The organism is Bifidobacterium sp. H6bp9 (assembly GCF_032193695.1).
In the GTDB taxonomy this organism is placed as follows: domain Bacteria; phylum Actinomycetota; class Actinomycetes; order Actinomycetales; family Bifidobacteriaceae; genus Bombiscardovia; species Bombiscardovia kimbladii.
The window spans coordinates 57,672-115,342 of sequence record NZ_JASTZY010000005.1 but is presented as its reverse complement, the minus strand read 5'-3'; the positions used below and the strand labels follow the sequence as shown (position 1 = coordinate 115,342).

The following is a 57,671-nucleotide window of genomic DNA, read 5'->3' as shown; positions in this document are numbered from 1 at the left end:
GGGCTGGTGGGCAACACTGTACGCCATGCCGACCCCTGGCAGGCCCTGGCGTCCACAGACAGTTTCCTCCGCGAGCCGAGCAAGGCCATGGTTCGGACCCCTGCACGGGGTAGAATGCCCTGGTAATGATCAGTTCGGCGACATGGCGGAGGGGCAGGCAACCATGAGCACATACCACAGCACCCGAGGCGGCAAGGAGCAGCTGCAGTCCAAGCAGGCCATCAGACGAGGCCTGGCTCCTGACGGCGGACTCTACGTCAGCGATGGACTGGACGCACTGATCATCGACCCTGCCGACGCTGCCGGCCTGGACTACAAGGGCACGGCCAAACTGGTCCTTTCGAGACTGCTGGGCGATTACTCTTCCGCTCAGCTGGACTCCTGCCTGGACGCAGCCTACGGAGAGCAGTGGTCCGATCCGGCAATCACCCCTCTGGTGGACCTGGGCGGCAACGACTTCGTACTGGAGCTCTTCCGCGGGCCTACCTCGGCCTTCAAGGATGTGGCCCTGCAGCTTCTGCCGAGACTGATGGCTCTGGCCGGGGACGATGGCGAACGGATCATGGTGCTCACAGCCACCTCCGGAGACACGGGCAAGGCGGCGCTGGCCGGATTCGCAGACGCGCCGGGCACGGGCATCACTGTTTTCTATCCTCAGGGCAAAGTCAGTCAGATCCAACGCCTGCAGATGGTCACCCAGGAGGGCGGCAACCTGCAGGTCTGCGCGGTTCGGGGCAATTTCGACGATGCCCAATCCGCAGTCAAGTCCATCTTCGCCGACGCTGATCTGACTCATGAGCTGGACGAGAAGGCCTCAACCGTTCTCTCGTCGGCCAACTCCATCAATGTGGGCCGCCTGGCCCCGCAGGTCGTCTACTACTTCCGGGCCTACGGGTCCCTGATGGAACGGGGAGTGATCAGACCTGGGGATCCGGTCGAATTCTGCGTGCCGACCGGCAACTTCGGCGATGTGCTGGCCGGATACTACGCCAAGATGATGGGCCTTCCGGTGGCCCGCCTGACCGTGGCCTCGGATCGCAACCGGGTCCTCAACGACTTCCTGACCACAGGCGTCTATGACCGCAACCGCCCCTTCTACACCACCACCTCCCCCAGCATGGACATCCTGATCTCCTCCAACCTGGAGCGGATGCTCTACTACATGGCCGGCGGCGACACCGAGCTGATCGCCTCGCTTATGGCCGATTTGGAGTCCAAGGGACGCTACCAGGTGCCTGAGGCCCTGATGACCAGAATCCGCGGGCTCTTCTCCTGCGGCTGGGCCGACGAGGACCAGGTGGGATCAGCCATCAGCGACTGCTGGGAGGACCGTGGATACCTGATCGATCCGCACACGGCCTGCGGCTACCAGGTCATGACCGGGCAGACCGACAGGGATCCTGCCGTGCCCCGGGTGCTGCTGTCCACGGCCAGCCCCTATAAGTTCCCCCGGGTGGTCTGCCAATCCCTGGGCCTGGAGACACCGGACAGCGACTTCGACTGCATGGACATCCTGGCCGAGTCCACCAACACCAGGCCCCCCAAGGCTCTGCGCACCCTGGAAAACGCGCCGGTGCGCTTCCAGGACTGCATCGATCCCGGAGATATGTCCGACTACGTCCGCCACGCGGTCATGCAGTCCTGAAGCCTGAGCGAATTGACTCAGATCTCCTTCCTGGCATAGACCTTGCGAGATATGGCTATCGAAACCATATTAGCCGGCAGAATCACCGCCAGCCCGAGGAGCACCGGCCGCCACAGGTCGGATGTCAAAAAACGCATGATTGAATTCCAGACGGCCCCCCAGTCAAAGGGCAGCCAACTGCCGACAAGGGCCGTTATTGGTACCAAACCAAGAAGCGCCAGAAAAGCTATCACGGCTTTGGCCATTTCCAGCCAATAAAACAGGGGCGCAGCTACTGCAAAGAGCAAAGACTCCGACATGAACAATCCCAGAGCAAACAGGACGGTAGCACGCCAATGGTCCTGACCCTGCAAAAACGAATCAGCAACGCAGAAATAGAATATTGCATAGCCGCAAGACTGAACCAGGACCAGCAGACTTACAGCAGCATAGCGTCCGAATACCTGGTGATCACGTGTTATGGGCAGCAGACCGTTCAACCGAATCGCCGCATTGCTGAAATCGACAAACAAACCAGATACCAGGCCTAAAATCAGTCCGATTCCCATGCCGGCCACCAATCCCGTCAACGCAGTCCGTGCATCATCCCCATCATGGCCTGTCAGAGCCATGACCAGGTTCAGCAGGATTCCGATGACGGGCGCAGACAGGAAAATCAGCACACCAACCCAAGTTCTCCCTGCTCCTGAGAAACGCTGCATGTCCAGCCTGATCTGCTCGACTATCGCCTTCATGACTCCACCTCCTTGTTCTTGTCGGCCGCAGCAGGTGGGCCTGCGGTCAGTCTGATGATGTTGTCAAAGTCGGCCCGCTCCACCAGGTAGCGGTCCACTGAAGGCTCCATGGCGGTTGGAGAAGCCGATGCCAGAAAATCCTTCAAGCGTTCAGTGGGCACCAGAGCCTCGAAACCTGTGGCGGAGCGCTGCAAGCCCATCAGATGCGGCATTTGCGCTCCAGCCAGATCGTCCGGCCCCCCTCTCACTATCTGGAAAGCCTCCATCAACTCGTCCTTGGGGCCGGTGTAGAAGACAGACCCCCGATTGATATAGGTGACGAAATCAGCCACCCGTTCAAGATCTGTGGTGATGTGCGTGGAGAAAAGCACCGAGTGACGGCCGTCTCCGATGTAGTCCAGCAGAATATCCATGAGCTCGTCCCTGGCCAGGACATCCAGACCGCTGGTGGGCTCGTCCAGAATCAAGAGCCTTGCATCGTGGCTGAGGGCGACGGCCAGCATCAGCTTCATCTGCATGCCACGGGAAAGCTTGCCGATTTTACGGTTTTCCTGCAGACCGAACCGACGCAGATAGTCGTGGTAGCGATCACTGTCCCAAGAGGGATACATGGGTGCCATCACTGGCTCGACGGCCTTGACCTTCCATGCCTCCGGGAAATAAATGGAATCGAAGACCACGCCCAGGTCTGCTTTGACCTCCTCCTCCTGGCTCAAGGGATCACGGCCCAGAATGCTGATTGCTCCGCTGTCCCGGCGGGTCATATTCAGCAAGAGCCGGATCAAGGTGGATTTGCCTGCGCCGTTGGGGCCTAGCAATCCCATGATGTAGCCCATGGGCAGGTCCATGGTGACCTGGTGCAGGCGGAAACCCGTGCCGTCAGCCCTGACATAGCTTTTCCCCAGGTCACTGACGCGCAGGGCATAGTCGACCTCTTCACCGGAAGCTGTCACCGGCGGTGATGCACGCATACTGCTATTCCTTTCCCTCTTCGGACGCGGGCGCAGAACCCTTGTCCCCCAGCAGGCCGTCGAGCAGGCCGCGAATCCGGTCTGGCTCCATGCCAGCCCGACGAGCCGTATCGACCGCCTCGCCCAGCAGGGACTGCACGCGGTCCTCCAGATGCCGACGCATGACCTGGTCGCCGCTGTCGGCCACGAAGGTCCCCTTGCCTTGGATGTTCTCCACCAGGCCCTCTTGGGCGAGTTCGGTATAGGCGCGGGTCACGGTCAGCACGGACACCCTGAGCTCCCGCGAGAGATGCCGCAGAGAGGGCAGTCCCTCCCCCGCTTGCAGGTCTCCGGTCAGGATGGCCGAACGTATCTGGTCCTCGATCTGCCGATAAATCGGCTGCCCGGACAGGGATGAGATGATCAGCTTCATCCAAGCCCCTTTCATTGATTGTCGGCACGACCCTGGCTGAGCTGTGCCTGTGTTCATATATACACTATAACAGTTCAATCATGGAGACAAACTCCGGCCTTGATCTTCCAAGGGGTGGTTCATGGATTGATAGATACGTCTCTGGTGCCGAAATCCCCGGCCGATCACAATTTCAGACAAAATCCATTTGGGCCAGGTCGCCGCCGCATTGTTCATGTCGAGGGCGTATACGGTATCATCAACGAAAATCCAGCATGTTCGTTGCCGCACGGCCGCCAACAGCCGATTGCCTACCGTCAAAGCGTCAGAATGAGAGCATGCAGCAGCACGGCCGCAAAAAGCGACAAAGTCGTCAGCAACAAAGTCGTCGCAACTGGTCAAAGTCGCTGAATCGAGGGACTTCGGCATGGCAAAGTTGAGCCGACAATCAGATCTATCGGGCCTGGAGCCTGCTGGAGGCCAGAAGCTCTTGGGCGTGCTTCAGGGAGGTAGTGGACTCGCTGCCCGCCAGCATCCGGGCGATCTCCCGCTCCCTGTCCTCGCCCTCCACCTGGCGGACCAGGGTCTCTACGGCATCGCCGCCTTCACGCCCCTTGGCCACGACGAACTGTCGATCGGCCCAGGAAGCCACCTGCGGCAGGTGGGTGACCACGATCACCTGGGCGGTGACGGCCAACCGGGCCAGACGACGACCCAGCTCGACGGCAGCCCGACCGCCGACTCCAGCATCCACCTCGTCGAAGATGAAGGTCATCGTCGGGTCGCCAACCTGGGAATCCAGACCATTATGCCCATCTCCAGCGCCGTCAGATCCCGATGAGGTCCGGCCTTCGGCGGCCACCAGCTCCAGGGCCAGCATGAGCCGGCTGAGTTCGCCGCCTGAGGCGCTCTTGCCCATGGGCAGAAGGTCCGAACCCGGATACGGCCTGAAGAGAAAGTCGATCTGATCCAGACCATGCCCGTCCATGTCCTGGTCCTGGCGTGGCCTGACACGGATCTCCAGCCCGGCACCCGACATGGCCAGGGAGCGCAATTCGCCGTCGACGAGTTCGCTCAGCCTTCGTGCAGCCTTGCCCCGTGACGCAGACAGATTCCGTGCGGCCTTCAGGGCGCTCCCGCGAAGCTGCTCAACCTGGACCTGAAGCTCCTCCAGCTTCTCAGGTGAGGCATCCATGTCCTCAAGATCAAACGCAGCCTTCTTGCGCCAGGCCAGAACGTCGTCGATGTCTGGTCCCCAGCGCCGGGTCAGCTCATCCAGATCGTGAATGCGGGCGTTGATCTTGTCCAGATCGCCCTCCTGGCCTTCGTCGTCCAGCTGGCTGCTCAGGGTGAAGACCAGGTCGGACAGGTCGGCATTCAGCGAGCGCAACCGCTGGGCCGACTCCTGAAAGACCCCCTCTACACCGATGCCCTCCAAGGCGGCGATGGCTCGTTCTACCAGGGCCGTAGCCGATGGTGAGTCTGCATCCGGGTCAATCTGGCCGGCGTCCAAGGCGGATAGTGCGGCCATGACGCCCTGACTGATCTGGGCAGCATGCTCGATCCGGTCTCTCTGGGCCTTGAGTTCACGATCCTCGCCGGGATGGGGGTCGACACGGTCGATCCGGGCGATGGACTCGCGAAGATAATCAGCCTGGGCCATAGCGCCGGACTGCTGGTTGCGCAGCTCCTCCAGATGGTCCTGGGCCTGTCGGTACTGCCTCCAGGCCTTGGAAAAAGCCTCCAGCTGCAGACCGTCACCGGCATAGGCATCCAGAAATTCGCGCTGCCGGGCCGGACTGGCCATACGCATCTGATCCGCCTGGCCATGGACGGTGACCAGCATGCCGGCCACCTCCTCCAGCAGGCCACGAGGGGCCGTCCTGCCGTTCAGAGCGGCACGGGAACGCCCCTTGACAGGCATGGTTCTCGCCAGGAAGATCTGTCCTTCATCCTCCAAGGGCAGGCCAGCCTCGGTTATGGCAGCGGTCACTGGATTCCCGGCTCCCGCTGTTCCAGCATCAAAAATCCCCTGGACCCAGGACTCGTGTGCTCCAGGCGACACCAGTTGGGGGCGGGCAGTGGACCCCGAGATCAGCCTGATGGCGTTGAGCAGCATGGACTTGCCAGCCCCGGTCTCCCCGGTGATGGCCGTCATGCCAGCAGCGGGCCGTAGCAGGGCATGATGGATGGGACCCAGGTCTCGTACTTCCAGCTCTTCCAGCATCAGTGCTCCTTGTTCGACTCCTGCGGCTCCCCCTGGTCCTGCCCGTCTGCAGCTGCCGAGGGGCGATGCTGCTCCCTCCAGCCGACCACCGGCAGGTCGAACTTGGAGACCAGCCGTCTGGTAAAGGGCACCCCCGACAGCCTGGCCAGCCTCAGGATGTCATGGGACTGCCGCACCACAATGCGGGACTGCTTGGGCACAGGCCGTTGACGGCGCCCGTCATTGCAGATCCAGCCAGCCGACTGGGAATCACCCAAAATATCCAGGGTGAACTGCGACTTCGGGCCGATGATCAGGGATCGGGCAAAGAGGGCGTGGGCAGCTATGGGCACCATCTGCAGCGACTGCGCATCCGGCCAGACGATGGGCCCGCCCACCGAAAAGGCATAGGCCGTCGATCCGGTCGGGGTGGCCACAATCATGCCGTCGCAGCCGAAGGAGCTCATCTCCACATCGTCCACTCGGACCGATACCTCGATCATCTTGCCCCGATCATATCGTTCCAGGGTCATGTCATTAAGGGCCCAGTCGCTCAGTGGTCGATCGGCTCCGGGTATCCACAGGTCCACATGGGCCACCATGCGCTCGTCGATGGAGTAGTCATGATCGGCCACTCGACGAATGGCCTCGCCTATCTGGAAGCTTTCGAATTCCGCCAAGAACCCCACGTGACCCAGATTGACCCCCAGGATGGGCACCTGGGTGCCCTTGACCAGCTCCGCAGCACGCAGAATGGTCCCATCGCCGCCCAGAACGATGACGATCTCGGTGTCGTCGGCAACCTTCTGGCTGGGGCTGCCGAACTCCGGGGCGGCGATGTTGTCGACAATCGAGACGCGGAATCCGTCCCGGCGCAGCTGCTCCTCGACCTCGTCCACCAGGTGGCCGCTTGCCCGGACCCGGCTGTGCGTGACCACGACAGCGCTACGAGCACCCATGGGTCCTCCCTTCCGGCATCAATGATCATCCTATCGGGCCCGGCCAACAGCGGTGCTCATCACGGCGGGGTCAGGCCAAACGACGACCAGTAGCTGCGGCCATGCCTTGCCCGGTCTCGTAGCGGGGCGATCCCGTCCCGTCCACGGCATCGGCATCCACCACAACACGGGAGACATCCGTCCTGTCGGGCAGCTCGAACATGGTCGCCTCCAGGGTGTGCTCAATGATTCCGCGCAACCCCCGGGCGCCCACCTTGCGTTCCAGGGCGATGGCAGCGACACGGTCCAGGGCGGCATCAGTGAAGACCAGATCGGCCCCGTCATCCAGGAACATGCGCCGGTACTGGTCGACCAGGGCATTGTCCGGTTCGGTCAGCACCCGCCGCAGCTCATGGGCACCCAGCGGCTCCAGGGTGGAGATGACCGGCAACCGCCCCACGAACTCGGGAAGCAAACCAAACTGTTCCAGATCCTCGGCCCTGACCTGGCTCATGACCCGATCGTCGGGTACCCTATCGCTCCCCTGAGTTGCCGAGAATCCGCTCTCCCGCAGACCCAGCCGCCGGCGGACGATCTCCTCAAGACCGACGAAGGCGCCGCCGCAGATGAAGAGGATGTTGGCCGTGTCCATGACGACCGTGCGGACATCGCCGTGCCGCCGCGAACCCTGTACCGGCACACGGGCCTGGGTGCCCTCGATGATCTTGAGCAGGGCCTGCTGAACCCCCTCGCCGGACACATCCCTGGTAATGGAGGTGTTCTCTCCAGACTTTCTGGCGATCTTGTCAATTTCATCGATGTAGATGATGCCGCGCTGGGCAAGATCCATGTTGCCGTCGGCAGCCTGAAGCAGCCCCTGCAGGACGGACTCCACGTCCTCGCCCACATATCCGGCCTCGGTAAGGCTGGTGGCGTCCACAATGACGAAGGGGACATTCATGATGGTGGCCAGGGTTCGTGCCAGGTAGGTCTTGCCCACGCCGGTGGGACCCATGAGCAGGATGTTGGACTTGTCCACCTGGACGCGCGGGGCCGCATCCTTGCCTCCAAACGCGGCGTCGGCAATACGGCCTCGGTCTCCCAGGTCCATATTGACGCGCTTGTAGTGGTTGTAGACAGCCACCGACAGGGTGCGTTTGGCAGCCTCCTGGCCTATGACATACCGGTTCAGATAGGCGAATATCTTTGAGGGCGCAGGCAGGGTCACCCGCTGGTCGGCGGCATCCTTGGCCATGTCCTCCTGGATGATCTGGGCGCATAGGCGTATGCATTCGTCGCAGATAGCGCAGGAAGGCCCTTTGACCAGGCGGCGCACCTGGTGCTCGTCCTTGCCGCAGAACTCGCAGCGATTCAGTCCGTCATTGTAGCTGACCACACGGCCCATGGCTCTCCCTTCCCGGAGAATCCGCAAGGATCGCCGAAATCACATTCTGACTGACATCGTCCATGATGCCAAAAACGTCCGGAGGCCGTGGGTCCCGAGGATCCGCCGCCATCCGGACGATCAATCTTGCGCGCAGTCACTGGAGCTAATTGCGGTGCTCCAGGACTTCGTCCACCATCCCGTAATCCTTGGCCTGCTGGGCGGTCAGAATGGTGTCCACCTCGATGTCCTTGCGGATCTTGTCGACATCCTGGCCGGTGTGCTTGGCCAGGGTCTCCTCCAGCCAGGTGCGCATGCGCAGCATCTCCCTGGCCTGGATCTCGATCTCGGTGGCCTTGCCGAAGTCCTGCTCCATGGCCGGCTGGTGAATCAGCACACGGGCATTGGGCAGGATCAGCCGCTTGCCCTTGGTTCCGGCCGCCAGAAGAACCGCAGCAGCCGAAGCGGCCTGGCCCAGGCAGACGGTCTGCACATCGGGCTTGATGTACTGCATGGTGTCATAGATGGCGGTCATGGCCGTCATGGATCCCCCCGGCGAGTTGATGTAGATGATCACGTCGCGGTTGGGATCCTGGCTCTCCAGAACCAGCAGCTGGGCCATGATGTCGTCCGAGGAGGTGTCATCCACCTGGACGCCCATGAAGATGATCCTGTCGTCGAAGAGCCTGGTGTAGGGGTCTTGGCGCTTATAGCCGTAGGGGGTGCGCTCCTCGAACTGCGGCAGCACATAGCGGTCAGCGGGCATGGCGCCCAGGCCGCGAGGGCCGGCCAGTCGACGGGCCCGTGCTACGAATTGCGCTTCTTCAGATGCCATGTGGAGTGCTCACTTCCCTTGATCCGCGGTCATAGTGCCGTGGGTGGTCACGATCCGGTCGACAAAGCCGTACTCCAGGGCCTGTTGGGCCGTGAACCAGTGATCGTATTCGTTGTCCCGGTAGATCTCCTCCAGGGTGTGGCCGGTCTGCTCGGCCGTCAGCTGGGAGAGTGTGCGCTTCATGTCCATGATCAGCTCGGCGTTGATCCTGACATCAGTGGCCGTGCCTCCGACGCCGCCCGAAGGCTGATGCATGAGCACCCGTGCATGGGAGGTGACGAAGCGCTTGCCCTTGGCCCCGCTGGAGAGCAGGAACTGGCCCATGGAGGCCGCCATGCCGACTGCGACCGTGGCCACGTCGGGCTCGATCAGCTGCATGGTGTCGTAGATGGCCATGCCGGCCGTAATGGAGCCGCCAGGCGAATTGATGTAGAGCCAGATATCCTTCTTGGGATCCTCGGCCGCCAGCATCAGCATCTGTGCGCAGATGACGTTGGCGTTGGCGTCCTTGACCTCGTCCCCCAGCCAGATGATCCTGTCCTTGAGCAGTCGGTTGAAGATGGGATCGGTCGGCGCAGGGGCCTCCCCCTCCTCCATCACGGGACTGGTTGCCAATGAGTTGTTCACCCTGTCTCCTTCGATAAACGTATCTGTATTGAGAGTAGCCCCCGCAATCGACGCGGTCTTGGTCTTTCTGCTCTTTGCGCAACCGTTGCGACAGGGCCGCACCCAGGCTGTTTCGCCACTGGGTGCGGCCCTGTTCGCTGCTTTGAAAGCTACTCCTGATCCTGGGAGAGCTGGTCAGCCACTTCAGCCGCGGCGGAGGCAGCCTGGACGCTCTCGTCCTGCTCCTCCTGGGCCTCGGGCTCATCCTCGCCCAGGAAACGGCTCAGATCCACCTCCTGGCCATCGGGATCCTTGAAGGTAACAGCCCGCATGCCGGCCAGCATGCCCTTGGAACGGCCGACCTCCTGCACGGCCGAACCCAGCTGGCCGTTGCGGACGATGCCGTTAATGAAGGCGCTGGGATCCATGCCGTACTGCTGAGCGATGGAAGCCAGGAAGTTGGTCACATCGGCCTGGCTGACCGTGATGCCCAGCTTCTCAGCCAGGGCGTCCAGGGTCATCTGGTCGCGCAGCTCCTTCTCCACGCTCTCCTCGGCCTCGGACTTCTCATCCTTGCTGGCCTTGTCGGGATCCTTGCCGGTGTTCTTGAGCTGATCGGTCACCATGGACTGCTTGATGCCCTTGGGCACCGGGATGTCCAGGCCTTCCTGGAGCTTGGCGATGAAGGCGTCGCGTGCGTCAGTGGCCTGCCGACCCTCGGCATCCACCTGGCACTGCTTGCGCACGTCCTCGCGCAGCTCCTTCAGGGTCTCGAACTCCGAAGCCTCCTTGGCGAACTCGTCGTCCAGGTCGGGCAGCTCTTCGGCCTTGACCGAGTTGACCTTGACCTTGATCTGGGCCTTCTCGCCCTGGTGCTCGCCGGCCTCCAGGGTGCCCTCGAAGGTGGTCTCCTCCCCGGCGGACAACCCGTCCAGGGCCTCATCCAGGCCGTCCAGCATGGTGTTGGAGCCCAGCTCGTAGCTGACCCCCTGCTGGGAGTCCACGGACTCGCCGTCGATGACGGCATCCAGGTCGATGTTGGCATAGTCGCCCTTGGAGGCGGGACGATCCACGCTGACCAGGGTGCCGAAGCGCTGACGCAGGTTGTCCAGACGCTTGTCCACGTCCTCGTCGGTGACGGCAGGCTTGGGGACCTCAATCTCCATGCCCTCGATGTCGGGCAGCTCGAACTTGGGACGAATCTCCACCTCAGCGGTGAACTTGAGCTTGGTGTCGTCCTTGGCCGAGGAAGGCATGTCCTTGACATCGATCTGCGGCTGGGCCATGGCGTGCAGCTGCTTCTCCTCCAGGGCCTTGGAGTAGAGCTCGGGCACGCCGGCGTTGACGGCCTCGCCCGCCACGCTGGCAAAGCCCACACGCTGATCGATGATGGGTCCGGGCACATGGCCCTTGCGGAAGCCGGGAATGGTTACCTGCTTGCCGATCTCCTTACGGGCCTGATCCAGGTAGGGGTTCAGCTCATCGGGATCGACGGTGATGGTGAGCCTGACCTTGGTGGGCTCGAGGTTTCTGACGCTGATTTTCACGCTGCGCTCCAATTCATCCAAACCGTTTGATCTGCCAGTAAGGCAACCGTTACATAATAGCGCGAGTCAGGGACTCTGACAGGAGCGAAACCTGCCAGGGACGGGCGCCCTCCTGACGCAGGAAGTCGGCCACATCCCGCTTCTCCGGTTGATCGGTCCAGCAGAGGTTGCGCAGGTAGCGGGGCTTGATCAGAATCTCGTCGGGGGTGTTGGTCTGGCGTCCCACCTCTGTCACCGCCTTGCGCGCTGCCTCCAGCCTGGCATATCGTTCCGGGTGGCGGTGCCGCCAGACCTGCATGGACTTAGGGGCATTGGTCTCCTCACACCGCGGCTTGGGAGGCACAGGCAGCTCTTCGGTGGGCAGATGCAACGCATCCAAAATGGCCTGTTTCCAGACTGAGGGTCTGACCCGGCGCTGGATGGGAGCATAGCGCTCGAACATGCGGTCCTGCTCACCGCCGGTGTGGATTCTGACCCGTTCATTCAAGGATCGGATGGCTCGGAACTGGGCGTTGTTGCGGGGCTTGAGCCTGCCGGCCTCGATGATGGCCTTGTCGGGCAGGAGCAGCGTCGGAGCGATGTCGTTGCGCCGGGCCAGCTGGTCTCGGGTGGTCCACAGCGAACGGGCCACAGCAAGGCCTCGACGGTCATTGTGCAGGGCATTGATATGCGAAATATGCCGCCAGGGCTGCTCGGGCTCCGGCTTGGGGATTTTGCCCTGCTCCAGCAGCCAGGTGAATTCCTGCCTGGCCCACTCATCCTTGCCGTGACGGCGCAGATCCTCCAGCTCGCACGATCGCACCTGATCCAGCAGCTCCACATCCAAGGCGGCGTAATTGCGCCAATCACGCGGCAGTGGGCGGTAGGACCAGTCTGCGGCGGAGTGCTCCTTGGCCAGGGTCAGCCCCAGATAGTGTGCGGTCACTGCAGACAGGCCGTAATGACCGAGATTAAGCATCCTGGCCGCCAGCTCGGAGTCGAAGAGCGATGAGGGCCTCATGCCCAGTGCGTAGAAGCCTGGCAGATCCTGGGGGGAGTCATGAATGATCCACTGGGCACCATCAACGGCCTTATTGAATTCCGACCAGTCGCAGCCCGCCTGCGTCAGAGCCGGTGGGTCCAGCAGGAATATCCCCGCCCCCTGGCGCTTGAACTGGACCAGGTAGTCGTCGTGGCCATAGCGGAAGCCTGATGCGCGTTCAGCGTCCGCGGCCAGCGCACCACTCCCCTGGGACAGCAGCCGACATGCCCGGCGGTATCCGGCCATATCGTCGATGACCGACGGTACACCCTGGGCGGGCTCTGAAAGCAGCTGCGTCTTAGGATCCGTGGTCACCTGCGCTCAACCTCTTTTTTAGTTTGTCTTCCATAACGCCACCGGGCCGACCAGGCCCGGAAAACACTCGCCTGAAAGCATAGTCCATGGCCTCAACCCGCTGACAATCGTTTACCGAGCATGACTGGTCAGCGATTTATCGATTTACAGTGTCGGTCATCCATTGGATCCGCCACCCATTGGCTCTTCCAACCATGAAGTCGGTCATTCGCTGATTGGCTGGCTGGCCTGCGCCCAAGCAAACAAAACTCCCCACGGCATCTGCCGTGAGGAGTCACAAGTTGATTATTCGGGTTTGTCCTAGGACCGCCCGGGAACCACAGTGGGTTCTGCGGCTCAGTAGACCACGAAGCCGTGGGCCTCAAGCTGCTTCTTGACCCGATCCTTCAGGGCCGCCGAAGGGCCTTTGGCGTCCTCCAGCGGGTAGGGGATGCGAAGCTCATGCCACTTGGGCCGTCCAAGCTGATGGAAGGGAAGCACATCAATGTGCTCGATGGCATCCTTGAACTGTTCGCACACCCGCGCGACGTTCTCGACGTTCTCCTCGGAGTCGGTCAGCCCCGGCACCAGCACGAAGCGAACCCAAATCTTGCTGCCACGGGCAGCCAGACGCTTGCCGAATTCGATTGTGGGGGCCAACGTGCCGCCGGTCACCTTCTTGTAGGTGGCCTCGTCGCCGGATTTGACGTCCAGCAGACACAGGTCGATATCGTCAATCATGGCATCGGTGTAGTTGCGATTGAGGAAGCCCGAGGTGTCCAGGCAGGTGTGGACGCCCATCTCCTTGGCAGCGCGAAAGACGCGTGAGACAAAGGCTGCCTGCATCATGGACTCGCCGCCGCTGAAGGTGATTCCTCCGCCCGTGCTCTTGAAGAGGTCCTGGTAACGGGCCACCTTATCGATCATGGCCTGTAGGTATACGGGCTGGCCATCGCGCATCTTCCAGGTGTCAGGATTCTGGCAGTACTGGCAGCGCAGGGGGCATCCGCTCATGAAGACGGTCATCCTTGTGCCCGGCCCGTCCACTGAGGTATTGATGTCCCAGGAGTGAACAAATCCGATGTCGCCCGTGCGCAGGGCATTCATACGGTCGTGCCGGTCCAGTCCAATGGGCGATTCGAACCCCGAAAGGCCGCCCATCAGGGTCTGGCTCTGGTAGACCTTGGATTCCTTGAGCATGTGCGGCTGTGTGGTATGGAAGGTGGTGGTCTCCGTCATTGGATCCTCCTGAAAAAGACGAAAAGGGGGCGGGGCCTTGGTGCGCCCCGCCCCATGATTCACCGTCTCATCAACGGTTGACTATCGCACAAGGGCGATCAGTCGGTCACCGCGCCCTGGTGGAAGGTGCGGGAGATCACGTCGAGCTGCTGCTCGCGGGTCAGCTTGACGAAGTTGACGGCGTAGCCCGAGACGCGCACGGTCAGGTGCGGGTACTTCTCGGGGTGCTCGACGGCATCCTCCAGCTGCTCCTTGCGCAGGACGTTGATGTTGGCGTGGTAGAGCCCGTGGCCGTTGCCGGCGTCCAGGATGCCCACCAGGTTGTTGATGCGCTCATCCTCGTCGCGGCCCAGGCCGTCAGGGGTGATCGTGTTGGTCAGCGAGATGCCGTCCAGGGCGTCGTCGTAGTCGATCTTGCCCACGGAGAACATGGAGGGCAGCATGCCGTGCGAATCCATGCCGTTCTCGGGGTTGGCGCCGGGAGCGTACGGGGTGCCCTTCTTGTGGCCGGAGGGGAAGGACCCGGTGTTCTTGCCATACTCCACGTTGGAAGTAATGGTCAGGATGGACTGGGTCGGCACAGCGCCACGGTAGACAGGCAGGCGCTTGATCTGGCCCATAACGGTGGAGACAGTCCACTTGGCCAGGTCGTCGGCGCGATCGTCGTCGTTGCCGTAGATCGGGAACTCGCCGACGGTCTTGTAGTTGACGATCAGGTCGTCGTCAGCGCCCTCGACATACTCAGGAGTGCCCTTGGCATCCTTGTTGTAGATCGGGTAGACCTTGGCGTACTTGATAGCCGACAGGGAGTCAGCGGCGATGGACAGGCCGGACATGCCGCAACCCAGGGTGCGGTAGACCTCCTTGTCGTGCAGGGCCATCTCAATGGACTCGTAGTCGTACTTATCGTGCATGTAGTGGATGATGTTCAGGGCCTCGACATAGGTCTCGCTCAGCCACTCCAGGGCCTTCTCGTAATTGTCCTTGACCTCTTGGAAGTCCAGAGAACCGTCTTCCTTGGGGGTGACAGGCTTGATCACGTCCTTGTCGATGACCTGCATGCCGGTCATCTCGTCACGGCCGCCGTTCATGGCGTAGAGCAGGGCCTTGGCGGAGTTGACGCGAGCGCCGAAGAACTGCATCTGCTTGCCGACCCTCATGGGGGACACGCAGCAGGCGATGGCAGCGTCATCGCCCCAGTGGGCGCGAATGTCCTTGTCGGACTCGTACTGGATGGCGGAGGTGTCGATGGAGATACGGGCGCAGAAGCGCTTGTAGCCCTCAGGCAGCTTCGGATCCCAGAAGATGGTGATGTTGGGCTCGGGGCCGGGTCCAAGGTGCTCCAGGGTCAGGGTTGCCAGCAGACGGAAGGAGGTCTTGGTGACCATGGGCCTGCCGTCATCGCCGAAGCCAGCGTCGGACCAGGTGGCCCAGTAGGGGTCGCCCGAGAAGATGTTGTCGTAGTCCTTGGTCCGCAGGAAGCGCACGATGCGCAGCTTCATCACGATGTTGTCGATGATCTCCTGGGCATCGGTCTCGTCGATCAGGCCAGCGGCCAGATCACGCTCGAAGTAGACGTCGAAGAATGCGGACAGACGGCCGATGGACATGGCGGCGCCGTCCTGGCTCTTGACCGAGGCCAGGTAGGCCATGTAGGTCCACTGGACAGCTTCCTTGGCGTTCATGGCAGGACGGCTCAGATCCAGGCCGTACTCCTTGCCCAGGTTCAGCAGCTGCTTGAGAGCCTTGATCTGCTCGGCGTGCTCCTCGCGGAAGCGGATCCAGTGCTCGATCTCTTCCTCGGTGAAGTCGTTGCGGTAAGGAATCGAATCCTTGTCGGCCTTCTTGCGGGCAATCAGCTCGTCAATGCCGTAGAGGGCCACACGACGGTAGTCGCCAATGATGCGGCCACGGCCGTAAGCATCGGGCAGACCGGTCAGAATCTTGTTGTGGCGGGCCAGCTTGATCCTCTTGGTGTAAACGTCGAAGACGCCATCGTTGTGGGTCTTGCGATACCGGGTGAAGATCTTCTTGACCTCGGGGTCGGGCTCCTTGCCGGCCTCCTTGAGGGCCTGCTCAACCATGCGCCAGCCGCCGTAGGGCATCATCGCACGCTTGCAGGGCACGTCGGTCTGTATGCCGACAATCACGTCATCCTGAGTCTCGCCGGCAGGCTTGCCGTCGATGTATCCGGCCGGGAAGGCGTCAATGCCCGCCGGAGTGTGGGTGTCCACGTCGTAGACGCGCTGCTTGCGCTCCACGGCGAGGAAATTGTCATCCAGGTAGTTCCACAGGAACTTGGTCTTCTCTGTGGCCGGTGCCAGGAAGGATTCGTCACCGGTGTACGGAGTGTAGTTCTTTTGAATGAAGTCGCGAACGTCGATGTCTTTCTTCCAGTCCTCGCCCTTGAAGCCCTTCCAAGCCTTGGCTTGCAGCTCTGCGGGAGAGACGGTGTTGGTCTCAACTGCTGTCATAGTCAACTCCTTGTTGATATGGTCAATGGCGCTTCCTCACACCACTGTCACTTTCAAGTATAGGGTGCGCACTACCACGGGAAACCGAATCGCGACGTGAGCTATATCACACTAAGGGCGGACTCGCAATGGGCGCCACGCCCATATCTTGCAAACTCGCCCGGCACACCGTCTGAGTCCCGATTCGTTCTGCCTGCATGGCCGACTGGTCGCTAACGCTAGTGAGCGATCCAGCAGGAGCTTCATCTGTCAGCTGATGACTGTCCCTGCCCGGGGTCTCCCTCCCAGGCCTGCCGCCAGCGACGGTCTTCTTCATCCCATTCCTTGTTCCGGCGCTTGGCGATCTTCCAGGCATCGAGGGCCTCCTGCCTGCTGCGGTAGGGGCCCATCCGCCTGTCCTGGGGAGACAGCTTGCCCTGTTCGGGTTCGCCGGTGACGGTGTTGAAGTACCAGGCCGTTTGCTCTTGTTCGGAACCCATGGTGATCATTCCCTGAAGGCGTTGGTGACAGGCAGCCGACGGTCCCGGCCGAAGGCCAGGGAGGTGACCTTGGGCCCCAGCGGGTACTGACGCCGCTTCCACTCGGCTCGATCCACCAGCCGCATGACCGTGTCGACCGTGTCGGGATCGAAGCCGTCGGCCAGAAGGTCGGCCCGACCATGCGCATGCTCGATGTATGCCTCCAGGACCTTGTCAAGCAGGCTGTAGTCGGGCAGGGAATCAGAGTCCTTCTGCCCTTGGCGCAGCTCGGCCGAAGGCGGCTTGACGATGGAATTGACCGGAATGGGCTCACGTTCGCCCCGTGCCTGGGCCTGGGCGTTGCGCCAGCGGGCCAGCTGCCAGACCCGGGTCTTGAGCAGATCCTTGATGGGCGCGTAGCCTCCGACCGCATCGCCATAAATAGTTGAGTAACCGCAGGCCAGCTCGGACTTGTTGCCTGTGGCTAGGGCCAGAAGCCCCTCGGCATTGGCGTAGGCCATGACGATGACGCCGCGTATCCGGGCCTGCAGGTTCTCTTCAGCCACCCCTTCCAGATGCAGCTGCCCTTGGAAGGCATTGAATTCCGGGCCTATGGCTTGGACCACGTAACGCACGCCCAGACGCTGGGCCAGGTCGGCGGCATCATCCCGGGAGCCTTCCGAGGAATAGCGGCTGGGCATGGAAATGCCGCGCACGTGCTCCCCCCCGCAGGCATCGGCGGCCATGGTGGCCACCAGGGCCGAGTCGATCCCGCCTGAGAGCCCCAGGCAGACGCCAGTGAAGTGATTCTTGGCCATATAGTCTTGTAGCCCCAGCACGCAGGCCCGATAGACCTCCTCGTCTCCAGGCATCTCTTCGGCCATGCATGACTTGCTGGGCATTGGGCGCTCCCCTCGTGCAGGCAAGGTCCACATGGACAGATCCTGGACGAACCTGGGCGAGCGCTCCAGCAGGGTGCCATCCTGGTCCACCACAAAGCTGCCGCCGTCGAAGACCAGATCGTCCTGCCCGCCCACCTGGTTCAGGTAGAGCAGAGGCGCACCGACCTGTTTGGCCCGGCGAGCCGCCAGCTCGTAGCGGACATGCCCCTTGCCCTCTTCAAAGGGGGAGCCATTGATGGTCACCAGGAGGTCGATGTCCCGGCCAGCCAGGTCGCTGATGGGATCGCCCTCCTGCCAGATGTCCTCGCAGATGGCCAGCCCTATCCGGTGCCCCTGCACCTCCAGGACCACGGTTCTGTCCCCCGGAGTAAAAATCCTGTACTCGTCGAAGACTCCGTAGTTGGGCAGGAAGTGCTTGTCATAGCCGGCCTCGACACGCCCCTGGTGCAGCACCACCAGCCGATTGCGGGGCCTGTCCTGATCCGCGTCGGTACCCACGGTCCCCACGATCACATGCAAATGGCCCAGACCCTGCTCGTCCAGCTCCCGGGCCAGACGGTCGGCCCGGGACCAGGCGGCCCGACGGAAGCTGGCCCGAAAGGCCAGGTCCTCGATCGGGTAACCGGTCAGGCTCATCTCGGGAAAGACCACCAGGGCCGCCCCCTGCTTAGCTGCCTTATGGGAGTAATCCATAATAATGTCGGCGTTGCCGTCAAGATCGCCCACACAGGTGTCGATCTGAGCCAGAGCCACCAGCAGATCGCCATCCCGCTGCGGCTGTTCGTCTTGTATGCCCATACCCATGATTCTAAACCGTGCCGGGCCGGCCGGCGGGCAGACAGTTCCGTGCGGGGAGGGACCCGGGAAAAGCAGGATCGCGGACGCCTCAGACCTTGTCGGCGCCAGCCTTGCGGGCGGCCCGACGCACCAGCACCGAGGCAGCCAGTCCCACGAGAAGCAGCAGGACTGCAAAGCCCATGGCCCACTGGGCGCCCTGGGTGAATCCCTCGGTCAGGGCATTGGTCACCTGAGGACCCAGGGCTCCCAGCCGACCCCGTGTGCCCTGGGCGCGCAGGCCGACGATGGCATTCCCGGCAGAGGACTGAACGGATCTGACCAGGCCATCGGCCATCTGCGCCGAGATCCCCTTGAGCGCCGTCAGATGCCTTGGCAGCACCAGGCTCAGAGCCAGGGAGAGGGCGGAACCGGAGACTGCAGCACCCAGGGCGGTCCCCCACTGACGAATGGTGGACTGGGTGGCCGAAGCCTGGCCGGACTGGGCCACCGGAACACCGGAGAGCACCAGGCTGGTCAGCTGTGCCGAGGCAAAGCCCAGGCCGGCACCGTAGATGATCAGAGTCAGGGTCATGGGCCAGACCGGCACCGACCCGCGCATGAGCAGAATGGACAGGGCCACGCCGACGATCTCCATCAGCAGGCCCGTCTGCACCGTGCCGCCGGCCCCCAGACGGGCTGAGACCACCCGGGCCAGACCGCCCGAAACAACTGACCCCAGAGCCATGACGCCCAGGATGGATCCGGCCCCCAGTGGACTCAGGCCTCTGGCGTTGATCAGGTAGAGGGGCAGGATGAACATGACTGCGAACTGACCAGCGTTGACGATGGCGGCCGTCAGGTTGCCCCAGCCGAAAGTGCCGATGGCGAACATGGAAACGTCCAGGATGACCATCCTGCCCCTGCGCGCCCTGGCCAGCTCGGTCATCGCAAAGGCGGCCAGCAGGGCCAACCCCAGGAGCAGACTGACCGGGACCGGCGACAGGGGTGCCGATGCGGACCAGTGCAGAGGGCCCAAATCGAGTGCGGCGCGGGGGCGCCACCAGCCGTAGGTCTGCCCCTCGATCAGCGCAAAGACCACCAGAGCCGACCCCAGGGCCGAAAGGAGTATGCCCTTCCAGTCGGCAAGCATCCCCCACCGGTCGCCGGTCTGCCGGGGCGCTGACTTGGTCTCGGGCACAAAGACTGCGCTGGCCAGGAGGACGATCAGGCCCAGGGGCAGATTGACCAGGAAAATCCACCGCCATCCGATGGTGCTGGTGAAGACCCCGCCCAGGAAGGGGCCGACCGCCGCAGCAGAGGACATGACGGCCCCCCAGATGCCGAATGCAGTAGCCCGGTGACGACCCCGGAAGGTGGCGGACACGGTAGACAGGGTGGATGGCATGACCAGGGAACCGCCGATTCCCTGAACAAGCCGAGCCAGAAGCAGCATTGTGCCGGAGGAGGCCGATGCGGCGAAGACGGAACCCAGCACAAAGATGACCGTGCCCACCTGCAGGATCCGCTTGCGTCCGATAATGTCCCCCAGTCGACCAGAAGGCAGGAGCAGGGCCGCCAGGACGATGCTGTAGAGGGCGGTCACCCACTGGGCCTGAGCCAGGTTGATGTGGATGGCAGCGATGATGGAGGGGATGGAGACGTTGACGATGGACGAATCCAGCACAATCATGGCCAGACCCAGGGCCAGCACCCAGAGGGCACGCCAGGGCGGTGCTGCCTCCTGAGACTCTTGACGGTTCCTCTGGATGCCCATCTTCACGTCCGTACTTGCCGATCCGGTCATCGGAGCTCCCCTCACCCTGGTCTACGAATTTTTTGCGACTATACGTCGCAAAAACATATCTGGCAAGTTCACTCAGCGCGGACAAGCCGCACGCTGAACCAGTCCTTACAGCTTGGTTCCTCAGCAAATAGGCCATATCATATGCCCCAAGACCGGCCCAGCCCGATTCCCAATCGCTGCACCAAGGAGGCCGGACCAAGGAGAACCATGCCCAGGATCCGCGAATCCACGCTCCAGGAGCACCGTGCCAAAACCCTGGACCAGATCATCGCCGCCGCCGAGGCCATCCTGCGCACCGGCGGACGCGGCCAGCTGACCATGGCCGAGGTGGCCCGACGCGCCAATCTGGCCCGCAACTCCCTCTACCGCTACGCCCGCGATGCCGACCAGCTCTGCGACATGGTCATGGAGCGGCATCTGCCGGACTGGGGCCGTGCCCTGGACCAGGCTCTGGGCACGACTGAGGACCCGCGCCGGACGATCGAGGTCTGGACCCGCACCAATCTTGAACAGGCAGGGCTACACGGACACGGCTGGCTGATGAACCTCTACGCCGAGCAGCACGACGAGCAGTTACGCCAGGCCCTGATCTACGGCAGCCCCTCGAATCCTCATGAGCCCGCACCAAGGAACGATCGGTCCACAGACCGGCAGATCCAAGCCTTGCTGGACTTCCACGGGCAGGTCAACCAGCCGCTGATCCAGGCGTGGACAGCCCTGCGCCCAACAGATCCGGCCATGGGCGTGGAGGTGACGCGAGGGATCGTCCAATCCGGCATGCGGCTGATTGATGCCCTGGACCAGGAGCTTGCGCCCGAGCAGCGGCAGAAACGACTGACTATCATCATCGAGAAGGTGACCGCCTGCGCCAAGGCTGTCACCGCCACCCTGACGGAAGGATCCACATGCGCCTGATCGGCAACATCTGCTGGCTGCTGCTGGGAGGACTGGCCATTGCCCTGGCATGGGCCCTGATAGGCATCCTGCTCTGCCTGACCGTGGTGGGCATCCCCTTCGGTCTGCAGGCCTTCAAGATGGCCAGACTGACTTTGACCCCCTTTGGCCGACAGGTCATCTATGGAGGCGGGCTGGGATCTTGGCTGGCCAATCTGCTCTGGATCATTCTGGGCGGCTGGTGGCTGGCCCTGGCCTATCTGGTGGCCGGACTGGTCACCATGTTGACCGTGGTGGGCATCCCCTTCGGTCTGCAGGCCTTCAAGATGGCCCGCCTGGCCCTGATGCCCTTCGGATCCTCAGTGTGAGTCGCCATCTTATGAAAGGATTGGTGACATGAGCACAGTTATCATGCATACCTCGGAGGGCGATATTCGCCTGGACCTCTTTGACGATCAGGCCCCTGAAACCGTAGCCAACTTCCTGGACCTGGCCGCAGGCCGCAAAAACTGGACCGACCCCGAGACGGGCCAGAAGCGTCAGGATCCCTTCTATGACGGTCTGACCTTCCACCGGATCATCAAGGACTTCATGATCCAGGGTGGCTGCCCGCTGGGCACGGGCACGGGCGGCCCAGGCTACGAGTTCGATGACGAGATCGATCCCTCTCTGACCTTTGAGGAACCCTACAAGCTGGCCATGGCCAATGCAGGGCTGCGCCGGGATCCGGCCACAGGAAAGACCCACGGCACCAACGGATCACAGTTCTTCATCACCACCGTGCCCACCCCCTGGCTCAACGGGCATCACACCATCTTCGGCCAGGTGGCTGATGAGGATTCCCGGAAGGTAGTCGACAAGCTGGACGCCGTAGCCACCGATTCGAGCGACCGTCCCCTTGAGCCGGTCTTCATCAACAGCGTCGAAGTCCTCTGAGCCGGGCCGGGGATGGTTTCGAAAAAGACACCCAGCAGATTCCAGCCCGGCACACGCAGCTACACCATGTCCCGAATCAGGGGCACGGAGACATCAATAGAACGCCAGGTCCGGTCATATCTCTTCTCGCGCGGTCTGCGGTTCCGCAAGAACGACAAGAGGTATCCGGGCCATCCCGATGTGGTTCTGCCCAAGTGGAGGGCCATGGTATTCGTCAATGGCTGTTTCTGGCACATGCATCAGGGGTGTGCCAAATTCTCCCTTCCCAAATCCAATGTGGAATATTGGACCACAAAGCTGACAAGGAACCGTCTGCGGGATCAGGAACAGGGCGAAAAACTGAAAGCCATGGGTTGGCGGGTTTTCACAGTCTGGGAGTGCCAGCTGGATGCCCGCCATGCCCAGGAAACCCTGCAAACATTATATGAGGCCATCACAGCAGATGGCCGTCCAAACGAAGGAGTCAAGGATGAGCAGATTGAACGGCAAAGGACAAGAGGCTGAGCAGAAGGGCATGCGGGTCAACTTCGCCATTCTCGGCGCCGGACGGATAGCCAACGCCCTGGCCAAGACGGTGGTCATGATGGCCCAGGACCCGCAGTACAGCCATCTGATTGCCCCATACGCCGTGGCCTCGAGGGATGGGGATCGCGCAGCCGCTTTCGCCAAACAATATGGATTCGAGCACTCTTATGGTTCCTACCAAGAGCTCCTGGACGATCCCCAAGTGGATCTGGTCTACATCGCCACGCCTCACAGCCTCCACGCCGAGCAGGCCATCGCCTGCATGAAGGCGGGAAAGAACGTGCTGGTCGAGAAGTCCTTCACGGCCAACGCCGACCAGGCCAGGCAGGTCATCGAAACATCCGAGAGCACCGGCCTGCTCTGCACCGAGGCCATCTGGACCAGGTACATGCCCTCGCGCTCCATCATCGACGACATCGTCTCCTCGGGAGAAATCGGCACCGTCAGAACGGTCACCGCCAACCTGGGATATGTCACCGTGGGCAAGGCCAGAATGACCGACCCGGCCCTGGCCGGCGGCGCCCTGCTCGACGTAGGTGTCTACCCTCTCAACTTCATCGACATGGTCATGGGACCCAAGCCTATTGAGCGGGTCTGCACGGATTGGGTCCGCAGCCCGGAGGGCGTCGACAGCCAGAACTCCACGACCATTCTCTACCAGGATGGATCCATGGGGGCAGCGACCAGCTCCATGGTCTCGGCCAGTGACCGGACCGGCAGCATCTGGGGAGACCAGGGTTACCTGCAGTGCGCCAACATCAACAACGTGGAGTCAATCGACCTGTACGACGCGGATCACCAATTGAAGAAGCGCTACCCCATCCCTGACCAGCTGACCGGTTATGAGTATGAGGTGTCCAGCGCAGCGCAGGCCATTCTGGACGGCGAGACCGAGTGCGCCCAGATGCCCCACAAGGACACCCTGCGGATCATGGAGCTCATGGACTCTCTGCGCCGCCAGTGGGGCCTGGTCTTCCCCTTCGAATCATGAACCAGCAATGCGAATGGGGGCTGATGCCGCAATCGCCACGGCATCAGCCCCTATTCGGATCATCCAGGAAAACCCTGCTTCATTCCTTTCTCACGAAGGTCACCAGACGCTGGAGGATGACGAAGACCAGGATCATCAGACCGACCACGATGGTGACGGCCTCAGCAGGAACGCCGAAGTCCGAGGTCAGAGGATCGATGATCGAGCGGACCAGCGCGCCTATGACAGAACCCAGCACGTAGCCGTAACCGCCAGTGATCAGGGTGCCGCCGATGACGACCGCAGCTACAGCGTCCAGCTCCCAGCCCACGCCCATGGTGTTCTTGGCTGAACCGATGCCAGCCACATAGACGATGGAAGCGATGGAGGCCAGGACAGCCGAAGTCAGGTAGATGACATACTGCGTCCGCTTGACCGGAAGGCCCATCAGCTCGGCCGAGGACCGGGAACCGCCGATGGCGTAGATGGTACGGCCCGTCCTGGTCTTGTGGAGGATGACATAGCTGACTGCCACAACGACCAGAGCGACTACCACGCCGAAGTTCAGCGAAAGATCATTGGAAATCTTCGGGTTGTCGATGATTTTCAGTCCCTCGCCGCCGATCCAGCTGAAGTTGTTGTTCTGCGGCATATTGAGCGAATCAGTTGAGATGATGGAGGCTATGCCCCTGGCCAGGAACATAGTGGACAGTGTGGCGATGAAGGGCTGCATGTTGAACTCTTCGATGAGCACGCCGGCCAGCAGTCCAAAGACTGCGCCAATGGCGATCATGATGACGATGACCAACCCCGCCGGCACGCCGGCGATCATGAGCTTGACACCGACGACGCCAGTGATGGCGACTATGGCCCCCACGCTCAGATCGATGCCACCGGTGAGAATGGGGAAGGTCATGGCTACTGCCAGGATCACCAGATAGGCGTGGTCCATGAACAGCGAGGACATGAATCCCAGCCGGATATAAGTGCCGAAGAGCACCTGGCCCATGATCAGCATGAGCAGGAAGATGACCACGGCAGCGACTGTCGGAATGGCCCTGGGGCTCAGCCGGAAACCTGCTTGTCTGCTTGCACTCTTCTTCATCATGCCACCACCTCTGCAGACTGCCTCATGGCACGCCTGCGTTTGAACTCAGCGACCGCGTTGTGCACCTTGGGCGCCTGCATGACGCAGATGATGATGACCACCACGGCGAAGAAGGCTGGCGTGGCGGCTGAATCAATGCCCAGGGTGATGATGGTCTTGCGGATCATCGCAATGATCACGGCGCCGAAAGCGCTTCCCAGCAGCGAGAACTTGCCGCCCAGCAGGGAGGTGCCTCCAATGACCACAGCCAGAATGGCGTACATCTCCAGATCCTGACCGGTCTTGACCACGTCAACCCTCATCACTGAAGCAGTCGCGAACAGCCCTGCCACAGCGGCCAGCAGACCGGAGATGGCGTAGACCAGGAAGAGGATCCGACGGGGCTTGATGCCGGTCATTCGGCTGGCTTCCTGGTTGATGCCCACCGACTCGATCATCATGCCGGCTGCCGTCTTCCTCATCAGAAGACCGACAAGGCAGACGATGATCACTGCTATGACGAAATTGGCCGGGATTCCCAGAATGAAGCCATTGGCCATCCAGCGCAACGGTCCGCTGCCGGCCACGCCTGAAGCGTCGGCATTCTGCCCATTGGTGATGACCTTGGCCAGTCCCCTGCCTGCCAGCATCATGATCAGCGTGGTGATGAAGGGCTGGAGTCCCAGAATGGAGACCAAGGCGCCGTTGATGCAGCCCAGAACCAGACCTACGGCCAGGGAGATCAGAATGGCCATCCAGACGTTCACCCCGTTGATCAGCATCTGCATGGCTGCAGCTCCGGCCACGGCCATGAGCGAGCCGACCGAAAGGTCGATGCCCGAGGTCGAGATGACCAGGGTCATGCCGGTGGCGATCATCAGGTATCGCGCAGACTCCTGGATCATGGTGATCAGGGGTCCTGCCAGGCCGCCTGTGCGCGGATTGTATGACAGGCTGAGGAAGGAATGATCCACTAGGGTGCAGACCACAATCAGCGCGAGGAAGGCGACCACGCTCCAAATCAGCTGATTGCCGAATATGCGGCGCAGGAAGGATGGACCTTCATCCTCCGATTGCTGCTTGGCGGGCTTGCTCATCTTTCCTCCTTTCCTTGAGATTGTCCGGAGACCGAGGTGTTGGCTATGTCTTCCACGATGGTCTGCTGGGAAACCGTGTCATCGTTGTCCATCAGGTCGATCTTGTGACGGTCCTTGAGGACGGTTATCTGATCGGAGAGGCGGACGACCTCATCAAGCTCAGAGGAGATGAAGACCACGCTCATGCCCTGAGCGGCCAGATCCAGCACCGTCTGCTGGATCTCCGCCTTGGCGCCGATGTCGATTCCCCTGGTCGGTTCGTCCAGGATCAGCAGCTCAGGATCCGTGGCCAGCCACCTGGCCAGCAGGACCTTCTGCTGGTTTCCTCCTGAAAGGTTCTTGATCAGCCTGTCGGGATCGGCCGGGCGGACATTGAGCTCCTTGATGTACTTGTCGACTATCCGGTCAGCCTCCTTCCTGGGGATTGGCCTGAACATGCCCCGGGTGGCCTGGAGGGCCAGGATGATGTTCTCCCTGACCGTCAGGTCGCCGATGATGCCCTCATCCCTTCTGTTCTCCGTGGAGTAGGCGATTCGGTTCTTCAGGGCGTTGGCCGGGCTGTCGATGGAGATCTTCTTCCCATCAAAGGTGTAGGTGCCCTTGTCGGGCTTGTCTGCGCCGAAGAGCAGGCGGCCGATTTCGGTTCTGCCGGAACCCAGCAGGCCGGCCAGTCCCATGATCTTGCCCTTGAAAAGATCCATGTCGAAGGGGTAGATGCTGCCCTTTCTGCCGAAGCCGCGGACGCTGGCCAGAGGCCGGTCTGTTGCGGCTTGGGGTGTCTCTTTCCTCGACTTGGTGCCGATCAGCGAGAGCTCATCGGCGTTCTTGCCGATCATCTTGGTAATAAGGACATCGCGCGGCATGTCCTTGACCATGGTCTCCTCGACGAATTTGCCATTGCGCAGAATGGTCATTCTGTCGGCGATCTCGTAGACCTGGTCCAGGAAGTGGGAAACGAACAGTATGGCGATGCCCCGGTCCCTGACCTTGCGCATGATCCGGAAAAGATCCTGAACCTCATTGGCATCCAGCGAAGATGTCGGCTCATCCAGGATCAGGACCTTGGCATCGATGACCATGGCCCTGGCGATGGCCACCAGTTGCTGCATGGCTATGGATATCTCATTGAGCGGCGTGTGAGGATCCAGATCCGTCAGGCCCATCTGGGCCAGAAAGCCTTTGGCCGCCTCATGGGTCTTGCGCCAGTTGATGCCCAGGTGCCCCCTCACCTCGTGCCCGAGCATGACGTTTTCGCCCACGCTCAGATTGGTGCACAGGTTGACTTCCTGGTAGACCGTGGCGATGCCGGCGTTCTGCGCATCGGCTGTGCCGTTGAAAATCCTGTTTTGGCCGTTGACGGTGATGGTTCCCGCGTTGATTTTGTATACCCCGGTGAGCGCCTTGATCATGGTCGATTTGCCTGCGCCGTTCTCCCCCATGAGGGCATGGACCTCACCGGGGAACAGACGCAGATCGACATTGTCGAGCGCCTTGACACCAGGGAATTCAATGCTGATTCCCTTCATGGAGACCAAGGGTGCTTCTTTTGTCATTGTCTTGCCTCATCAAACTGAATGCTGATCGGGGGGCGGTACCGCGGCCCAAAGACCCTTTCCCGCCCATGAAAAACGGCGTACCGCAACCTTCCCGGGTGCGCCGTCCTGTGCGTCCTATGCGATCAGCGATAGATCAGTACGCTCTGGAATCGATGACCTTCTTGGCCTCGTCGGCGGTGAAGACCTTCGAATCAATGACGATGTTCTTCTTGACCTTCTTGCCGTCCAGGTAATCCTTGACGGTCTTGGCGGTCGTTTCGCCGAAGAGCGGGTTGTACTCGATCACCAGCGACAGATCGCCGTCGATCAGGGCCTTCAGAGCAGGCTTGGTGCCATCGATGGTGATGATCTTGACCTTGCCCTTAAGACCTGCGGCATCGACAGCCTGTGCAGCGCCCAGGCCCATTTCATCGTTCTGCGAGAAGATGAACTGGACATTCTGGCTCTTGTACTTGTCCAGCAGTCCGGCGGTGACGGTCTTGGCCTCGTCAGTGGACCAGTTGGCCGACTGGCTCTCCAGAACCTTGATGTTGCCACCGATCTTGGAATCCCAGCCCTTCTGGCGGTCCTTGACCACCGACAGGCCGGCAGGGCCCTCCAGAATCAGGCCATTGGCTCCATCGGGGAAGTTCTTGTTGACGAACTCTGCCGCCTGCTGCCCTGCCCACTCGTTGGAAGGTCCGATGTGGGAGGCGACCAGGCTTTCGTCCTTGGTCTGCACGTTGCGGTCGACCAGGAAGACCGGGATCTCGGCCTCCTTGGCCTTCTTCAGCGACTCGTCCCATCCGCTGTCCTCGGTGGAGGACAGGACGATGGCATCAACCTCGTCGTTGACGAACTTGTTGAAGGCCTGGATCTGCTTCTGCTGATCGTTGTTCTGGGTCGGCGAATAGATCATGTTGAATCCGGCATTCTTGAAGGCCTTCTTCAGATCGTTCTCGTTGGCCGTGCGGAAGCCGCCCTCAGGACCTACAGCAACGAATCCGATGGTCTTCTGCTTGTCGCCGCCCTTGCTGGAGCTGGATCCGGAAGAGCCGCAAGCTCCCATGGCCAAGACCGCAGCCGAGGCCGTGGCGATGGTCAGCGCCTTCTTCAGTACTGTATTCATTGTTCTCCTCCTTGAGTAGTCAGCATCGAAGCCACAGCATTATGATCATCGATGATGACATCCACGATTTTCAGTATCGTTTTTCCTCTTGCCGAGCTCAAGGCGCAGTGATAACAAATCGATAACAGTTCAACCACACCGACAGCCAAGCCGCAGCCGGTCCCACCCATCCCGGTGATTGTCACCTGCCGCTGGTAACCGTATCCACCTGGGAATCAATGATGTACCACATGCCCTCCAGGGCTCCGGAAAGGCAGTGAACGATGCCCGAACGGTCCAGGGCGATCAGGCTCTGCATCTGATTGACCTGCCCTGCAGCCAAGCCTGTGGTTCCGGCCGGCAAATGCTGGATCGTCTCCGGACCAGGGGCGATCTGGGAATGGCCGCCCGCATCCATGTCGCCATCCTTGTAGACCAGGGTGTCGTCGTTGTAGAAGGTCAAGGCCCTGATATCCCGATGTCGGGCGATGACCTGGATCTGGTCGCTCAAGCCCTTCGGCCGCTGATTCTCGCCTCGGACAATACCCAGCATGACCAGGGTGTTCATACCCTGCGAACCATCTTCGAGCACCAGGCATAGACGCTGCCCCTCAGGTGCCACAGTCAGGGCGACCACACGCCGCCCATGCAGCCAGGGCAGGGCGAATTCCAAGGCACCCGGCTTGCCTGCGTCGACCAGGATGGCGGAATCACTCTGCCTGACAGCCCAAACCTCATCGGTGAAACTGCCGGCTATGGCGGTAATGGGTGTGCCGGCAAACAGTTTTCCGCAGGATGAAGCATCGGGTTTCAGACAGGTCACCTGGCCCTGATCAGACAGCAGCGCACCGCCATTGGAGGAAAAGACCAGCCCCCTGGGCTCATGAAAGACGGGAGGCTGACCGACCCTGATCAGGTTCGAGGAGTTGAAACCTACCACCCCGCTGCTGCCCAGACTGTAGATGCGGTTGGAAGTCTGCCCTGAAGCTATGGTCAGGTCGTCATCCGCGTGGGAGTAGTCAATCCCTGACGCATCGACCACCCGCAGATCAAACTCGCCATTGCCGTCGCCCAAGAGCATCCGCATTTGATGGACCAGCATGGCCCTGTTTTCGCTGCTCAGGGAGGCGAAGGAGCTGCTGACCCTGATTTCCATGCGTCCCTTGACCTGCTGCACCGCATCGACTGCCAGGGAGACCTTGGCGGTGTTGAAGTTCGTCACGGAATCCCGCAGCCAGGCCGGAGGGCCCTTCAGCAGTTCCTTCAGGGCCAGGGTCCTCCAGTTTCGCCAGCCGAACCAGCGGTTGTCGGGAACAGGCACACCCTTGGCCAAGGGGAACTGATAGATGACGACCTGACGGTAGACCTGCATGAAATCATCCGAAGAGATCACTATCCCCGCCGGGGCCTTGCTGATCCGCCATTGGCCGCGCACTTTAGCGAGCTCAAACCGTTCGGTCCTGTACCCTGAGCCGCAGTCCTGCTCGGTGACGGAGAATATTCCATGGGCGTCCAAGGAGCCAATGCACTCGGTGGTCAGGTCAAGGGCAGTCCTCTTCCCGCTGCCCTCGTCATCCACGCGGTCATAGACAGGGGAACCCTTATAGATCGAGACGGATGCATTGAAATCCCATCCCGCAAAGGCCCGCTTGGTCATGTAGGACTTGGCGACAGCAAAGCCATCGCTTTGAATGCCGGTTGGCAGAGCCGCCAGGAAGCCCTTGACAATGCTCTCTGGCACGGCTCCGTCCACAGGACCCTCCGGGGAGGAGAAGACGCGATGCTGCTGATTCTCGATGGGACTGAGCTGACGGACCGACCCTGAGGTCGGCAGCCCGAATGGATTGGCGCAGCCTCCTGCGACCAGAGCAGCCACCATGGCCACACACAGCCCCAGCATCCGCACAGGGCGAAAGGCTCTTGGCCAGCGTGACGGTCTGAAAATGCTCATGATGCAGCCTCTTCGAAGAAGCCTTCCACGTCCAGACCATGGCCAGGCTGGAATCGGACCGGCGCACTCCCCTGATCCAGTTGCTCACAGACATCCCTGGGCAGGGTCAGCAGGAACCAGGTCCCCTGCCCAACCTGCGAGCGCACCTGGAGCAGGCCATGCATGAGGTTGGTATTGTCCAAGGCGATCGACAGCCCCAGACCTGTACCGCCCGTCAACCGAGACCGCGACGGATCGGCCCGCCAGAACCGTTCGAATATATGAGTCAGGTCTTCGGGCGCAATGCCGGTTCCCCAGTCGCGCACACTGAATACCACGGCCTGCTCCGAGACGGCCAGCCGCAGCTGCACCGGCCCGTCCTCGGCGAAATCGATGGCATTGTTGACCAGGTTGCGCAGAATCGAAGTGCAACGGCTGGCATCGACGGTGATCATCACCTTGTGGTCGGGAAGGAGCGCCTTTACGGGAACCCCCTTCGTCCTGGCTATCTGGGCGACCTGCTGGACCACGTTGCGGACCAGATCGCAGGCATCGCACAGGTCCGGATTCAGCGATGTCTGGCCAGCCTCGTACCTGGATATTTCGAGAAGATCCTCAAGCATGCTGGCGAAGCGCGACACCTGCTTGTCCAGCAATTCCACGGTCCTGCGCTTGCTGGGATCCAGGTCGTCCCGAGTCTTGAAGAGCAGGTCCGTGGCCATGCGGATGGTGGTGACCGGGGTCCGCAGCTCATGGCTGACGTCTGATACAAACCTGCGCTGGTAGGCTTCGGCCTCCTCCAGCTGACCGATCTTCTCATTGATGGAATCAGCCATCACGTTGAAGGAACGCTGCAGGGTGCCCAGCTCATCGGTCCGGTCCTCGGTGACCCGAACGTCCGACTCCCCTTGGGCCAATCCCTTGGCGGCACCTGCCACCTTGGTCACCGGACGGATGACTGAGTGAAGGGCCAGGAACACGATGATCCCCATCACAACGCTGGTCACCACGCTGACCGCAAGAAGGGCCATCTGCACGGAGAGCACGGAGCGCTGCTGGTCTGCGAAGGAGTAGATGGCATAGAACTCGATCCCTCCGGTAGTGGCCGGCCTCAGCATGGACCCCATGACGATGCCCGGGACCGGGTACTGACCCTTGTCGGCCGTGTTGATCATCTGCGAGTATGAGTGGTTGCCATTTGAGACGACGGCATTCCTGATTTCCGGGGTGATCAGGTCGCTGTCTCCCGGGGCAGTGGATACAGGGACGAACCTGCGGGCTGTGGAGTCATCCGGCCAGATGAAGACCCCAACCATGTTGGGCGCCCCCTCATTCTGAACGTTGGCTGCCATATTGACCACCAGTTTCTGATAGCTGCCCTCATCACCGGTGATGTCTGCGGAGTCAAGTCCTCCCTGAGCCCTGGTCAGCTCAGCGGCAAAGTCGGCCTGTGCCTGTCGCAGAACCTGGTTCAAGAGGGAGGTCCTTACCGAATACAGGGAGGCTGTCATGAAGACGACGCCGATCAGGAGTGCCGAAACCGTTGCCAGAAGGACCATTCGTATCTGCAGGGAGCTCCTGACTGCTCTGTAGAGCCTGCGCAGGAACATCCCGACTGCGGAAGACACCACCCTGTGCCTCGTGCGACTGCTCATGATCCTGGCTGCTCAGCCGCATACTTGTAACCGATGCCCCGAACAGTCTCGATGATTCTGGGATTTTCGGGATCGTCTTCGATCTTCTGCCTGAGACGCTGCACGTGGACGTTGACCAGACGGGTATCGCCCATATCCTGGTAATCCCAGACCTTCCGCAGCAGCTCTCCCCGGCTGAGCACCTCCCCGGGATGCGAGGCCAGCACGTAGAGCAGCTCGAACTCCGTGGGTGTCAAGGAAAGCTGCCTGCCCCGCTTGACCGCAGTGTGCTCCTGGCGGTTGATCTCTATCAGGCCATGGATGGCGGACGGTGACTCCTGCCCCTCCTGATCAGCCCGGACCGAGACCGGACGCAGACGTGCATGGATCCTGGCCAGGAGTTCATCGGTGCTGAAGGGTTTGACCACATAGTCATCGGCTCCAGCCTCCAGACCCTCGACGATGTTCCTGGTGTCGGATTTGGCCGTCAGCATGATGATGGGGACATTGGATCTGGACCTGATCCACCGGGCGATGCCAATCCCATCCATGCCGGGCAGCATGATGTCCAGCAGCACCAGATCAGGTTCCACCGTAGGGAATATCTCCACTGCCCTGGATCCATCCGTACAGGTCACCGGCCTGTAGGACTTCGTCTGCAGCACTATTGATAACATCTCGCCCAGATCCCTGTCATCGTCGACAATCAGTATCGTGGTCGGCTCTTTCACAAGAAGCCCTCCCTCGTTCTCAGCATGCCATTATGCTCACTTGCTTCTAAGCAGAACGATAGCAGGGTTGGTCGGGGCTGAACCCGCCGACGGATCTTGGCAGGAATTGGCAGGGTTGACCTATTTGATGCGACGGACCCGGCCATGCTCCACCATATAGGCCCGCCGCGCTAGATCGATCATGGGCAGATCGAAGGCCGAATCGGTGTAAAAGGCGTCAATGGCCGCCTTCTGGCCCAGGATCCGCTGAAAGTGCAGGGGCTTGTCAGGCCCGAAGTTGAGGTAGCCCACGGTCAGGGATTCCAAATCCAGGGTGGAGCCGATGCAGCGGGTGATGCCCAGTCGGCGGCAGGCCTCCCCCGCCACCAGATCGAAGGAGGCGGTCACCACCACATCGTCAGCCTGGGGGGTGTACCAATCCATGATCTTGTGCATGTTGGCATCCCAGAATTGGTTGACCAACCGGTCCATGTCAAAGCCGGGACGCGAGGTCAGGCGACGCAGGTAGCGCGAGCCCACCCGGCGCATGGCCGAGTCCAGCTGCTCGAGTGTGACCCGGCCCAGACGGTAGCGGACAGCATAGAAGAGGGCAATCGGCAGGTAGTGAAGCACCCTCGGATCCTTGCGGGCGGTGAACAGGTAGAAGTCAAGCAGACTCTCGCCATCGTAGATGGTGCCATCGAAGTCCAGTACCCGCATGCCAGTCCTTTCCAGATCTCAGCGCTAAAAAGTGAACATCTTAGCATACCGTGGAGCAATGACGGTGATAGTCCCCGACCTTGGCCGACCCTGCCTCGTCGGATGCTTAGCTCCAATTGGCCGCACAAGCAGGCAATTCACCTCGGTCCAGGAGCCGGATAAAGGCAGGAAAGCCCTGTATGGCCTGCCTGATCCATGTCCTGATTGTGGATCATCCCCATGGTGTCGACGGTATTGATATGATGAAAAATACGTCGTCCGTGCTGGGCCGAGGCTAGGGAGTTGCCGGAAATAGGCCTGGAAGGGGAACGGCGCAGAAGGGGTCCATGCGGTCATTGGGTTAACCATGCCCGCAGAACTCTTCGATCTTCCTTACCAGCTAGGGGGCAGCAGCGATGTTGAAGAAGAGCCACTACCACAACCTGAGCAGCTGTATAGCCGGAATCTACCGGCATGCACGCAACGATGCCAGCCGGTATACAGGCGACTCCACCTTACGAGGCACCCAGGGTGATCTGATCGTATACCTCTATGACCATCCAGGCCTCAGCCAGCGCCAGATAGCCCGGGACCTGTGCGTAGATCCCAGTCTGTTGGCCCGGGATCTGAAAGCCTTAAAAGCCCTGGGCCTGGTCAGCCGTGAACAGAACCCCGCCGATCACCGGGTCAATATCATCGCTCTGACCAGGTCAGGCGCAAGCATAGCGCGCAAGCGAATCAGATCGGTCAACAACTGGTGGATCGATCTGTTCAAACAGAATCCAGATATCGACCCTGAGACCTTGCAGAACGAGCTGCGCTGCGTCTACAACCGGCTCCTGGCCAACCAGCTCTGATCCCTCATACTGAAAAAGGGACCCGACCGAACCTGTCGCCGTCCTTGGACGGTTGGGTTTGTGTCAGGCCCCTGGCTTTTCAGGCTTTTTACGCCCTTATGCCGGACCGTATCAGCCCACCGAACGGCCGGAGGTCTCCCAGCCCATCAGGCCTACAACCAGCATGGAGGCCAGGGCAACCAGGCTGATGGTGACGAAGATCGAGGTGCTCCCCCATACGCTGAGCATGGCACCGATCAGCACGGGCATGAGCACATTGCAGAGCTTGGCAACGGCATTGGCAATGCCCACGCAACGGAAGCGGACCGTGGTCGGGAAGAGCTCGGGCGCATAGACGGCCACCACTGAAGACATGAGGACGTAGAGGCTGGCCATGAGCAGGATGCCCACCAGGATGGCCGTGACCTGGCTGGTCTGCGCGGCGTAGAGCATACCGAAAACCGCTGTCAGCAGGAAGGCGGTGACGATGATCCGCTTACGACCTATCCGGTCCAAGAGCAGGGATCCGATCAGGCAGCCCAGGGGGGCACCCAGCATCATCAGGGTGCTGATCCACAGGGATCCGCTCAGATTGATGCCCCGCTTGAGCAGGATGGTAGGCACCCAGGAGGTGAAGGCGTAGGAGCAGACATTGGTGGCCGAGACTGCCACAGTGGCCACAATCAGGCCGCGGACAATGCTGCCCGAAGCCTTGGCAGGTGCTTGAGTGCCTTCATCCTTCCCAACAAGAGCGGAGCCACTGGCAGAACCGGAGCCTGAATTACCCTGAGCGTTGTTGGCCTCCAGAAGCTCGACCACCTGGGTGGCCTCGTCTATCCGCCCGTGCTGGGCCAGCCATCGAGGGGACTCAGGGATGTCACGCCGCAGGTACCAGATCAACGCCGCTGCCAGACCAATGCCCACGAAGAGCGGCCGCCAGGACCAGCGCGGAATGATCCAGGCGCACAGGAGCATGGCCAGGGGCACTCCGGTGTTGGCCACCAGCGAGACGATGGCGCTCCAGCGGCCGCGATGCTTGATGGGAGCGAATTCGTTGACCATGGAGAATCCAGTGACGATTTCGGCGCCAAGACCCAGGCCGGCCCCCAGGCGGCAGACCGAGAGGACGGCCATGTTCGGGGCCAGAGCGCCCAGCAGGGTAAAGCCTCCGAAGAGCAGCAGGTTGATCTGATAGGCGGTCTTGCGCCCCCGCAGGTCTCCGATGAATCCGGCCAGCAGCGAGCCCACCAGGAGCCCCAGGAAACCAGCCGACAGGAAGAGGGAATTCTGGGCGACCGTGGACCACCCGGTGCTCAGTGCTGAACTGGCTACTGCGCTGCCCACATAGACATCGATGCTGTCCATGAGCATTCCCGCGGCCACCAGGGCCACGATCTTGTAAAAAGTAGCCGATTCACGAGCATTGTCTACTCGCCGGGTAATCTCGCGAACCGCCAGGTCGTCCTCGGCCACGCCGAGGCCCTTTGATTGTTCGGATATGTCTGCATTGTCAATGACCGCTGTCGACATCGTCACCCTCGCGCCCGTGCATGAGGCAGGCATGCCCCATGCGTCCATGCCAGACCTGCCGACGACGACAGGCTCCTTGTGGGAGCGTGGCGACCGTCAATATGGAAGGCCTGGACCCTGCGGCGTTTCGGTCATTGTGTGGCTGCTCAACGTCTATTGGGTGCCCAGTATAGGAGTCTGGACGGTCATTGCCCAGACCCGGCGTTTCCCCCCGGCCCGGCTGCCCTGTCCAGGATGGCCCTGATGGCCTCCAGTCGTGGACCCAGCTGACGCTCATAGCCACGATCATTGGGGTGGTAGTAGCGTCGCCCGACCAGTTCGTCGGGCATGTACTGCTGGGCCGCCACCGCATCCGGCGCATCGTGGGCATACTGGTAGCCCTCATGGTTGCCCCAGGCCTTCATCAGCTTGGTGGGGGCATTGCGCAGGTGCAGGGGAACCTGGCCGATATGCCCGGCGTCCACATCCTCCAGGGCCTGGTTGATGGCCAGGTAGGAGGCGTTGGACTTGGGCGCAGTGGCCACGGCGATGACTGCCTCGGCCAGGATCAGCCGGGCCTCCGGCATGCCCACCATGGCCACGGCCTGGGCAGCCGCGACCGTGATCTCCAGCACCTCCGGAGAGGCCATGCCCACCTCCTCGGCGGAGGCGATCATGATCCGTCGGGCGATGAAACGCGGGTCCTCGCCTGCCCGGATCATCCGAGCCAGGTAGTGCAGGGCCGCATCCACGTCGGAACCCCGCATGGACTTGATGAAGGCCGAGGCCACGTCATAGTGGTCGTCGCCCTTTTTGTCATAGCGGACGGCGGCCACGTCCATGACCGAGGAGACCACCTTGGCATTGATCAGGGGCCGACGCGCCCCCTTGGCACGAGGCCCGCCCTCGGTGACGGCCCCGGCCGCAGCCTCCAGAATGGTCAGAGCACGACGGGCGTCGCCCCCGGAAAAGCGCACGATCTGGTCCAGAGCCTCTGCATCCAGCCGCACCTGGTCCTTGAGCCCCCGCTGGTCCTTGACGGCCCTGCGGACCAGCTTGGCCAGGTCCTGGTCGTCCAGGGCCTCCAGCTTGACCACCACCGAGCGGGAAAGCAGGGGCGCAATGACCGAAAAGCTGGGATTCTCCGTGGTGGCTGCGATAAAAGTCACATCCCGGTTCTCCACGCTGGGCAGCAGGGCATCCTGCTGGGACTTGGAAAAGCGGTGGACCTCATCGATGAAGAGGACCGTCTCCTGGCCCTGGCTGACCAGCCGCTCCCGAGCCTGGGCGAGGACCTGCCGCACCTCCTTGACCCCCGAGGTGACGGCCGAAAGCTCCTCGAAATGCCGCCCGGACTGTCGGGCGACGATGTAGGCCAGGGTGGTCTTGCCCACCCCGGGAGGACCGAAAAGAATGACCGAGCTGGGAGCCGTCAGGCGGTTGTTCGGATCCGACCGGGCCAGCCGCTCCAAGGGGGTTCCAGGAGCCGTGACCTTGTCCTGGCCGACCACCTCGTCCAGGCTCCTGGGCCGCATCCTGACCGCCAGAGGCAGGGTGTGCTCCTCGGGGGGATCCGCCGCCTGGAAGAGATCATCAACCATCTGCAATACCTCATTCCTCGGGGCCCTATGGCTCCCCGCCTTCACCAGCATAGGCCTGCGCCTGCCACAAACAGCAAGACGAACGCGCTAGACTAGAAACCTATATGACCGTATCGCCCAGCGCGTAGTTGGGTCCCGGAAACCCGGTGTGTGTACAGTTTACTGGTCATCCGCCTGAACATCTTCAGGTAGGCCCATGGGCGGCAGCAAGGCCTGCGCCCTGAAACAACCGGGACCGGCACAGTAGGAGCAATAAGGAGAATCGCCAGTGATCGCCAAGCATGTTCGCCAGGGATGGACATCCGGTCCAGGCAGGTGGGCCATGGGCCTGCTTGCCCTGGTCCTGGGGCTCTCAGCCCTGATTGTCGCCCCCCTGGCCACGCCGGCGCAGGCGGCCCAGGACTCACCCGCCGCGCAGGCGGTCCACGGACGCACCTTCCGCGTCGCCACCGACACCACCTTTGCCCCCTTCGAATTCCGCGACTCCTCCGGCAAGCTGGTCGGCATCGATATGGATCTGATCCGCAAGATCGCCGACATCGAGGGGTTCTCGGTGCAGATCCAGTCCCTGGGCTTCAACGCCGCCCTGCAGGCCTTGAACTCCCAGCAGGCCGATGTGGTCATAGCCGGTATGACCATCACCGACCAGCGCAAGCAGGTCTACGACTTCACCGACCCCTATTTCGACTCCGGCGTGCAGATGGCCATCGCCAAGGACAACGACCAGATCCACAGCTACAAGGATCTGCAAGGCAGCGTGGTGGCCGTCAAGACGGGCAGCGAGGGCGAGGCCTTCGCCAAGCAGCGTGCGGCCCAGTACGGTTTCACGGTCAAGGCGGTGGACCAGTCCTCCACCATGTATGAGATGGTCAAGTCCGGCAATGCCCAGGCGGTCATCGACGACTACCCGGTCCTGGCCTACGGCATCGCCCAGGGCAACGGGCTGAAGACCGTGACCAAGAAGGAGCCTGGCGCCTCCTACGGGGCGGCCGTCCGCAAGGGCGAGAACAAGGAGTTCGTGGCCGCCTTCAACGAGGGTCTGGCCAGGATGAAGGCTGACGGCAGCTATAAGAAGCTGGTCGATTCCTACGTGGGCAGCGGCCAGTCCAGCAAGAGCGCCCCCGCCTCCAGGCCAGGATTCTTCGAGCTGGTCCGCCAGGCCTTCCCCTCCCTGATGCTGGGCCTGCGCAACACCCTGGCCATCACGGCCATATCCTTCGTCATCGCCCTGGCCATCGGCATCATCCTGGGACTGTGGCGGATCAGCCCCAACCGGATCCTGTCCTGGATCGCCCGGATCTACGTGGCGGTCTTCAGGGGCACACCCGTTCTGGTCTGGGCCTTCTTCTTCTACCTGGGCGTCCCCCAGCTGATCGGTCACCGCATCAGCATCTGGCTGGCCGGCGCGCTGACCCTGTCCCTGAACTCCGGAGCCTACCTGGTGGAGATCGTGCGCGGGGCCATCGAGTCGGTTGACGTCGGGCAGATGGAGGGGGCCCGCAGCCTGGGCCTGACACGTCGCATGGCCCTGCGTCGGGTCATCCTGCCCCAGGCCGTCAGATTCGCCACGCCCTCCATCATCAACCAGCTGGTCATCATGCTCAAGGACTCCTCCCTGCTGCTGGCCATCGGCTTCGGCGAGCTGCTCTACCAGGCCCAGCAGATCTACGCGGCCAACTTCCGCGTGACCGAGACCCTGTTCATGGTGGGCGTCATCTACTTCGTCGCCATCAGCGCCCTGACCTGGATGGCCAATATGCTCGATAGGAGGCTGCATCGATGAACTTCGAGGACCCGGACATGGACACCGGACGACTGACCCGTCGCATCCGCCAGAACCAAGGTCGCCTCAACCAGGGAACTTCCCAGGCGGCCGTATCCATCCGCGACCTGCATAAGCGCTACGGCGACACCGAGGTCCTCAAGGGGATCGACATGGAGGTCAAGCCGGGCGAGGTCATCTCCATCATCGGCCCCTCGGGCGCGGGCAAGTCCACCCTGCTGCGCTGCATCAACGCCCTGGAGATGCCCACTTCGGGGACCATCAGCGTCTATGGGATCGACATTTCCGATCCCAAGACCAACATCGACAAGCTGCGCGAGCACGTGGGCATGGTCTTCCAGCACTTCAACCTCTTCCCCAACATGAGCGTGGCCGACAACATCACGCTGGCCCCCCATATGCTGCACAAGACCCCCAAGGAGGATGCCCGGCAGCAGGCCCTGGAACTGCTGGAGACCGTAGGGCTTCAGGAGAAGGCGGACGCAAGGCCCACGGACCTGTCGGGCGGGCAGCAGCAGCGTGTGGCCATCGCCCGCGCACTGGCCATGCACCCGGACATCATGCTCTTCGACGAGGCCACCTCGGCCCTGGATCCGGAGATGGTGGGCGACGTGCTTGAAGTCATCCGCTCCCTGGCCGAGGGCGGCATGACCATGATTCTGGTCACCCACGAGATGGCCTTCGCCCGGGAGGTCTCCTCCAGGGTGATCTTCACCGATGCCGGGATCATCGAGGAGGAGGGCACGCCCGAGCAGATCTTCGGCCACCCACAGAGCCCTCGGCTGCAGTCCTTCCTCTCCAAGGTCCTGTAACGCCTCGGAGCTAGAGGTCCATCAGCTCCTCGATGGGACCCACCTGGTATTCCTTGAAGACCACCTGGCCGCTCTCCTGGGTGGCATCCAGGTCCACGATGCCGGCGATGCCCCAGTCGCGTTCGCCTTCCACATCGTCGAAGATCTGCTGGACCCGCCAGGTGTGCCCCTGAAGCTCGTCCCGGTCATCCAGACTAAAGAAGTCCGAGGACCGGGCCTGGGCATCGGTCAGGATCTGCTCATGGTCCTCATAGAGGTCATCCAGTGCATCGCTCCAGGCCCGCAGGCCGTAGCCCCAGTCTGCATCCAGGTCGGCCAGGGCCTCCGGCCGGTCGGCAGCCACCAGCTCCACCCGCTGGAACATGGCGTTGCGCACCAGCAGGGTCAGCCCACGCCGGTCAGCCACCACCTGGTCCTCCACCTTGGGCGGGGCGGCATCCAGGCCGCTTGCGACTTCGCCGTTTTCGGCCCTGCCTGCGGCCTCCCATTCATCCACCAGGCTGGAGTCCACCGAGCGCACAATCAGTCCCAGCCAGGCCAGGATGTCCTCCAGTCGCTCATCCATGAACTCTTCGGGGACCGTCCTGCTGAGCGCCCGGTAGGCATCGGACAGATAGCGCAGCAGGGTCCCCTCCGACCGGGATATTCCGTAGCGGGCGATGTAGCCGTTGAAGTCCGAGGCCGTCTCGATCATGTCCCGCAACACGGACTTGGGGTGGATCTCATAGTCGTTGGCCCAGGGAACGTCCCGACGGTAGCGGTCGAAGGCCTCCCCCAGCAGCTCCTCCAGGGGCTTGGGCCAGGTCACCTCCTGCAGGCGTTCCATCCGTTCCTCGTACTCCAGGCCATCCTCCTTCATCTGCTGGATGGCCGCGTCACGGGCCTGCCGCTGCTGGGCCTTGAGAATCTGCCGGGGATCCTCCAGGGTGGCCTCGACCATGGAGAGCAGGTTCATGTCGTAGTCAGGGTCCTCGGGATCCAGCAGCTCCAGGGCGGCCAGCAGGAAGGGCGAAAGGGGCTGGTCCAGGGCGAAGTCCTCGGGCAGATCCACGGTCGTGAAGTAGTCCAGGCCGCCGTCCGGGTTCCGTTCGGTCTCGATGACCCCGGTGTCGGTCAGAGTCTGGAAGATCTCGTAGGCCCGGTCCTGCAGATGCTCCTTCTGCTGCGGGGTCTGACGGGAGTCCTCGATCAGGTCCTCCACCCGCCTCCTGGCATCGCCGCCCTGGTCGACCTCGTTGAGGACCATGGCGTGGGAGATCTTCAGGTGCGGCGTCAGGGTCTCGGGACGGGCCTCGATCAGCTTGTCGAAGGTCCCCTTGCCCCAGGTGACGAACCCCTCCTGGGGCTTCTTGCGTTTGATCCGCTTGAGCTTCTTGGGGTCGTTGCCCGCCTTGGCCACGGCCCTGGCGTTCTCTATCTCGTATTCGGGGGCCTCGGCCACGACCAGCCCGCTGGTGTCGAAGCCCATGCGCCCGGCCCTGCCAGCAATCTGGTGGAATTCCCGGGCCCTCAGGCGACGCATCCTGTAGCCGTCGAACTTGGTCAGCCCGGTCAGCAGGACCGTGTGGATGGGCACGTTGATGCCGACCCCCAGGGTGTCCGTGCCGCAGATGACCGGCAGAAGGCCATCCTGGGCCAGCTGCTCCACCAGGCGCCGGTACCGGGGCAGCATGCCCGCATGGTGGACCCCGACCCCGGTGCGCAGCAGCCGCTGCAGAATCCTGCCGAAGGCCGTGGTGAAGCGGGTGCCGGCCATGGCCTCCTTGATCCGGTCCCGCTGGCCCCGGTCGGAGACCCCCGTGCTGGACAGGGCCTGGGCCGTCTCCAGGGCGGCATCCTGGGAGAAGTGAACAATGTAGACCGGCGAATCCCCATCGGCCAGCAAGGACTCCACAGTGTTGGGCAATGGGGTGTCCACATAACGGTAGTCCAGAGGCACCGGCCGAGGGGCATCGGCGACGATGTCCACACCCACCCCGGTTTTGCGTTCCAGGTCCACGGCGATCTGATCCACGTCGCCCAGGGTGGCAGACATGAGCAGGAACTGCACATCGGGCAGGGTCAGCAGAGGCACCTGCCAGGCCCAGCCTCGGTCCGGGTCCCCGTAATAGTGGAACTCATCCATGGCCACGCAGCCGATATCGGCATGGCGACCCTCCCTCAAGGCCTGGTTGGCCAGGATCTCGGCAGTGCAGCAGATGACCGGGGCATCCGTGTTGATATGGGTGTCGCCGGTGATCATGCCAACACGGTCGCGACCCAGAACCGAAACCAGGTCGAAGAACTTCTCGGAGACCAGGGCCTTGATGGGAGCCGTGTAATAGGAGCGCCGCCCTGTGCACAAGGCGATGAAATGCATGGCCAGGGCCACCATGGACTTGCCCGAGCCGGTCGGGGTCGACAGGATCACATGGTCGCCTGAAACCAGGGAGAGGACGGCCTCCTCCTGGTGCGGCCAGGGGGTGATGCCCCGGGAAGCCACCCAGGAGAAGAAGCGGTCGTAAATCTGATCCTCGGTCAGGTTGCGGGGGCCTCCCGCCTCGGGGACCAGGTCGCCCAGGGAGGGAGGCTGGTCGGTTGAGGCGGTTGAGGAATCAGCATGTTCTTGGACCATGTCCACCAGTCTATCCGGCCAGGCACACAAGTCCGGCCGGAGACTGGCTTGGAATCATGGGAGCTGAGGACCGGTCAGCCCTGGTCTTTGCCCTCCTGCTTCTTGCCCTCGTCCTTCTGATCGCCGTCGGAGCGGCCGCCACGTCCAGGCTTGAGGAAGTCCGGAATCTCCAGACTCGCCTTGTGCGGATCGACCAGCGTGTCGGGCTGGGTCCTGTCATAGCCCTGGATGTAACGGGTCTTCCTCCAGTGCTTGATGGAGGCGTTGGATCCACGGTGATGTGCATGATACTGCAGCGGCGCGCCGCCGTACCGGTCCTCGTCCACCTCCTTGGCCACGGCTATCTGGTTGACATTGGAGGGATCCATGATGGCCACGGGCGCGGCAGGCTCCACGAAGTCGGCGGGGGCGGCAGTGCGCTCCTGCATCTTCTTGGGCAGCCAGCGGGCGAAGTGGGACAGCAGGAAGCAGACGAAGAAGTAGACCACCGAGGCCACCACCAGGGTCTGCAGGATGTTGAAGTACATGGAACCCAGACGACGGGACTCCTGCAGCAGATCCGTGTACATGATGATGGAGCCCAGAGCCGTGTCCTTGAGGACCACGACCAGCTGGGTAACAGCCGCCGGCAGCATGGCGTAGACGGCCTGGGGAACCTCGATCTGCATCAGCGACTGGGTCCTGGTCAGCCCCAGGGCCAGGGAGGCCTCGCGCTGGCCGTTGGGCAGGTTGCCCACGCCCGAACGAATCAGCTCAGCCACCACGGAGCCGTTGTAGAGGATCAGGCCCAGCACGACGGCCCAGTAGGAGGCCTGGCTGATTCCGGCAAAGGCGAACCAGCGCCAGAAGAAGATCATCATCATCAACACCGGAACAGCCCGGCAGAACTCCACTATGATGCCTGAGACTGCCCTGACCAACCCGTTGGGCAGCAGACGGCCGATGCCGAAGACGAATCCGAAGATGACCGAGCCTATCACTGCCACGACCGAGGCCTTGATGGTCAGCCAGAGCCCGGGCAGGTAGAAGTCGGACCAGGCTTCGTAGTCCAGGGCCGGGCGCCAGAGCTCCCAACTCAGCTGGTTCTCGCCGTCCGGAGGGTTGTGCAGCCTCATCAGCACCAGGATGACCACGATGGCGAAGATGACGGCGGCTATCCAGTTGACGATTCGTATGGTGCGCCGGCCCTTGGGACCGGGCTGATCGAAGAGCAGCGAGCTCTCATTGTCCTGTGCCATGGCCGCTCACCTCCTTACTGCCAGCTTGTTGGACAGGTACGTGGTCAGCGCCCCGATAGGCAGAACCAGGATCACGTATCCCAGGGCGAAGATCAGGAAGATGGCCACAATGGCGTTGGCGTGGAACTCGATCATCTCGCTCATCAGGGAGGAGCTCTCGGAAGCCACGGAAGCGGCTGCAGCCACGGTGGAGTTCTTCAGCAGGGCGATGAAGGTGTTGCCCAGGGGCGCCACCGACCCGCGGAAGGCCTGAGGCAGAATGATCTGCGAGGCCGACTGGAAGAAGCTCAGCCCCAAGGCACGGGCCGCCTCGGCCTGGCCCAGGGGCACCGTGTTGATGCCCGAGCGCAGGGACTCGCAGACGAAGGCCGCCGTATACAGGGACAGGCCCGTCACCGCCAGCCAGAAGAAGTTGACGGAGAATTCCGGCGAGAAGCTGATCTTGAGCTGGGCGAAGGCCCCCAGGACCATGAAGACCATGATGATGGTCAAAGGCATGTTCTGGAAGAACTCCACATACCCTCGGCCGACGGCGCGCAGGGAGGAGATGGGCGAGATGCGCATGATCACCAGGATGATGCCCAGAATCAGCGAGAAGAGGGCCGACCAGAGGGTCAGCTGGATGTTGACCCAGAAGGCCGCCGGGATGTCGTAGTCGGAAAACAGTTCGATGATGGTTGACATCTCACTCTCCTTCCGTGGGCTTGGGCGGATTGAACCGCGGGTCGGGTTTGTAGTGGGTGCCCCGGGTGTTGTTCTCCAGCGCCCGCTGCCAGGAGCCGTTGGCCTCCATGTCGGCCAGGGCCGCATTGATCTTGTGGGCCAGCTTGGTATTGCCCTTCTTGATGCCCACGCCGTAGTACTCCTGGGTGAAGGGCTTGCCCACCAGCCGCAGTCTTCCCCGGGAGGCGGAGGCCAGGCCGGCCAGGATGATGTCGTCGGTGGTGACCGCATCGACGATGCCGGAGAAGAGGGCGGTGGCGCATTCGGCGTAGCCGGGCTGCTCCATCAGCTGGACCTCCTTGGCAAACTTTTTCTTGACGGTGACGGCCGAGGTGGACCCGGTCACCGAGCACAGACGCTTGCCGTTGAGGTCCTCGGGGCCGCGGATATGGTGGTCCTCCTTGCGCACCAGCAGGTCCTGGCCGGCCACGATGTAGGGTCCGGCGAAGGAGACGGCCCGCTTGCGCTCATCCGTTATGGAGTATGAGGCCAGGATCATGTCCACGTCGCCGTTCTGGAGCATGGCCTCCCGTTGCTTGGAGGGGGCCTCCTTCCAGACGATGTCGTCGGCGCTGTAGCCCAGCTTGTCGGCGATATAGGTGGCCACGTCCACGTCGAAGCCCACATAGGTCCCGGCCTTCTTGAAGCCCAGACCGGGCTGGTCGAACTTGATGCCCACCCGGATCTTGCCTGCCTCCTTGTCGGAGCCGCAGGCCGCCAGGGAGACCAGGCAACCCAGAGCGCACAGGATCGCGGTCAGATTCCTGGCCAGCCGTTTCAGCGGCCGGCCCATGCCATGCATGCTTGCATTCATGCGGATATGCTTCCCTCCTGCTTCAGTGGGTCAGAATCTTGGACAGGAAGTCGGCGGCCCGCTGGGTCTTGGGGTGGTCGAAGAAGTCGTCGGGGTCATCCTTTTCCAGGATCCGCCCATCGGCCATGAAGACGATATGGTCGGCCGCCTGACGGGCAAAGCCCATCTCATGGGTCACGCAGATCATGGTCATGCCCTCCTGGGCCAGCTGGATCATGACATCCAGCACCTCGTTGACCATCTCCGGGTCCAGGGCTGATGTGGGCTCGTCGAAGAGCATGATCTTGGGCTGCATGGCCAGGGCGCGGGCGATGGCCACACGCTGCTGCTGCCCGCCGGAGAGCTGGGAGGGCATCTTGGAGGCTTGGGATTCCACGCCCACCCGGGCCAAGAGGTCCATGGCCAGGTCCTCCGCATCCTTCTTGGGCATGTGGCGCACCTTGATGGGCGCCAGGGTCATGTTCTCCAGGATGGTCTTGTTGGCGAACAGGTTGAAGGACTGGAAGACCATGCCTACCTCGGCCCTGAGCCGAGCCAGGTCGCGTCCCTCCTGGGGCAGGGGCTCCCCCTCGATCCTGATAACGCCGGAGTCGATGGACTCCAGGCGGTTGATGGTCCGGCACATGGTGGACTTGCCGGAGCCTGAGGGCCCGACCACCACCAGCACCTCGCCGGTGTCGACCTGCAGGTTGATGTCCTTGAGGACGTGCAGGCTGCCAAAATGCTTCTCGACGTGGGCCAGCTCGACCAGCGGCCCGGACTTGTCCTTGACGGGGCGATCCGAGGCCGGTTTCTCCGGCAGAATCCGCTCCGACGGATGTTTGGTTGTTTCGCTCATATTGGGCAGTTTACTCATCCTTTGTTGCAGAACGGCCATAGAAACGGTTCTTCGGTCAAGCCGAGGCAAGGGCAAAGCCCGGCCCGATCGGTCCGCAGTGCATAACAAGGCATACACAATAAGGGCCGGAACCCCGCAGGATTCCAGCCCTTTGAAGACTCTCGCCGATCAGCGGCGGGATGCGCTCAGTCGGCATCCTCCTCATCCGGCTCCCAGTCCACGCCGGTCTCGGCGCGTTGCTGGTCGGAGATGGGGGCCGGAGCCCCGGTCATGGGATCCTGGCCGCCGCCGGACTTGGGGAAGGCGATGACGTCGCGGATGGAATCCGCCCCCGTCAGGATCTGTGCGGTCCTGTCCCAGCCGAAGGCGATGCCCGCGTGGGGCGGAGCGCCGTACTTGAAGGCATCCAGCAGGAAGCCGAACTTCTCCTGGGCCTCCTCGGGGCCGATGCCCAGCACCTTGAAGATCCGGTCCTGGATGTCGTCACGGTGGATACGCACCGAGCCGCCGCCCATCTCCTCGCCGTTGCAGACGATGTCGTAGGAGTCGCTCATGGCGTGCTCGGGATCCTCGTCGAAACGGTCGATCCAGTCGGCCGAGGGCATGGTGAAGGGGTGGTGCATGGAGGTCCACTTGGAATGGCCCACGGCCACATCGTCGTCATCCGGGTCGTCGGTGGGCTTGAAGAGCGGGAAGTCCACCACCCAGGTCAGGGCGAACTCGTCGGGCTTGAGCAGCCCCTGGCGGCGGGCGATCTCCACACGGGCCGCACCCAGCAGGGTCTGCGAGGCCTCGCGGGGTCCGGCTGCAAAGAAGACGGCATCCCCGTCCGAGGCGCCCACAGCCTCCTTGAGGCCCTGGCGCTCGGCATCAGACAGGTTCTTGGCCACGGGACCCTTGAGGGTGCCATCGCCGGTGAACTGGACATAGGCCAGACCCTTGGCACCCCGCTGGCGGGCCCACTCCTGCCAGGCATCGAACTGCCTGCGGGGCAGGTTGGCAGCACCCTGGTAGACCACGGCGCCCACGTAGGGAGCCTGGAATACACGGAAGGGGGTGTCCTTGAAGTAGTCGGTCAGCTCGACGATGGGGTTGCCGAAGCGCAGGTCAGGCTTGTCGGAGCCGTACTTGTCCATAGCCTCCTGCCAGCTGATCCTGGGAATGGGCAGGGTGACCTCGAATCCTGCAGCCTTCCAGACCTCGGCGATGACCTGCTCGGCCATGGCCATGACGTCCTCCTGGGAGGCGAAGCTCATCTCGATGTCCAGCTGGGTGAACTCGGGCTGCCTGTCGGCACGGAAGTCCTCGTCGCGGTAGCAGCGGGCGATCTGGTAGTAACGCTCGAAGCCGCCCACCATCAGCAGCTGCTTGAGCAGCTGTGGGGACTGCGGCAGGGCGTACCAGGATCCGGGCACCAGACGGGCCGGCACCAGGAAGTCGCGGGCACCCTCGGGGGTGGACTTGATCAGGGTCGGCGTCTCGATCTCGCAGAAGTCCATCTTGTCCAAGGCGGCACGGGCGGCACGGTTCATGGCGGCCCTCAGACGGATGTTGCGCTGCATGGAGGGGCGGCGCAGGTCCAGATAACGGTAGCGCAGCCGCACATCCTCGCCGGGCAGCTTGTTCTCGGCCTCGTTCTCCAGGGCCGTGGACACCTGGAAGGGCAGGGCGGCCGACTTGGCCAGAACCTCGATCTTGTCGGCCACGATCTCGATGTGCCCGGTGGACAGATGCTCGTTGTCGTTGCCCTCGGGGCGTTCGCGGACCTTGCCGGTGACCTGGATCACGTACTCGCTGCGCAGGGGCCGGGCCTCTTCCTCGTCATAGATGACGATCTGCACCAGACCGGAACGGTCACGCAGGTCGATGAAGGCCACGCCTCCGTGATCCCGGCGGCGATCCACCCACCCGGCCACCGTCACCTGGCGACCGACCATATCCTGCGTGACATCCGTGGCGTAGCTCGTTCTGTAAGCCGACTGGCCCATGCTTTCCTGTACCTCCATAATGCTCGGCCTGCCCCTGCGTCAGGCCTGGTATTCCACACTCTGCCGGGCATACAGGCTATCCGGCGTCCACGACACCAGGTCAGCCGGAATCTGTTCGCCGGTGATGATGTTCTTGACCTGGTCGCCCTCCTGCTGGCCCTCCTTGGCGGGGAACCAGACATAGGGGATGCCCAGGCGGTCGGCATAGCGGATCTGCTTGCCGATCTTGGCCGCGGTGGGAGCCACGTCGGCGGCGATCCCCCTGTCACGCAGGTCCTGGGCGATGTGGTTGCTGGCGGTGCGGTCCTCCTCGTCCCAGACAGCGACCATGACCGCAGCCGGGGAGACCCTTGAGGCCTGGACCCCCTGGGCCAGCAGGTAGGAGAGCAGGCGTGAAAGCCCGATGGACAGCCCCACACCCGGGTAGGTGCGGTTGCCCTGGCTGGCCAGGTTGTCATAGCGGCCTCCAGAGCAGATGGACCCCAGGGACTGCGCCCCCTCCAGGAAGGTCTCGTAGACCGAGCCGGTGTAGTAGTCCAGCCCGCGGGCGATCTTCAGGTCGGCGATGACCGAGCCAGGCCGGATGCGGGCGGCCTCGTCGATGATCATGGCCAGCGTCTCCAGCCCCTCGATGGCCAGGGCATATGAAGAAGACCCCTTATCGATGCCAACCTTGTCGACCAGGGCGTCGAAGCGCTGGCGCAGCTGCTGGCCATCGTCGGCGGTCAGCTCAGCCAGATCCAGGCAGGCCCTGGCCTGGTCCTCATTGGCGCCGCACTCGCTGACCAGCAGGCTGGCCACCTCATCGGGACCGATCTTGTCCAGCTTGTCGATTTCGCGCAGAACGCCCTCGACATCCTCCAGGCCCAGACCCCGGTAGAACCCCTCGGAAAGCTTGCGGTTGTTGGCGTGCACGGTGGGCTTGGGCAGGCCGAAGGCCCGCAGCTCCTCCAGGGCGCTCAGCATGACCAGGGGGACCTCGACCTCGTAGTGGTCGGGCAGTTCCCCGTTGCCGATCACATCTATATCGGCCTGGACGAACTCCCTGAACCGTCCCTCCTGGGGGCGCTCCCCACGCCAGACCTTCTGGATCTGCCAGCGCTTGAAGGGGAAGGTCAGATCGTTGCTGTGCTCCACCACGTAGCGGCTCAGCGGCACGGTCAGGTCAAAATGCAGGCCCAGCCGGCGCTCCACCGGCACATCCTTTTCCTGCCCCAGGTCCTGAAGACGGGAAAGCAGGTAGATCTCCTTGCTGGTCTCCCCCTTCTTGAGCAGGCTGGATCCCTCTTCTACGGCCCTGGTCTCAATGCCGATGTAGCCGTTCAATTCGAAGACCTTGCGGAGCGTGTCGGTGATGCGCTGCTCCACTACTCGTTGTGAAGGAAGCCATTCAGGGAAACCGGATAGAGATGTGCCTTTTGCCATAAGAACCTATACTATAGGAGGTCAAGGAAAATGGTATTGCCATATTTTGCGATCTCTCCAACACACAAGCCTAAGGAGCTGGCCATGGCCGACAACACCGCCATTACACCCGAGAACACCTCGACACCGCAGAAGGACCACACCGTGGATGCGGCGGGCCAGGTCGCCGCTGCGCCGGCACCCGAAGCCGGACAGGGACAGGCAGCCGCCGAGCAAACTGCTCCCGCAGAGGATGCTCCGACCCAGAGCGCACCGGCACCGGCTGTGCCCAAGCCCAAGGCAGTCCCCTCCCCTGCGGCTCTGGCCCACAAGGCCCCTCGCGTCAAGGCCGCTCCAGCCGCTCCCTCATACAGCCAGGAAGAGATCGACAAGGCCGAAGCCTTCGGCCGGGTGGACGAGCAGGGCAACGTATTCGTCCGCGAGGGCGATCAGGAGCGCCAGGTAGGTCAGTTCCCCAACGCAGACACAAAGGAGGCCCTGAACCTCTATGCCCGCCGATACCTGGACCTCAAGGAGAAGCTGAACCTCTTTGCCTCCAGGCTGCGCAGCCCCAAGATCAAGGCCCACGAGATCGACGAGTCCCTCACCTCGCTCAAAGAGGAGACCAAGCAGCCCGAGGCCGTCGGCGACCTCGCCGCCCTCCGCACACAGCTGGATCAGCTGGCTGAACAAGGGCAGGCGCGCAAGGCCGAGCTGGCGCAGGCCCGCAAGGATGCCATGGCCAAGGCCATCAAGGAGCGGACTGCCATCGTGGAGAAGGCCGAAGATCTGGCCGCATCCCTGGGCGACTCCACCAACTGGCGGTCCACAGCGGACAAGTTCCGTTCCCTCTTCGAGCAGTGGCAGCATCACCAGCGCACGACCATCCGCATCGACAAGGCCGACGCGGACGCGCTCTGGAAGCGCTTCTCGTCTGCCCGCACCACCTTCAACCAGGCCCGCCGCAAGTGGGCCCAGCAGCGTGATGCCCAGCGGTCCGAGACCAAGCGGATCAAGGAGGAGATCATCGCCGAGGCCGACCAGATCAAGGACTCCACCGACTGGGGGCCCACCTCCCACCAGTTCAACGAGCTCATGGACCGTTGGAAGCAGGCCGGACGGGCAGGACGCCAGGATGACGACGCCCTCTGGGCTCGGTTCCGCCAGGCCGCGGATGTCTTCTTCAACGCCCGCCAGGCAGACCGGGACAAGACCTCGGTCAACGAGCGCGAAAATCTGACCAAGAAGGAGGCCCTGGTGGCCAAGGCCGAGGCTCTGCTGCCCGTCAAGGACACCAAGGCCGCCAAGCAGGCCCGGCAGGAGCTGGCCAAGATCCAGGAGGAATGGGACGGCATCGGCTTCGTCCCCCGTGACGACGTGCGCCGGATCGAGGGCAGGATGGATGCCGTGGACCGGCAGATCAAGGCCGTGGAGGATGCGGCCTGGAACCAGTCCGACCCCGAGGCCGATGCCCGAGTCTCCAGCTTCGAGCAGCAGCTGGCCGCCCAGCTTGAGAACCTGGACCGTCGGATCGCCGCCGAGCAGGATCCAGCCAAGAAGCAGGAACTGGAGGCCGAGAAGGCCACCAAGGAACAGTGGATGAACGCCGTGCGCTGATCGCATCTGTTTCCGTCAGGGCCCCCGGCCTGGTCATTGACCACCGGGGGTCCTTCTGCAACCACCGTTGACAGCCGTCTTTCAGACTGTGGCCCAGTGAATTTTCAAGGCTGGAAGCAAATGATCACTTCGACAGCACAACAGGAAGAATGCCGTCGAAAGAGTGCAGAAGGTATGCGGACATATTGGTGACTGAGAGGGAAGGTCAGATGGCCCGCATATGGGGACTGGCCGAGCCCTTGGCTCCGGTCAGCCGATAGGCATCGAAGACCCCGTCGATCTTCCTGACGGCCGCCAGGAGCGTGTTCAGATGCTGGGGATCGCCCATCTCGAAGACGAACTGGCTGACCGCCACCCGGTCACGGCCAGTGGACTGGCTGCCCGACAGGATGTTGACGCCGTGGTCGGACAGCACCTGGGTGATGTCCGAGAGCAGGTGGGGCCGGTCCAGGGCCTCCACCTGGATCTGGACCATGAAGGTGCCCTGTTTGCCCGTCCAAGAGACCTCGATGATCCGTTCGGGCTGCTTCTTGCGCAGGTCCAGAAGGTTCTGGCAGTCGGACCGATGGACCGAGACGCCCTGGTTGCGGGTGATGAACCCGGTGATGGGATCTCCCGGCACTGGGGTGCAGCAACGGGCCAGCTTGACCCAGACATCGTCCACGCCCTTGACCGAGATCCCCTGGGAGGTCTCCGGCCGGCTGGATTTGGCGACCCGCTGCAGAGGAATGGCCTCCTGCTCCACCTCGTCCTCAAGGGCCGACCGTCCAGCGTCATGAACCAGCCGGGAGATCACGTTCTGAGTGGAGACCTGTCCGTCGCCAATGGCAGCGTAGACCGCCTTCTCATTGGGATAGTTGAGCTCGTCGGCGGCCCCCACCATGGCTTCGGGGGTCAACAGGGTGGCCACGGGCAGGTTCCGCTTGCGCATGGCGCGGATCAGCTCGTCCTTGCCCTCCTCGATGGTCTCCGAACGACGCTCCTTGCTGAACCACTGACGGATCTTGCTGCGGGCGCGGGGGCTCTTGGCGAAGCTGAGCCAGTCGCGCGAGGGTCCGTCGGTGTCCGACTTGCTGGTCAGGATCTCGACCGTGTCCCCGTTGCGAAGCTTGGTGTCCAGGGGGACCAGACGGCCGTTCACCCTGGCGCCCATGGTTCTGTGCCCCACCTCGGTGTGGACGGCGTAGGCGAAGTCCACGGGGGTGGATTCGGCCGGCAGGGAGATGATCTTGCCCTTGGGGGTGAACACATAGACCTCGGCCGAACCCAGATCGTCCTTGAGGGAGCCCAAAAATTCGTTGGAGTCCGGAGTCTCGCTGGTCCAGTCGGCCAGCTGCTGGATCCAGGTCAGGTTGTCCTCCTGGGTCAGCTCCCCCTCCTGGCGTTCGCGCTTGACATCGGACTTGTCCGGCTGGGAGAGCTCACGGCCTGCGGAACCGTTCTCCTTGTACTTCCAGTGGGCGGCGATGCCGAACTCGGCCCGGCGGTGCATCTGCCAGGTGCGGATCTGGATCTCCACCGGCTTGCCGCCCGGGCCCACCACCGTGGTGTGCAGGGACTGGTAGCGGTTGGTCTTGGGCATGGCGATGTAGTCCTTGAACCGCCCAGGCACCGGGCTCCAGCGTGCATGGACGGCGCCCAGGGCCGCATAGCAGTCGCGGATGGTGTCCACGATGATGCGCACCCCTACCAGGTCGTAGATGTTGGCGAAATCGTGCCCTCGCACGATCATCTTCTGGTAGATGCTGAAGTAGTCCTTGGGCCGGCCGGTCACCTGAGCCTTGATGCCCTGGGCATCCAGATCCTCGTGGATCTCGTCCAGGATCTGCTTCAGGTAGACCTCCCGCTGGCCCGCCCTGCGGGAGACCAGCACTACGATTTCGTTGTAGATCTTGGGATAGAGGGTCTTGAAGCTGAGCTCCTCCAGCTCGGTCTTGATGGCGTTCATGCCCAGCCGGTTGGCAAGAGGCGCGTAGACATCAAGGGTCTCGCGGGCCTTGCGCTGGGCTGACGAGGCCTTGACGTAGCGCCAGGTGCGGGCGTTGTGGACCCGGTCGGCCAGCTTGACCACCAGGACGCGCACATCCCGGCTCATGGCCACGATCATCTTGCGGATGGTCTCGGCCTGGGCCGAATCGCCGTAGTCCATCTTGGATATCTTGGTGACCCCATCCACCAGACCGGCCACGGTGTCGCCGAACTCATTGCGGCACTGTTCCAGGGTGTAGTCGGTGTCCTCCACGGTGTCGTGCAGCAGGCCGGCCGAAACCACCGTGGGACCCATGCCCAGGTCGGCCAGGATCTGGGCCACAGCCAGCGGATGAATGATGTAGGGCTCGCCGGACTTGCGCCTTTGGTTGGCATGCTGGACTACAGCCCGGTCATAGGCGCGCTGGAGCATGGACAGGTCCTCGCCGGGATGGTGGGCGGCGCAGATCTCCTGGATGGGCATCAGGGGGTTGAGCGCATCGTCGCTGATCTCGCAGCCCAAGGCTCTGGAGGACAGGCCGGAAGGGGCCTGCTCGCCGACATCATTGCTGCAGACGCTGCCCTCCGGAGTGACCATTCAAGCCTCCAATATCCTGAATATAATGCACCAATCCTACACTTGCGCCTGACCCATTCAGGCCGTCCGTGTCCGAAGGATGCCTCATCGGCCCGTCGAGCCGAATCCGGCATCCGAACGCACCGAGCCAGGCAGACGTTCTGCGGGCACGAAACGGGCCTGCACGTAGCGCTGAATGATCAGCTGGGCAATGCGCTCCCCAGGCTCGAAGTGAACCGGCTCATGCGGATCCAAGTTGATCAGCGGCACCTTGATCTCGCCCCGGTACCCGGCATCGATGGTTCCTGGCGCGTTGAGCACGGTCACCCCCATCTTGACTGCCAGCCCCGAGCGTGGGTGAACCAGGCCGACGTACCCGTTGGGCAGGGCCAGAGCGACACCGGTGGGAACCAGCGCCCGCTGGAAGGGGGCCAGATCCACGGCCACCCTGGCTCGCAGATCGGCTCCTGCATCGCCAGGCATGGCGTATTCCGGCACCTCGGCCCCATCCAAGGATTCGAACAGGACCTCGACCGTTTCTGGCTCGTTGTAGGACTCGTCGTAGGCCATTAGGCGGCGCACTCCTTGCAGACGGGCTTGCCGTCGGGGGTTGTGTAGGCCAGCTGGCTCCGGTGTTTGACCAGGAAGCAGTTGGAGCAGATGAATTCATCGCCCTGCATGGGAATGACAGTCACCGAAGAGTCCTCATTGCTCAGGTCGGCGCCCGGCAGCTCATAGTCCTCGGCGATGGCGTTCTCGTCGTCGTCCAGATCGGCCCCGGCATCCTGGCCGCTTTTGCCCAGCTCCTGCAGGGATTCCTCGTCTTCGTCCTTGTCTCGCGGGGTATCGTAATCCTGTGCCATCGTGTACCCTTTCCTTGTTCGACCAGCCACCTCGTATGCCGGTCATTTCACACGATATGTACTGCGCATAGGATACACGATTTCAAAAGCACGTAAAATACGAACCATAGGGCACAATGGAAATACCTAAGGCCGTGTAAAGGAACCGTAAGAGGATAGGGGCGTGCATGTCTGAGAATGGGACCAGGGTGGCCAGCTTTGACCATGTCGACGACAGGGGCGATCTGGTCTTCGTCTGTGACCACCGGCACTTCGCCGTAAGGGTCGACGATGCGCTTGATCGCGCCATTCTTGAGGCCAAGCAGGTCAAGGAGGAAGAGGACGTGGACCCCCAGACCGGCAAGTCCAAGCCCCTGCCCGTCTCGGCCATTCAGGCGGCTGTGCGCGCCGGTGCCCGCCCCGAGCAGGTGGCTCAGCAATACGCTGTCAACGAAGCGCTGGTACGGCGTTTCGCGGCTCCCGTTGAAACCGAGAAGAAGTACGCCATCGAGCAGTTCCTGACCATGCCGGCGCCCAAGGGGTCGGGCGGGCGAAACTATCAGGAACTGATCGGCAAGGTGCTGGCCCGTGCGGGGGTCAGCCTGACACAGGTTTCCTGGCAGGCCACCAGACGAGGGTACGAACCCTGGAACATCAACGGCGTGTTTACGCTGGACAAACGGATTTTCAACGCCCGCTGGGCATGGAACATGCATGACAACACGGTGACCTGCCTGAACGGGGCCGCAAGGATGCTGCTGGACAATTCCACGGACGATCATGGCCAGGATCGGCCTGCTGAAGCGATTGACGATCAGACCGACAGGCGGCCTCCAAGCCAGAAGGATACCTTTACCCAAATAGAAGAAGAGGACGCCGGATCGGAAGGCCAGGAGAGCGGTGAACGTCAGGCGGCACTCACGGCCTGGCTCTATGGCAAGCCCAAGGAGAGCCAGGAGCGGACAGCCGAGCGGGAGCCCAGCCACCCCAGTGCAGAACTGACCGAGGACTCTGACACGGCCGAGCATCCTCCCATCAGAGACAACGAATCCACCATGGTCCTGCCCGTGCAGAACCATGGGCAGGGCCAGGCGAACCAGGAGCAGCCCCGGCAAGAGGATCCAGGCGATGATGCCGGACAGGACGAGCAGGAGGATCAGCCCAAGGAGGGCCGCCGCAGCAAGCGGGCCAAAAAACACTCCGGACGGTCGGCCGTGCCCAGCTGGGATGAGATCCTCTTCGGCAAGTAGTCAGACCAGATCGATCAGGCAGGGGATCTGCGTCTCCAGACGGGTCCATGAGCCATGGACGCCAGGCAGCCTGGTCGCTGCATCGGTCTGATCAGCCGAATTCACTAAGGTGATCCGATCGCCGGCCAGCACCAGAAGGTCGCCGATCATGGGTCGAATCCGGGCATCCACAGGACCGAAGATTCCCCCTTGGATGGCCTGGCCCCGGGTCAGCACCCAGGCTCGCTCCCCCAGACGCCCCCGCCAACGGGCGGCCACGACCTGGGGGTCCGCCCCCTGGTCCAGATAGAGCATGACCGCCCTGGGCTCGCCGCCCACCAGTCGCACATCCTGGCTCAGCTCCGGGTCCTGGGCGATGTCAATGCGCTGGTTCGGATCGGACTCAACCATGCCGTGATCGGCCACGATCACCGTCAGTGTCCCGGCGGGCAGGCGGCGATGAAGCTCGGCCAGCTGTGCATCGGTCGCTTCAAGAGCGGCCACCCACTCCTCGCCCTCCCAGCCGCTGTGGTGGCCCACCTTGTCCACATCGCGGATGTAGAGGTAGGTCAGCCCCGGCTGGCGGGCAGCCTGGCAGGCGGCCAGGAGACGCTGACGGGAGTGGTTGTGGGCCAGGTACTCCCCGCCGCGCAGAGCCGCGCGGGTCAGGGCTGAGTCGCGAAAACGCGGCAGGCCCGAGGAGGTGACACGCACCCCTTGCGCCTGGAGGGTCTCGAAGACCGTGGGACGGCGTTGCAGGCGCTCGGGATCCTGAGCCCCCCTGAACTGGATCATCTGGCCCAGCTGGCCGGTGTCCGGATTCAGCTGGGTGTAGCCGGTCATGCCGGTCAGCCCGGGGCTGGTTCCGGTGCCGAAGACGCCCATGGCCGCCACGGTCGTCGAGGGCAGGCTGGTGTAGAGGGGACGCTGGTTGATGGGTTCGGACAGCAGCGAGCGCAGGTAGGGCACATGGCCCTGGCGGCTGACCAGATTCCAGAATCCCAGCCCATCCACCAGGACGACGACCACCGACCGGGCCTCCGGCAGTCCCAGGGCCTTCTGGAGGGCCTCGGCAGACGGGTGGATGTCGGTGGCCACAGGCGTTCCCAGGCAGGCGCTCAGGGCAGGCAGGACGGCGGACAGATGCCTGGCCCCGCCAACATGGTTGTCATCCGCCCGGTCCCCGTATTGGATAGGCGGACTCGGCTGCAGCAGTTCCTTCATGTCAGGTGTATCCAGACCCATACAACCCATTCAAGCACGGTCAGGCCCCAGGCCGACACCGCATCCCTGCTGTCAATGCTTTGGCGGACCGTCCGGTTATCATAAGGCGGAACATGAAGGAGCAGGAGCTGGAGCATGGCAACTCATCGCAGGAGCAAGGCGGCGGGGTACGACCCCCGGCAGGTCAAGGAGCACATCGTCGAAACCCCTCTGAACGAGGAGATGAGCAAGTCCTTCCTGGAATACGCCTACTCGGTCATCTACGCCAGGGCCCTGCCCGACGCCCGTGACGGACTCAAGCCGGTCCAGCGGCGGATCATCTACCAGATGGGCCAGATGAACCTCAACCCCGACCGCCCTTATATGAAGTCCGCCAGGGCCGTGGGCGAGGTCATGGGCAAGCTGCACCCCCATGGCGACTCATCCATCTACGAGGCCATGGTGCGCCTGGCCCAGCCCTTTGCCATGCGCCTGCCCCTGGTCGACGGCCACGGCAACTTCGGATCCCTGGACGACGGCCCGGCTGCCTCCCGCTACACCGAGGCCAGGCTGGCTCCTGCGGCCCTGGGCATGAACGCCGACATCGACCAGGACACGGTGGACTTCTCCCCCAACTACGACAACAAGCTCAAGGAGCCCCAGGTCCTGCCCTCGGCCATCCCCAACCTGCTGGTCAACGGGGCCTCGGGCATCGCCGTGGGCA

Annotated in this window: 48 protein-coding genes (1 of these 48 only partly in view); 12 read left to right on the top strand and 36 right to left on the bottom strand. The window is 62.5% G+C overall.

Translation table 11 applies throughout. From position 1 onward, the window contains the following. Window positions 1–163: 163 nt before the first annotated feature. Window positions 164–1,645 carry a threonine synthase gene (gene thrC / locus QRX40_RS07365; protein WP_313837382.1) on the top strand — a complete coding sequence of 494 codons (1,482 nt, stop codon included), beginning with the start codon at window positions 164–166 and terminating at the stop codon, window positions 1,643–1,645. A 17-nt stretch (window positions 1,646–1,662) separates the two neighbouring features. Here thrC and QRX40_RS07360 read toward each other — a convergent pair whose 3' ends face one another. The 15 genes from QRX40_RS07360 to QRX40_RS07290 all read right to left on the bottom strand — a co-directional run bounded on the left by QRX40_RS07360 (window position 1,663) and on the right by QRX40_RS07290 (window position 20,226). Next, window positions 1,663–2,379, bottom strand: coding sequence for an ABC-2 transporter permease (locus tag QRX40_RS07360; RefSeq protein WP_313837380.1), 717 nt, complete (start codon window positions 2,377–2,379; stop codon window positions 1,663–1,665). Further along, window positions 2,376–3,350, bottom strand: coding sequence for an ABC transporter ATP-binding protein (locus tag QRX40_RS07355; RefSeq protein WP_313837379.1), 975 nt, complete (start codon window positions 3,348–3,350; stop codon window positions 2,376–2,378). Before QRX40_RS07355 ends, QRX40_RS07360 begins: the two co-directional genes overlap by 4 nt. 4 nt (window positions 3,351–3,354) lie before the next feature. Further along, entirely contained in the window at window positions 3,355–3,762 is a 408-nt protein-coding gene (locus tag QRX40_RS07350; RefSeq protein WP_101432238.1) for a GntR family transcriptional regulator, read from the bottom strand. Window positions 3,763–4,195: 433 nt separating this feature from the next. Then, window positions 4,196–5,968, bottom strand: coding sequence for a DNA repair protein RecN (locus QRX40_RS07345; RefSeq protein ID WP_313837376.1), 1,773 nt, complete (start codon window positions 5,966–5,968; stop codon window positions 4,196–4,198). Continuing rightward, the gene (locus QRX40_RS07340; protein WP_313837375.1) at window positions 5,968–6,906 is read right to left on the bottom strand and encodes an NAD kinase; all 939 of its coding nucleotides are present in this window, start codon (window positions 6,904–6,906) and stop codon (window positions 5,968–5,970) included. Before QRX40_RS07340 ends, QRX40_RS07345 begins: the two co-directional genes overlap by 1 nt. Before the next feature lie 70 nt (window positions 6,907–6,976). After that, the gene (gene clpX / locus QRX40_RS07335; protein ID WP_313837373.1) at window positions 6,977–8,290 is read right to left on the bottom strand and encodes an ATP-dependent Clp protease ATP-binding subunit ClpX; all 1,314 of its coding nucleotides are present in this window, start codon (window positions 8,288–8,290) and stop codon (window positions 6,977–6,979) included. Window positions 8,291–8,435: 145 nt separating this feature from the next. Continuing rightward, entirely contained in the window at window positions 8,436–9,104 is a 669-nt protein-coding gene (locus QRX40_RS07330) for an ATP-dependent Clp protease proteolytic subunit (protein ID WP_198201312.1), read from the bottom strand. A 9-nt stretch (window positions 9,105–9,113) separates the two neighbouring features. Next, the gene (locus QRX40_RS07325; protein ID WP_029676324.1) at window positions 9,114–9,701 is read right to left on the bottom strand and encodes an ATP-dependent Clp protease proteolytic subunit; all 588 of its coding nucleotides are present in this window, start codon (window positions 9,699–9,701) and stop codon (window positions 9,114–9,116) included. 179 nt (window positions 9,702–9,880) lie between these two features. Next, window positions 9,881–11,257: a trigger factor gene (gene tig / locus QRX40_RS07320; protein ID WP_313837370.1), complete on the bottom strand. Its 1,377-nt coding sequence runs from the start codon at window positions 11,255–11,257 to the stop codon at window positions 9,881–9,883. A 49-nt stretch (window positions 11,258–11,306) separates the two neighbouring features. Further along, the gene (locus QRX40_RS07315) at window positions 11,307–12,593 is read right to left on the bottom strand and encodes an HRDC domain-containing protein (RefSeq protein WP_144086026.1); all 1,287 of its coding nucleotides are present in this window, start codon (window positions 12,591–12,593) and stop codon (window positions 11,307–11,309) included. A gap of 336 nt (window positions 12,594–12,929) precedes the next feature. Continuing rightward, entirely contained in the window at window positions 12,930–13,811 is an 882-nt protein-coding gene (gene pflA / locus QRX40_RS07310) for a pyruvate formate-lyase-activating protein (RefSeq protein ID WP_015021700.1), read from the bottom strand. Between the two features lie 98 nt (window positions 13,812–13,909). Beyond that, complete coding sequence (gene pflB / locus QRX40_RS07305; RefSeq protein WP_046322815.1) at window positions 13,910–16,285, bottom strand: formate C-acetyltransferase; 2,376 nt, start codon at window positions 16,283–16,285, stop codon at window positions 13,910–13,912. A gap of 242 nt (window positions 16,286–16,527) precedes the next feature. Beyond that, window positions 16,528–16,764 carry a hypothetical protein gene (locus QRX40_RS07300; RefSeq protein ID WP_101432280.1) on the bottom strand — a complete coding sequence of 79 codons (237 nt, stop codon included), beginning with the start codon at window positions 16,762–16,764 and terminating at the stop codon, window positions 16,528–16,530. A 5-nt stretch (window positions 16,765–16,769) separates the two neighbouring features. Continuing rightward, window positions 16,770–18,449 (bottom strand): NAD+ synthase, encoded by a 1,680-nt coding sequence (locus tag QRX40_RS07295; protein WP_396184504.1) that lies wholly within the window; start codon window positions 18,447–18,449, stop codon window positions 16,770–16,772. An 82-nt stretch (window positions 18,450–18,531) separates the two neighbouring features. After that, entirely contained in the window at window positions 18,532–20,226 is a 1,695-nt protein-coding gene (locus QRX40_RS07290; protein WP_313837368.1) for an MFS transporter, read from the bottom strand. Between the two features lie 207 nt (window positions 20,227–20,433). On the opposite strand from QRX40_RS07290, the gene QRX40_RS07285 reads away from it, so the two are divergent. The 5 genes from QRX40_RS07285 to QRX40_RS07265 are packed head-to-tail and all read left to right on the top strand — an operon-like array spanning window position 20,434 to window position 23,572. Beyond that, window positions 20,434–21,141, top strand: coding sequence for a TetR/AcrR family transcriptional regulator (locus QRX40_RS07285; RefSeq protein WP_313837367.1), 708 nt, complete (start codon window positions 20,434–20,436; stop codon window positions 21,139–21,141). Further along, the gene (locus QRX40_RS07280; RefSeq protein ID WP_045924197.1) at window positions 21,132–21,488 is read left to right on the top strand and encodes a YccF domain-containing protein; all 357 of its coding nucleotides are present in this window, start codon (window positions 21,132–21,134) and stop codon (window positions 21,486–21,488) included. The genes QRX40_RS07285 and QRX40_RS07280 overlap by 10 nt, the downstream gene beginning before the upstream one ends. A 28-nt stretch (window positions 21,489–21,516) precedes the next feature. Beyond that, window positions 21,517–22,056, top strand: coding sequence for a peptidylprolyl isomerase (locus QRX40_RS07275; RefSeq protein ID WP_045924196.1), 540 nt, complete (start codon window positions 21,517–21,519; stop codon window positions 22,054–22,056). Between the two features lie 12 nt (window positions 22,057–22,068). Beyond that, window positions 22,069–22,560 (top strand): very short patch repair endonuclease, encoded by a 492-nt coding sequence (locus QRX40_RS07270; protein WP_313837364.1) that lies wholly within the window; start codon window positions 22,069–22,071, stop codon window positions 22,558–22,560. Next, entirely contained in the window at window positions 22,526–23,572 is a 1,047-nt protein-coding gene (locus QRX40_RS07265; RefSeq protein WP_313837362.1) for a Gfo/Idh/MocA family oxidoreductase, read from the top strand. The genes QRX40_RS07270 and QRX40_RS07265 overlap by 35 nt, the downstream gene beginning before the upstream one ends. 79 nt (window positions 23,573–23,651) lie before the next feature. On the opposite strand, the gene QRX40_RS07260 is transcribed toward QRX40_RS07265, so the two are convergent. From QRX40_RS07260 to QRX40_RS07225, 8 genes are all read right to left on the bottom strand, one after another. Then, window positions 23,652–24,659 (bottom strand): ABC transporter permease, encoded by a 1,008-nt coding sequence (locus QRX40_RS07260; RefSeq protein ID WP_229132901.1) that lies wholly within the window; start codon window positions 24,657–24,659, stop codon window positions 23,652–23,654. Then, window positions 24,656–25,735, bottom strand: a complete 1,080-nt coding sequence (locus QRX40_RS07255; protein WP_045924192.1) for an ABC transporter permease — start codon at window positions 25,733–25,735, stop codon at window positions 24,656–24,658. The genes QRX40_RS07260 and QRX40_RS07255 overlap by 4 nt, the downstream gene beginning before the upstream one ends. After that, complete coding sequence (locus QRX40_RS07250; RefSeq protein WP_045924191.1) at window positions 25,732–27,288, bottom strand: sugar ABC transporter ATP-binding protein; 1,557 nt, start codon at window positions 27,286–27,288, stop codon at window positions 25,732–25,734. Before QRX40_RS07250 ends, QRX40_RS07255 begins: the two co-directional genes overlap by 4 nt. A gap of 136 nt (window positions 27,289–27,424) precedes the next feature. Beyond that, window positions 27,425–28,399, bottom strand: a complete 975-nt coding sequence (locus tag QRX40_RS07245) for an ABC transporter substrate-binding protein (protein ID WP_045924190.1) — start codon at window positions 28,397–28,399, stop codon at window positions 27,425–27,427. 181 nt (window positions 28,400–28,580) lie between these two features. Beyond that, window positions 28,581–30,329 carry an LpqB family beta-propeller domain-containing protein gene (locus tag QRX40_RS07240; RefSeq protein ID WP_313837358.1) on the bottom strand — a complete coding sequence of 583 codons (1,749 nt, stop codon included), beginning with the start codon at window positions 30,327–30,329 and terminating at the stop codon, window positions 28,581–28,583. Continuing rightward, entirely contained in the window at window positions 30,326–31,963 is a 1,638-nt protein-coding gene (gene mtrB / locus QRX40_RS07235; RefSeq protein WP_313837357.1) for an MtrAB system histidine kinase MtrB, read from the bottom strand. The genes QRX40_RS07240 and mtrB overlap by 4 nt, the downstream gene beginning before the upstream one ends. After that, on the bottom strand, window positions 31,960–32,619 hold the full coding sequence (locus QRX40_RS07230; protein ID WP_396184510.1) for a winged helix-turn-helix domain-containing protein: 660 nt from the start codon (window positions 32,617–32,619) through the stop codon (window positions 31,960–31,962). Before QRX40_RS07230 ends, mtrB begins: the two co-directional genes overlap by 4 nt. Before the next feature lie 174 nt (window positions 32,620–32,793). Next, window positions 32,794–33,372, bottom strand: coding sequence for a haloacid dehalogenase-like hydrolase (locus QRX40_RS07225; RefSeq protein ID WP_313837355.1), 579 nt, complete (start codon window positions 33,370–33,372; stop codon window positions 32,794–32,796). A 395-nt stretch (window positions 33,373–33,767) separates the two neighbouring features. Between QRX40_RS07225 and QRX40_RS07220 the strand changes: the two genes are divergently transcribed. Beyond that, window positions 33,768–34,208: a MarR family transcriptional regulator gene (locus QRX40_RS07220; RefSeq protein ID WP_313837354.1), complete on the top strand. Its 441-nt coding sequence runs from the start codon at window positions 33,768–33,770 to the stop codon at window positions 34,206–34,208. Between the two features lie 111 nt (window positions 34,209–34,319). Here the strand turns inward: QRX40_RS07220 and QRX40_RS07215 are convergent, their stop codons facing one another. Further along, entirely contained in the window at window positions 34,320–35,717 is a 1,398-nt protein-coding gene (locus QRX40_RS07215) for an MFS transporter (protein ID WP_156147908.1), read from the bottom strand. A gap of 185 nt (window positions 35,718–35,902) precedes the next feature. After that, entirely contained in the window at window positions 35,903–37,297 is a 1,395-nt protein-coding gene (locus QRX40_RS07210; protein WP_313837352.1) for a replication-associated recombination protein A, read from the bottom strand. 268 nt (window positions 37,298–37,565) lie between these two features. Here QRX40_RS07210 and QRX40_RS07205 point away from each other — a divergent pair, with 268 nt between their 5' ends. Together QRX40_RS07205 and QRX40_RS07200 are read left to right on the top strand one after the other, a co-directional pair. Beyond that, window positions 37,566–39,080 (top strand): amino acid ABC transporter substrate-binding protein/permease, encoded by a 1,515-nt coding sequence (locus QRX40_RS07205; RefSeq protein WP_313837350.1) that lies wholly within the window; start codon window positions 37,566–37,568, stop codon window positions 39,078–39,080. Next, on the top strand, window positions 39,077–39,892 hold the full coding sequence (locus QRX40_RS07200) for an amino acid ABC transporter ATP-binding protein (protein ID WP_313837348.1): 816 nt from the start codon (window positions 39,077–39,079) through the stop codon (window positions 39,890–39,892). The genes QRX40_RS07205 and QRX40_RS07200 overlap by 4 nt, the downstream gene beginning before the upstream one ends. 10 nt (window positions 39,893–39,902) lie before the next feature. Here QRX40_RS07200 and QRX40_RS07195 read toward each other — a convergent pair whose 3' ends face one another. From QRX40_RS07195 to hisS, 7 genes are all read right to left on the bottom strand, one after another. Beyond that, window positions 39,903–42,506, bottom strand: a complete 2,604-nt coding sequence (locus tag QRX40_RS07195) for a DUF3516 domain-containing protein (RefSeq protein ID WP_313837346.1) — start codon at window positions 42,504–42,506, stop codon at window positions 39,903–39,905. 74 nt (window positions 42,507–42,580) lie between these two features. Further along, the gene (locus QRX40_RS07190; RefSeq protein WP_313837344.1) at window positions 42,581–43,744 is read right to left on the bottom strand and encodes an amino acid ABC transporter permease; all 1,164 of its coding nucleotides are present in this window, start codon (window positions 43,742–43,744) and stop codon (window positions 42,581–42,583) included. Between the two features lie 6 nt (window positions 43,745–43,750). Continuing rightward, the gene (locus QRX40_RS07185) at window positions 43,751–44,428 is read right to left on the bottom strand and encodes an amino acid ABC transporter permease (protein ID WP_024627819.1); all 678 of its coding nucleotides are present in this window, start codon (window positions 44,426–44,428) and stop codon (window positions 43,751–43,753) included. Between the two features lies 1 nt (window position 44,429). After that, the gene (locus tag QRX40_RS07180) at window positions 44,430–45,260 is read right to left on the bottom strand and encodes a glutamate ABC transporter substrate-binding protein (RefSeq protein ID WP_180335391.1); all 831 of its coding nucleotides are present in this window, start codon (window positions 45,258–45,260) and stop codon (window positions 44,430–44,432) included. Window positions 45,261–45,303: 43 nt separating this feature from the next. Then, window positions 45,304–46,119, bottom strand: coding sequence for an amino acid ABC transporter ATP-binding protein (locus QRX40_RS07175; RefSeq protein WP_284143466.1), 816 nt, complete (start codon window positions 46,117–46,119; stop codon window positions 45,304–45,306). A gap of 185 nt (window positions 46,120–46,304) precedes the next feature. Next, on the bottom strand, window positions 46,305–48,107 hold the full coding sequence (gene aspS / locus QRX40_RS07170; RefSeq protein WP_313837341.1) for an aspartate--tRNA ligase: 1,803 nt from the start codon (window positions 48,105–48,107) through the stop codon (window positions 46,305–46,307). A gap of 39 nt (window positions 48,108–48,146) precedes the next feature. Then, on the bottom strand, window positions 48,147–49,532 hold the full coding sequence (gene hisS, locus QRX40_RS07165; RefSeq protein WP_313837339.1) for a histidine--tRNA ligase: 1,386 nt from the start codon (window positions 49,530–49,532) through the stop codon (window positions 48,147–48,149). Window positions 49,533–49,616: 84 nt separating this feature from the next. On the opposite strand from hisS, the gene QRX40_RS07160 reads away from it, so the two are divergent. Then, window positions 49,617–51,128 (top strand): DUF349 domain-containing protein, encoded by a 1,512-nt coding sequence (locus QRX40_RS07160; protein WP_313837337.1) that lies wholly within the window; start codon window positions 49,617–49,619, stop codon window positions 51,126–51,128. A 205-nt stretch (window positions 51,129–51,333) separates the two neighbouring features. Here QRX40_RS07160 and QRX40_RS07155 read toward each other — a convergent pair whose 3' ends face one another. The 3 genes from QRX40_RS07155 to QRX40_RS07145 all read right to left on the bottom strand — a co-directional run bounded on the left by QRX40_RS07155 (window position 51,334) and on the right by QRX40_RS07145 (window position 54,536). Beyond that, the gene (locus QRX40_RS07155; protein ID WP_313837335.1) at window positions 51,334–53,694 is read right to left on the bottom strand and encodes a bifunctional (p)ppGpp synthetase/guanosine-3',5'-bis(diphosphate) 3'-pyrophosphohydrolase; all 2,361 of its coding nucleotides are present in this window, start codon (window positions 53,692–53,694) and stop codon (window positions 51,334–51,336) included. Window positions 53,695–53,778: 84 nt separating this feature from the next. Next, window positions 53,779–54,243: a dUTP diphosphatase gene (dut, locus tag QRX40_RS07150; protein WP_306222012.1), complete on the bottom strand. Its 465-nt coding sequence runs from the start codon at window positions 54,241–54,243 to the stop codon at window positions 53,779–53,781. Beyond that, window positions 54,243–54,536, bottom strand: coding sequence for a DUF4193 domain-containing protein (locus QRX40_RS07145; protein WP_024627827.1), 294 nt, complete (start codon window positions 54,534–54,536; stop codon window positions 54,243–54,245). Before QRX40_RS07145 ends, dut begins: the two co-directional genes overlap by 1 nt. Before the next feature lie 167 nt (window positions 54,537–54,703). Between QRX40_RS07145 and sepH the strand changes: the two genes are divergently transcribed. Continuing rightward, complete coding sequence (gene sepH / locus QRX40_RS07140) at window positions 54,704–55,765, top strand: septation protein SepH (protein WP_313837331.1); 1,062 nt, start codon at window positions 54,704–54,706, stop codon at window positions 55,763–55,765. Here the strand turns inward: sepH and QRX40_RS07135 are convergent, their stop codons facing one another. Further along, window positions 55,766–56,989 carry an alkaline phosphatase family protein gene (locus QRX40_RS07135; protein ID WP_313837329.1) on the bottom strand — a complete coding sequence of 408 codons (1,224 nt, stop codon included), beginning with the start codon at window positions 56,987–56,989 and terminating at the stop codon, window positions 55,766–55,768. Window positions 56,990–57,103: 114 nt separating this feature from the next. On the opposite strand from QRX40_RS07135, the gene QRX40_RS07130 reads away from it, so the two are divergent. Further along, a protein-coding gene (locus QRX40_RS07130) for a DNA topoisomerase IV subunit A (protein WP_313837327.1) crosses the window boundary here: on the top strand, window positions 57,104–57,671 show its beginning. 2,066 nt of this gene lie beyond the right edge of the window; 568 of the gene's 2,634 nt are visible here — the first part of the coding sequence; it begins with the start codon at window positions 57,104–57,106; its stop codon lies beyond the right edge, outside the window.

What these genes read in the sequence shown, in the direction of transcription:
- thrC (WP_313837382.1), top strand. Translation starts at nt 164, where the DNA reads ATGAGCACATACCACAGCACCCGAGGCGGCAAGGAGCAGCTGCAGTCC.
- QRX40_RS07360 (WP_313837380.1), bottom strand. Translation starts at nt 2,379, where the DNA reads ATGAAGGCGATAGTCGAGCAGATCAGGCTGGACATGCAGCGTTTCTCA.
- QRX40_RS07355 (WP_313837379.1), bottom strand. Translation starts at nt 3,350, where the DNA reads ATGCGTGCATCACCGCCGGTGACAGCTTCCGGTGAAGAGGTCGACTAT.
- QRX40_RS07350 (WP_101432238.1), bottom strand. Translation starts at nt 3,762, where the DNA reads ATGAAGCTGATCATCTCATCCCTGTCCGGGCAGCCGATTTATCGGCAG.
- QRX40_RS07345 (WP_313837376.1), bottom strand. Translation starts at nt 5,968, where the DNA reads ATGCTGGAAGAGCTGGAAGTACGAGACCTGGGTCCCATCCATCATGCC.
- QRX40_RS07340 (WP_313837375.1), bottom strand. Translation starts at nt 6,906, where the DNA reads ATGGGTGCTCGTAGCGCTGTCGTGGTCACGCACAGCCGGGTCCGGGCA.
- clpX (WP_313837373.1), bottom strand. Translation starts at nt 8,290, where the DNA reads ATGGGCCGTGTGGTCAGCTACAATGACGGACTGAATCGCTGCGAGTTC.
- QRX40_RS07330 (WP_198201312.1), bottom strand. Translation starts at nt 9,104, where the DNA reads ATGGCATCTGAAGAAGCGCAATTCGTAGCACGGGCCCGTCGACTGGCC.
- QRX40_RS07325 (WP_029676324.1), bottom strand. Translation starts at nt 9,701, where the DNA reads ATGGAGGAGGGGGAGGCCCCTGCGCCGACCGATCCCATCTTCAACCGA.
- pflA (WP_015021700.1), bottom strand. Translation starts at nt 13,811, where the DNA reads ATGACGGAGACCACCACCTTCCATACCACACAGCCGCACATGCTCAAG.
- pflB (WP_046322815.1), bottom strand. Translation starts at nt 16,285, where the DNA reads ATGACAGCAGTTGAGACCAACACCGTCTCTCCCGCAGAGCTGCAAGCC.
- QRX40_RS07300 (WP_101432280.1), bottom strand. Translation starts at nt 16,764, where the DNA reads ATGGGTTCCGAACAAGAGCAAACGGCCTGGTACTTCAACACCGTCACC.
- QRX40_RS07295 (WP_396184504.1), bottom strand. Translation starts at nt 18,449, where the DNA reads ATGGGTATGGGCATACAAGACGAACAGCCGCAGCGGGATGGCGATCTG.
- QRX40_RS07290 (WP_313837368.1), bottom strand. Translation starts at nt 20,226, where the DNA reads ATGACCGGATCGGCAAGTACGGACGTGAAGATGGGCATCCAGAGGAAC.
- QRX40_RS07285 (WP_313837367.1), top strand. Translation starts at nt 20,434, where the DNA reads ATGCCCAGGATCCGCGAATCCACGCTCCAGGAGCACCGTGCCAAAACC.
- QRX40_RS07280 (WP_045924197.1), top strand. Translation starts at nt 21,132, where the DNA reads ATGCGCCTGATCGGCAACATCTGCTGGCTGCTGCTGGGAGGACTGGCC.
- QRX40_RS07275 (WP_045924196.1), top strand. Translation starts at nt 21,517, where the DNA reads ATGAGCACAGTTATCATGCATACCTCGGAGGGCGATATTCGCCTGGAC.
- QRX40_RS07270 (WP_313837364.1), top strand. Translation starts at nt 22,069, where the DNA reads ATGGTTTCGAAAAAGACACCCAGCAGATTCCAGCCCGGCACACGCAGC.
- QRX40_RS07265 (WP_313837362.1), top strand. Translation starts at nt 22,526, where the DNA reads ATGAGCAGATTGAACGGCAAAGGACAAGAGGCTGAGCAGAAGGGCATG.
- QRX40_RS07260 (WP_229132901.1), bottom strand. Translation starts at nt 24,659, where the DNA reads ATGATGAAGAAGAGTGCAAGCAGACAAGCAGGTTTCCGGCTGAGCCCC.
- QRX40_RS07255 (WP_045924192.1), bottom strand. Translation starts at nt 25,735, where the DNA reads ATGAGCAAGCCCGCCAAGCAGCAATCGGAGGATGAAGGTCCATCCTTC.
- QRX40_RS07250 (WP_045924191.1), bottom strand. Translation starts at nt 27,288, where the DNA reads ATGACAAAAGAAGCACCCTTGGTCTCCATGAAGGGAATCAGCATTGAA.
- QRX40_RS07245 (WP_045924190.1), bottom strand. Translation starts at nt 28,399, where the DNA reads ATGAATACAGTACTGAAGAAGGCGCTGACCATCGCCACGGCCTCGGCT.
- QRX40_RS07240 (WP_313837358.1), bottom strand. Translation starts at nt 30,329, where the DNA reads ATGAGCATTTTCAGACCGTCACGCTGGCCAAGAGCCTTTCGCCCTGTG.
- mtrB (WP_313837357.1), bottom strand. Translation starts at nt 31,963, where the DNA reads ATGAGCAGTCGCACGAGGCACAGGGTGGTGTCTTCCGCAGTCGGGATG.
- QRX40_RS07230 (WP_396184510.1), bottom strand. Translation starts at nt 32,619, where the DNA reads ATGTTATCAATAGTGCTGCAGACGAAGTCCTACAGGCCGGTGACCTGT.
- QRX40_RS07225 (WP_313837355.1), bottom strand. Translation starts at nt 33,372, where the DNA reads ATGCGGGTACTGGACTTCGATGGCACCATCTACGATGGCGAGAGTCTG.
- QRX40_RS07220 (WP_313837354.1), top strand. Translation starts at nt 33,768, where the DNA reads ATGTTGAAGAAGAGCCACTACCACAACCTGAGCAGCTGTATAGCCGGA.
- QRX40_RS07215 (WP_156147908.1), bottom strand. Translation starts at nt 35,717, where the DNA reads ATGTCGACAGCGGTCATTGACAATGCAGACATATCCGAACAATCAAAG.
- QRX40_RS07210 (WP_313837352.1), bottom strand. Translation starts at nt 37,297, where the DNA reads ATGGTTGATGATCTCTTCCAGGCGGCGGATCCCCCCGAGGAGCACACC.
- QRX40_RS07200 (WP_313837348.1), top strand. Translation starts at nt 39,077, where the DNA reads ATGAACTTCGAGGACCCGGACATGGACACCGGACGACTGACCCGTCGC.
- QRX40_RS07195 (WP_313837346.1), bottom strand. Translation starts at nt 42,506, where the DNA reads ATGGTCCAAGAACATGCTGATTCCTCAACCGCCTCAACCGACCAGCCT.
- QRX40_RS07190 (WP_313837344.1), bottom strand. Translation starts at nt 43,744, where the DNA reads ATGGCACAGGACAATGAGAGCTCGCTGCTCTTCGATCAGCCCGGTCCC.
- QRX40_RS07185 (WP_024627819.1), bottom strand. Translation starts at nt 44,428, where the DNA reads ATGTCAACCATCATCGAACTGTTTTCCGACTACGACATCCCGGCGGCC.
- QRX40_RS07180 (WP_180335391.1), bottom strand. Translation starts at nt 45,260, where the DNA reads ATGGGCCGGCCGCTGAAACGGCTGGCCAGGAATCTGACCGCGATCCTG.
- QRX40_RS07175 (WP_284143466.1), bottom strand. Translation starts at nt 46,119, where the DNA reads ATGAGCGAAACAACCAAACATCCGTCGGAGCGGATTCTGCCGGAGAAA.
- aspS (WP_313837341.1), bottom strand. Translation starts at nt 48,107, where the DNA reads ATGGGCCAGTCGGCTTACAGAACGAGCTACGCCACGGATGTCACGCAG.
- hisS (WP_313837339.1), bottom strand. Translation starts at nt 49,532, where the DNA reads ATGGCAAAAGGCACATCTCTATCCGGTTTCCCTGAATGGCTTCCTTCA.
- QRX40_RS07160 (WP_313837337.1), top strand. Translation starts at nt 49,617, where the DNA reads ATGGCCGACAACACCGCCATTACACCCGAGAACACCTCGACACCGCAG.
- QRX40_RS07155 (WP_313837335.1), bottom strand. Translation starts at nt 53,694, where the DNA reads ATGGTCACTCCGGAGGGCAGCGTCTGCAGCAATGATGTCGGCGAGCAG.
- dut (WP_306222012.1), bottom strand. Translation starts at nt 54,243, where the DNA reads ATGGCCTACGACGAGTCCTACAACGAGCCAGAAACGGTCGAGGTCCTG.
- QRX40_RS07145 (WP_024627827.1), bottom strand. Translation starts at nt 54,536, where the DNA reads ATGGCACAGGATTACGATACCCCGCGAGACAAGGACGAAGACGAGGAA.
- sepH (WP_313837331.1), top strand. Translation starts at nt 54,704, where the DNA reads ATGTCTGAGAATGGGACCAGGGTGGCCAGCTTTGACCATGTCGACGAC.
- QRX40_RS07135 (WP_313837329.1), bottom strand. Translation starts at nt 56,989, where the DNA reads ATGGGTCTGGATACACCTGACATGAAGGAACTGCTGCAGCCGAGTCCG.